This window comes from Rhodococcus sp. BP-332, from assembly GCF_019836065.1.
GTDB lineage: Bacteria > Actinomycetota > Actinomycetes > Mycobacteriales > Mycobacteriaceae > Rhodococcoides.
On the sequence record NZ_JABUEC010000003.1, the window covers coordinates 1 to 56,415 of the forward strand.

The 56,415-nt window shown below is 68.8% G+C and carries 56 protein-coding genes and 1 tRNA gene (1 of these 57 only partly in view); 32 read left to right on the forward strand and 25 right to left on the reverse strand.

Features of this window, described 5'->3' with window-relative positions; translation table 11 throughout:
- The 3 genes from HQ314_RS11150 to HQ314_RS11160 form a co-directional block, all read left to right on the forward strand.
- The coding region (locus HQ314_RS11150; protein ID WP_222633921.1) for a DUF485 domain-containing protein at window positions 1–325 on the forward strand (325 nt) is incomplete at its 5' end.
- Window positions 322–1,983, forward strand: a complete 1,662-nt coding sequence (locus tag HQ314_RS11155) for a cation acetate symporter (RefSeq protein WP_231476145.1) — start codon at window positions 322–324, stop codon at window positions 1,981–1,983. The genes HQ314_RS11150 and HQ314_RS11155, both read left to right, overlap by 4 nt.
- 68 nt (window positions 1,984–2,051) lie before the next feature.
- Window positions 2,052–2,483, forward strand: a complete 432-nt coding sequence (locus HQ314_RS11160; RefSeq protein WP_027504180.1) for an SRPBCC family protein — start codon at window positions 2,052–2,054, stop codon at window positions 2,481–2,483.
- Between the two features lie 3 nt (window positions 2,484–2,486).
- Here the strand turns inward: HQ314_RS11160 and HQ314_RS11165 are convergent, their stop codons facing one another.
- Window positions 2,487–3,218, reverse strand: a complete 732-nt coding sequence (locus HQ314_RS11165; protein WP_222641590.1) for an energy-coupling factor transporter transmembrane protein EcfT — start codon at window positions 3,216–3,218, stop codon at window positions 2,487–2,489.
- A complete protein-coding gene (locus HQ314_RS11170) occupies window positions 3,215–5,203 on the reverse strand; it encodes an ATP-binding cassette domain-containing protein (RefSeq protein ID WP_222650102.1) in 1,989 nt (662 codons plus the stop codon). The genes HQ314_RS11165 and HQ314_RS11170 overlap by 4 nt, the downstream gene beginning before the upstream one ends.
- 141 nt (window positions 5,204–5,344) lie before the next feature.
- On the opposite strand from HQ314_RS11170, the gene HQ314_RS11175 reads away from it, so the two are divergent.
- Window positions 5,345–6,628 (forward strand): MFS transporter, encoded by a 1,284-nt coding sequence (locus tag HQ314_RS11175; RefSeq protein WP_222650103.1) that lies wholly within the window; start codon window positions 5,345–5,347, stop codon window positions 6,626–6,628.
- Here HQ314_RS11175 and HQ314_RS11180 read toward each other — a convergent pair.
- The 4 genes from HQ314_RS11180 to HQ314_RS11195 form a co-directional block, all read right to left on the reverse strand.
- Window positions 6,608–7,945, reverse strand: coding sequence for a DEAD/DEAH box helicase (locus HQ314_RS11180; protein WP_222627727.1), 1,338 nt, complete (start codon window positions 7,943–7,945; stop codon window positions 6,608–6,610). The two genes, HQ314_RS11175 and HQ314_RS11180, sit on opposite strands and share 21 nt — an antisense overlap.
- Before the next feature lie 680 nt (window positions 7,946–8,625).
- On the reverse strand, window positions 8,626–9,522 hold the full coding sequence (locus tag HQ314_RS11185) for a DUF3089 domain-containing protein (RefSeq protein ID WP_222650104.1): 897 nt from the start codon (window positions 9,520–9,522) through the stop codon (window positions 8,626–8,628).
- A gap of 25 nt (window positions 9,523–9,547) precedes the next feature.
- Window positions 9,548–9,620 (reverse strand) — tRNA-Arg (locus tag HQ314_RS11190).
- A 54-nt stretch (window positions 9,621–9,674) separates the two neighbouring features.
- Window positions 9,675–10,916, reverse strand: coding sequence for a CdaR family transcriptional regulator (locus HQ314_RS11195; protein WP_307095423.1), 1,242 nt, complete (start codon window positions 10,914–10,916; stop codon window positions 9,675–9,677).
- A 321-nt stretch (window positions 10,917–11,237) separates the two neighbouring features.
- Here HQ314_RS11195 and HQ314_RS11200 point away from each other — a divergent pair, with 321 nt between their 5' ends.
- Window positions 11,238–12,191 carry an acyl-ACP desaturase gene (locus HQ314_RS11200; protein ID WP_027504174.1) on the forward strand — a complete coding sequence of 318 codons (954 nt, stop codon included), beginning with the start codon at window positions 11,238–11,240 and terminating at the stop codon, window positions 12,189–12,191.
- 95 nt (window positions 12,192–12,286) lie between these two features.
- Here HQ314_RS11200 and HQ314_RS11205 read toward each other — a convergent pair whose 3' ends face one another.
- Genes HQ314_RS11205 through HQ314_RS11215 form a run of 3 tightly spaced genes read right to left on the reverse strand, consistent with a single transcriptional unit; the run spans window position 12,287 to window position 13,927 of the window.
- Window positions 12,287–12,613, reverse strand: coding sequence for a cupin domain-containing protein (locus tag HQ314_RS11205; RefSeq protein WP_027504173.1), 327 nt, complete (start codon window positions 12,611–12,613; stop codon window positions 12,287–12,289).
- A gap of 40 nt (window positions 12,614–12,653) precedes the next feature.
- Window positions 12,654–13,133 carry a dihydrofolate reductase gene (locus tag HQ314_RS11210; protein ID WP_027504172.1) on the reverse strand — a complete coding sequence of 160 codons (480 nt, stop codon included), beginning with the start codon at window positions 13,131–13,133 and terminating at the stop codon, window positions 12,654–12,656.
- A complete protein-coding gene (locus HQ314_RS11215) occupies window positions 13,130–13,927 on the reverse strand; it encodes a thymidylate synthase (protein ID WP_222650105.1) in 798 nt (265 codons plus the stop codon). Before HQ314_RS11215 ends, HQ314_RS11210 begins: the two co-directional genes overlap by 4 nt.
- A 23-nt stretch (window positions 13,928–13,950) precedes the next feature.
- Between HQ314_RS11215 and cobF the strand changes: the two genes are divergently transcribed.
- Both cobF and HQ314_RS11225 read left to right on the forward strand, forming a co-directional pair.
- Window positions 13,951–14,697, forward strand: a complete 747-nt coding sequence (cobF, locus tag HQ314_RS11220; protein WP_027504170.1) for a precorrin-6A synthase (deacetylating) — start codon at window positions 13,951–13,953, stop codon at window positions 14,695–14,697.
- 20 nt (window positions 14,698–14,717) lie between these two features.
- Window positions 14,718–15,584 (forward strand): Fpg/Nei family DNA glycosylase, encoded by an 867-nt coding sequence (locus tag HQ314_RS11225; RefSeq protein WP_056446941.1) that lies wholly within the window; start codon window positions 14,718–14,720, stop codon window positions 15,582–15,584.
- Window positions 15,585–15,588: 4 nt separating this feature from the next.
- Here the strand turns inward: HQ314_RS11225 and HQ314_RS11230 are convergent, their stop codons facing one another.
- On the reverse strand, window positions 15,589–17,157 hold the full coding sequence (locus HQ314_RS11230; RefSeq protein WP_222627719.1) for a carboxylesterase/lipase family protein: 1,569 nt from the start codon (window positions 17,155–17,157) through the stop codon (window positions 15,589–15,591).
- A gap of 41 nt (window positions 17,158–17,198) precedes the next feature.
- On the opposite strand from HQ314_RS11230, the gene HQ314_RS11235 reads away from it, so the two are divergent.
- Window positions 17,199–17,792: a hypothetical protein gene (locus tag HQ314_RS11235; protein ID WP_027504168.1), complete on the forward strand. Its 594-nt coding sequence runs from the start codon at window positions 17,199–17,201 to the stop codon at window positions 17,790–17,792.
- Here the strand turns inward: HQ314_RS11235 and HQ314_RS11240 are convergent.
- Entirely contained in the window at window positions 17,789–19,228 is a 1,440-nt protein-coding gene (locus HQ314_RS11240; RefSeq protein ID WP_222650106.1) for an NAD(P)/FAD-dependent oxidoreductase, read from the reverse strand. The two genes, HQ314_RS11235 and HQ314_RS11240, sit on opposite strands and share 4 nt — an antisense overlap.
- 47 nt (window positions 19,229–19,275) lie before the next feature.
- Between HQ314_RS11240 and HQ314_RS11245 the strand changes: the two genes are divergently transcribed.
- A complete protein-coding gene (locus HQ314_RS11245; RefSeq protein WP_222647887.1) occupies window positions 19,276–20,028 on the forward strand; it encodes an SDR family oxidoreductase in 753 nt (250 codons plus the stop codon).
- Here HQ314_RS11245 and HQ314_RS11250 read toward each other — a convergent pair whose 3' ends face one another.
- From HQ314_RS11250 to pgi, 4 genes are all read right to left on the reverse strand, one after another.
- Complete coding sequence (locus tag HQ314_RS11250; RefSeq protein WP_027504165.1) at window positions 20,029–20,274, reverse strand: DUF2630 family protein; 246 nt, start codon at window positions 20,272–20,274, stop codon at window positions 20,029–20,031.
- Window positions 20,275–20,315: 41 nt separating this feature from the next.
- Window positions 20,316–21,596 (reverse strand): hypothetical protein, encoded by a 1,281-nt coding sequence (locus HQ314_RS11255; RefSeq protein WP_222650107.1) that lies wholly within the window; start codon window positions 21,594–21,596, stop codon window positions 20,316–20,318.
- Window positions 21,593–22,354 carry a crotonase/enoyl-CoA hydratase family protein gene (locus tag HQ314_RS11260; protein WP_027504164.1) on the reverse strand — a complete coding sequence of 254 codons (762 nt, stop codon included), beginning with the start codon at window positions 22,352–22,354 and terminating at the stop codon, window positions 21,593–21,595. The genes HQ314_RS11255 and HQ314_RS11260 overlap by 4 nt, the downstream gene beginning before the upstream one ends.
- 165 nt (window positions 22,355–22,519) lie before the next feature.
- Complete coding sequence (pgi, locus tag HQ314_RS11265; RefSeq protein ID WP_222650108.1) at window positions 22,520–24,163, reverse strand: glucose-6-phosphate isomerase; 1,644 nt, start codon at window positions 24,161–24,163, stop codon at window positions 22,520–22,522.
- Between the two features lie 174 nt (window positions 24,164–24,337).
- Between pgi and HQ314_RS11270 the strand changes: the two genes are divergently transcribed.
- A complete protein-coding gene (locus HQ314_RS11270) occupies window positions 24,338–25,819 on the forward strand; it encodes an NAD-dependent succinate-semialdehyde dehydrogenase (RefSeq protein WP_222650109.1) in 1,482 nt (493 codons plus the stop codon).
- Between the two features lie 66 nt (window positions 25,820–25,885).
- Here the strand turns inward: HQ314_RS11270 and HQ314_RS11275 are convergent, their stop codons facing one another.
- Window positions 25,886–26,212, reverse strand: a complete 327-nt coding sequence (locus HQ314_RS11275) for a chorismate mutase (protein ID WP_027504161.1) — start codon at window positions 26,210–26,212, stop codon at window positions 25,886–25,888.
- A gap of 298 nt (window positions 26,213–26,510) precedes the next feature.
- Between HQ314_RS11275 and HQ314_RS11280 the strand changes: the two genes are divergently transcribed.
- Entirely contained in the window at window positions 26,511–28,970 is a 2,460-nt protein-coding gene (locus tag HQ314_RS11280) for a UvrD-helicase domain-containing protein (RefSeq protein ID WP_222650110.1), read from the forward strand.
- A gap of 78 nt (window positions 28,971–29,048) precedes the next feature.
- Here HQ314_RS11280 and HQ314_RS11285 read toward each other — a convergent pair whose 3' ends face one another.
- Window positions 29,049–30,257 carry a M23 family metallopeptidase gene (locus HQ314_RS11285; protein WP_261781631.1) on the reverse strand — a complete coding sequence of 403 codons (1,209 nt, stop codon included), beginning with the start codon at window positions 30,255–30,257 and terminating at the stop codon, window positions 29,049–29,051.
- 245 nt (window positions 30,258–30,502) lie between these two features.
- Here HQ314_RS11285 and HQ314_RS11290 point away from each other — a divergent pair, with 245 nt between their 5' ends.
- From HQ314_RS11290 to HQ314_RS11305, 4 genes are all read left to right on the forward strand, one after another.
- On the forward strand, window positions 30,503–32,224 hold the full coding sequence (locus tag HQ314_RS11290; protein WP_222650112.1) for a hypothetical protein: 1,722 nt from the start codon (window positions 30,503–30,505) through the stop codon (window positions 32,222–32,224).
- Between the two features lie 137 nt (window positions 32,225–32,361).
- Window positions 32,362–33,525 carry an ADP-forming succinate--CoA ligase subunit beta gene (gene sucC / locus HQ314_RS11295; protein WP_222650113.1) on the forward strand — a complete coding sequence of 388 codons (1,164 nt, stop codon included), beginning with the start codon at window positions 32,362–32,364 and terminating at the stop codon, window positions 33,523–33,525.
- Window positions 33,526–33,539: 14 nt separating this feature from the next.
- Window positions 33,540–34,442 carry a succinate--CoA ligase subunit alpha gene (sucD, locus tag HQ314_RS11300; RefSeq protein WP_027504157.1) on the forward strand — a complete coding sequence of 301 codons (903 nt, stop codon included), beginning with the start codon at window positions 33,540–33,542 and terminating at the stop codon, window positions 34,440–34,442.
- Window positions 34,443–34,532: 90 nt separating this feature from the next.
- Window positions 34,533–35,525 (forward strand): zinc-binding alcohol dehydrogenase family protein, encoded by a 993-nt coding sequence (locus HQ314_RS11305; protein ID WP_222650114.1) that lies wholly within the window; start codon window positions 34,533–34,535, stop codon window positions 35,523–35,525.
- A 1-nt stretch (window position 35,526) separates the two neighbouring features.
- Here the strand turns inward: HQ314_RS11305 and HQ314_RS11310 are convergent, their stop codons facing one another.
- A complete protein-coding gene (locus HQ314_RS11310; protein ID WP_056446979.1) occupies window positions 35,527–35,892 on the reverse strand; it encodes a VOC family protein in 366 nt (121 codons plus the stop codon).
- 93 nt (window positions 35,893–35,985) lie between these two features.
- Here HQ314_RS11310 and HQ314_RS11315 point away from each other — a divergent pair, with 93 nt between their 5' ends.
- The 9 genes from HQ314_RS11315 (at window position 35,986) to purH (ending at window position 46,283) form a co-directional block, all read left to right on the forward strand.
- A complete protein-coding gene (locus HQ314_RS11315; protein ID WP_222650115.1) occupies window positions 35,986–36,951 on the forward strand; it encodes a YafY family protein in 966 nt (321 codons plus the stop codon).
- A 253-nt stretch (window positions 36,952–37,204) separates the two neighbouring features.
- Window positions 37,205–38,059, forward strand: coding sequence for a 13E12 repeat family protein (locus HQ314_RS11320; protein ID WP_222650116.1), 855 nt, complete (start codon window positions 37,205–37,207; stop codon window positions 38,057–38,059).
- Between the two features lie 236 nt (window positions 38,060–38,295).
- On the forward strand, window positions 38,296–38,655 hold the full coding sequence (locus HQ314_RS11325; protein WP_222650117.1) for an HNH endonuclease signature motif containing protein: 360 nt from the start codon (window positions 38,296–38,298) through the stop codon (window positions 38,653–38,655).
- Window positions 38,656–38,723: 68 nt separating this feature from the next.
- Window positions 38,724–39,959, forward strand: coding sequence for an acyl-CoA dehydrogenase family protein (locus tag HQ314_RS11330; protein ID WP_027504152.1), 1,236 nt, complete (start codon window positions 38,724–38,726; stop codon window positions 39,957–39,959).
- A gap of 38 nt (window positions 39,960–39,997) precedes the next feature.
- Entirely contained in the window at window positions 39,998–41,122 is a 1,125-nt protein-coding gene (sfnG, locus tag HQ314_RS11335) for a dimethylsulfone monooxygenase SfnG (RefSeq protein ID WP_222650118.1), read from the forward strand.
- A gap of 99 nt (window positions 41,123–41,221) precedes the next feature.
- A complete protein-coding gene (locus tag HQ314_RS11340; protein WP_222650119.1) occupies window positions 41,222–42,442 on the forward strand; it encodes a DUF5336 domain-containing protein in 1,221 nt (406 codons plus the stop codon).
- A 59-nt stretch (window positions 42,443–42,501) separates the two neighbouring features.
- Window positions 42,502–43,962, forward strand: coding sequence for a DUF6350 family protein (locus HQ314_RS11345; protein ID WP_222650120.1), 1,461 nt, complete (start codon window positions 42,502–42,504; stop codon window positions 43,960–43,962).
- Window positions 43,963–44,068: 106 nt separating this feature from the next.
- On the forward strand, window positions 44,069–44,713 hold the full coding sequence (gene purN / locus HQ314_RS11350) for a phosphoribosylglycinamide formyltransferase (protein ID WP_082544624.1): 645 nt from the start codon (window positions 44,069–44,071) through the stop codon (window positions 44,711–44,713).
- Window positions 44,682–46,283 (forward strand): bifunctional phosphoribosylaminoimidazolecarboxamide formyltransferase/IMP cyclohydrolase, encoded by a 1,602-nt coding sequence (gene purH, locus HQ314_RS11355; protein WP_222650121.1) that lies wholly within the window; start codon window positions 44,682–44,684, stop codon window positions 46,281–46,283. The genes purN and purH overlap by 32 nt, the downstream gene beginning before the upstream one ends.
- Window positions 46,284–46,339: 56 nt before the next feature.
- On the opposite strand, the gene HQ314_RS11360 is transcribed toward purH, so the two are convergent.
- The gene (locus HQ314_RS11360; protein WP_204866400.1) at window positions 46,340–46,831 is read right to left on the reverse strand and encodes a glutathione peroxidase; all 492 of its coding nucleotides are present in this window, start codon (window positions 46,829–46,831) and stop codon (window positions 46,340–46,342) included.
- Between the two features lie 67 nt (window positions 46,832–46,898).
- Between HQ314_RS11360 and HQ314_RS11365 the strand changes: the two genes are divergently transcribed.
- From HQ314_RS11365 to HQ314_RS11375, 3 genes are read left to right on the forward strand one after another with little or no spacing between them, the layout of a single operon-like run.
- Entirely contained in the window at window positions 46,899–47,234 is a 336-nt protein-coding gene (locus HQ314_RS11365; RefSeq protein ID WP_082544594.1) for a hypothetical protein, read from the forward strand.
- Between the two features lie 48 nt (window positions 47,235–47,282).
- The gene (locus HQ314_RS11370) at window positions 47,283–48,686 is read left to right on the forward strand and encodes a sigma 54-interacting transcriptional regulator (RefSeq protein ID WP_222650122.1); all 1,404 of its coding nucleotides are present in this window, start codon (window positions 47,283–47,285) and stop codon (window positions 48,684–48,686) included.
- Window positions 48,686–50,650 carry a VWA domain-containing protein gene (locus HQ314_RS11375; RefSeq protein ID WP_222650123.1) on the forward strand — a complete coding sequence of 655 codons (1,965 nt, stop codon included), beginning with the start codon at window positions 48,686–48,688 and terminating at the stop codon, window positions 50,648–50,650. Before HQ314_RS11370 ends, HQ314_RS11375 begins: the two co-directional genes overlap by 1 nt.
- A 6-nt stretch (window positions 50,651–50,656) precedes the next feature.
- On the opposite strand, the gene HQ314_RS11380 is transcribed toward HQ314_RS11375, so the two are convergent.
- Genes HQ314_RS11380 through rpmB form a run of 6 tightly spaced genes read right to left on the reverse strand, consistent with a single transcriptional unit; the run spans window position 50,657 to window position 53,111 of the window.
- Entirely contained in the window at window positions 50,657–51,118 is a 462-nt protein-coding gene (locus HQ314_RS11380; RefSeq protein WP_027504144.1) for a hypothetical protein, read from the reverse strand.
- Between the two features lie 53 nt (window positions 51,119–51,171).
- Complete coding sequence (locus tag HQ314_RS11385; protein ID WP_222650124.1) at window positions 51,172–52,098, reverse strand: AEC family transporter; 927 nt, start codon at window positions 52,096–52,098, stop codon at window positions 51,172–51,174.
- Between the two features lie 32 nt (window positions 52,099–52,130).
- Window positions 52,131–52,385 (reverse strand): 30S ribosomal protein S18, encoded by a 255-nt coding sequence (gene rpsR / locus HQ314_RS11390; protein ID WP_027504142.1) that lies wholly within the window; start codon window positions 52,383–52,385, stop codon window positions 52,131–52,133.
- 12 nt (window positions 52,386–52,397) lie between these two features.
- Window positions 52,398–52,703, reverse strand: coding sequence for a 30S ribosomal protein S14 (rpsN, locus tag HQ314_RS11395; RefSeq protein WP_027504141.1), 306 nt, complete (start codon window positions 52,701–52,703; stop codon window positions 52,398–52,400).
- On the reverse strand, window positions 52,703–52,873 hold the full coding sequence (gene rpmG, locus HQ314_RS11400; protein WP_204866409.1) for a 50S ribosomal protein L33: 171 nt from the start codon (window positions 52,871–52,873) through the stop codon (window positions 52,703–52,705). Before rpmG ends, rpsN begins: the two co-directional genes overlap by 1 nt.
- Before the next feature lies 1 nt (window position 52,874).
- Window positions 52,875–53,111, reverse strand: a complete 237-nt coding sequence (gene rpmB / locus HQ314_RS11405) for a 50S ribosomal protein L28 (protein ID WP_204866411.1) — start codon at window positions 53,109–53,111, stop codon at window positions 52,875–52,877.
- A 141-nt stretch (window positions 53,112–53,252) separates the two neighbouring features.
- Here rpmB and mrf point away from each other — a divergent pair, with 141 nt between their 5' ends.
- The 5 genes in view from mrf to HQ314_RS11430 are tightly spaced (at most 17 nt apart) and all read left to right on the forward strand, a layout consistent with a single transcriptional unit that may run on beyond the window.
- Window positions 53,253–54,551, forward strand: coding sequence for a ribosome hibernation factor-recruiting GTPase MRF (gene mrf / locus HQ314_RS11410; protein ID WP_027504138.1), 1,299 nt, complete (start codon window positions 53,253–53,255; stop codon window positions 54,549–54,551).
- A complete protein-coding gene (locus HQ314_RS11415; RefSeq protein ID WP_027504137.1) occupies window positions 54,548–54,805 on the forward strand; it encodes a type B 50S ribosomal protein L31 in 258 nt (85 codons plus the stop codon). The genes mrf and HQ314_RS11415 overlap by 4 nt, the downstream gene beginning before the upstream one ends.
- 3 nt (window positions 54,806–54,808) lie before the next feature.
- Window positions 54,809–54,985 carry a 50S ribosomal protein L32 gene (gene rpmF / locus HQ314_RS11420; protein ID WP_056447007.1) on the forward strand — a complete coding sequence of 59 codons (177 nt, stop codon included), beginning with the start codon at window positions 54,809–54,811 and terminating at the stop codon, window positions 54,983–54,985.
- Between the two features lie 17 nt (window positions 54,986–55,002).
- Window positions 55,003–55,482 (forward strand): cation:proton antiporter regulatory subunit, encoded by a 480-nt coding sequence (locus HQ314_RS11425; RefSeq protein WP_027504135.1) that lies wholly within the window; start codon window positions 55,003–55,005, stop codon window positions 55,480–55,482.
- Between the two features lie 3 nt (window positions 55,483–55,485).
- On the forward strand, window positions 55,486–56,415 hold the 5' portion of the coding sequence (locus HQ314_RS11430; RefSeq protein ID WP_027504134.1) for a cation:proton antiporter. Its footprint extends 246 nt past the window's final position; only the first 930 of its 1,176 coding nucleotides appear in the window; the start codon lies at window positions 55,486–55,488; its stop codon lies beyond the right edge, outside the window.

The window sequence follows — 56,415 nt, forward strand, 5'->3', positions numbered from 1 at the left end:
ACCCCGGACCCCGTCCCCCCAGGACTTCGTCGACATGCAGGCCACGCCCGAGTTCCAGGAACTCAAGAAGCGCCTGCGCGGCTTCGTCTTCCCGATGGCCGCCTTCTTCCTCATCTGGTACACGACGTACGTGCTCCTCGGGGCGTACGCACACGACTTCATGGCCACCCGCGTCTTCGGCAACATCAACGTCGGACTGTTGCTCGGACTCGGACAGTTCGTGACGACGTTCGCCATCACCGGCATCTACGTGAAGTTCGCGAACCGTGAGCTCGACCCCCGTGCCGCGAAGATCCGCGACGAACTCGAAGGACCCCTCCAGTGACCACCTACTCTGCCGCGCAGCAGTTCCTGGCCCAGCAGACGATCGAGGCCGAGACCGTCGGCAGCCCGCTCGTCAACATCTCGATCTTCGCGGTCTTCGTCATCGTGACCATGGCCGTGGTGATCAAGGCCAGCAAGAAGAACGCCACCTCCGCGGAGTTCTTCACCGCGGGCGGCGGCTTCTCCGGACCGCAGAACGGTGTCGCCATCGCCGGTGACTACCTCTCCGCGGCGAGCTTCCTCGGCATCGCGGGCGCCATCGCCGTCTACGGTTACGACGGCTTCCTGTACTCCATCGGCTTCCTCGTCGCGTGGCTCGTCGCCCTGCTTCTCGTCGCCGAGATGTTGCGCAACACCGGCAAGTTCACGATGGCCGACGTGCTGAGCTTCCGCCTCAAGCAGGGCCCGGTGCGTACCGCCGCCGCGTTGTCGACACTCACGGTGTCGTTCTTCTACCTGCTCGCGCAGATGGCCGGAGCCGGCGGCCTCGTCGCACTGCTCCTCGACATCTCGGATCGCACGGGACAGTCCATCGTCATCGCGGTCGTCGGCGTCCTCATGATCGTCTACGTCCTCGTCGGCGGTATGAAGGGCACCACCTGGGTGCAGATCATCAAGGCCGCGCTGCTCATCGCCGGTGCCGGTCTCATGACGGTGATGGTGCTGGCCAAGTTCGGCTTCAACCTGTCCGAGATCCTCGGCAGCGCGCAGACCATGGTCGGCGACTCGGTCTCCGAGACCGTCGCCGCGCGTGACGTTCTCGCCCCCGGCGCCCAGTACGGCGGCTCGGCCACGTCGCAGCTGAACTTCGTCTCGCTCGGTATCGCCCTGGTGCTCGGCACGGCCGGCCTGCCGCACGTGCTCATGCGCTTCTACACGGTGCCCACCGCCAAGGAAGCCCGTCGCAGCGTCGTCTGGGCGATCGCGCTGATCGGTGCGTTCTACCTCTTCACGCTGGTGCTCGGCTACGGCGCCGCCGCCATCGTCGGACCGGACCGCATCCTCGCCGCGGCCGGCGGACAGAACGCTGCCGCACCGCTTCTCGCCTTCGAACTCGGCGGCGTGATCCTGCTGGGCGTCATCTCGGCGGTCGCCTTCGCGACGATCCTCGCGGTCGTCGCCGGCCTCACCATCACCGCGTCCGCGTCCTTCGCTCACGACATCTACGCCGGTGTCATCAAGAAGGGCAAGGTCGACGACAAGAAGCAGGTCCAGGTCTCTCGCATCACCGCCGTCGTCATCGGCATCCTCGCCATCGGTGGCGGCATCCTGGCCAACGGACAGAACATCGCCTTCCTCGTGGCGCTGGCCTTCGCGGTCGCCGCGGCGGCCAACCTGCCGACCATCCTGTACTCGCTCTTCTGGCGACGTTTCACCACGCGCGGCGCGCTGTGGAGCATGTACGGCGGTCTGATCTCCACCATCGTGCTCATCATCTTCTCCCCGGCCGTGTCCGGCTCGGCGACGGCGATGATCAAGGGCTCGGACTTCGCCTGGTTCCCCCTGTCGAACCCGGGCATCGTCTCGATCCCGCTCGCCTTCATCCTCGGCATCGTGGGAACGCTGACGAGCAAGGACAACGAGAGCACCGACAAGGCAGCGGAGATGGAGGTGCGATCCCTCACCGGCGTCGGCGCCGAGAAGCCGGTCGCTCACTAGGATTCGTCCTGGAAGTTCGGACACGATGCGGGCCACCGCGGGTGTCGTCACGCGCTAGTGTTCACGGCGTGGCGAAACTCGAGGTGGTCCGCATCGTTCCTCTGTCCGCGGAGGATGCCTGGAACGGCGCATCCGATCTGACGCGGTACGAGGAATGGCTCAGCATTCACGACGGGTGGCGCGGCGACCTGCCCGCCGAACTGTCCGAGGGCACGCAGATGGCGTCCGTGGTGTCGGTCAAGGGCATGCGGAACCGGGTGCAGTGGACCGTGAAGAAGTACTCCCCGCCGCGCGAGCTCGAACTGAAGGGCGCGGGCAAGGGCGGGGTCAAGGTCTCGCTGAAGCTCACCGTCGCGGAGAAGAAGGACGGCTCCGAGCTGAAGATGACGATCGATCTCGGCGGCGCGCCCCTGTTCGGTCCCGTGGGATCCGGTGTGGCGCGGGCGCTCAAGGGCGACATCGAGAAGTCCGTCGACACGTTCGTCACCGTCTTCTCCTGAGCGTCAGGACAGTACGACCCCCGTCGCGCACGCGGCGATCACCAGCACCAGGGCGACCGCGTCGGATCCGTGCGGGCGACGTCGGCCCGACGTGATGCTGCCGCTGCCGCCGCGCACCGCGATCGCCTCGCCCATGTCGGCCGACCGCCGGATGGCCACCGACATGATGGCGGCCATGATGTCGATGAGGAATGTGTCCTGCGTCTTGCCGCTGCGCGTGCTCTTGCGGGGTCGGAGCTTGCGTGCGGCCACCAGCGTGTAGACGTCGTCGACCAACATCGGCAGCGACCGCAGCAGCAGAGCCATCGAGACGGCCCACTCGTCCACGGGCGCACCGACTCTGCGCAGGGGCGACAACAGAGTCGCGATGGCCGGTGCGATGTCCGCCATCGACGTCGTCCAGGCCACGGTGAGCGTCGCCCACAGCAGCACGACGCCGAACAGGATGCCGCGGAAGTAGATCCACACGGCGTCGACGCCGACCACCACGTTCACCGCGGCACCGAACGCGACCAGTCCCCAGAGCCACCACGGCGGAACGGGGATCGCGAACACCGGGACCCGCGCGGCGATCGCCGCGAGCAGCAGGACGACGGACACCGCGGCGAGCATCGGCCAGGTCGGGTAGACCACCAGCGACCCGCCCAGCAGCGTGACCGCCACGAGTTTCGTTCCCGCCCAGAGTCGGTGGACCGACGTCTCCCGCGGAAGTTCGCGGAGCAGTGTGCCTCTCACCGGGTCGCTCCTCGTTCGATGGTGTCGTTCGTGGACTCGGGCGCCACGGTGCCGTGGTCGAGCACGACGGTGCGCGAGCGGACGGACGCCAGGGTGTCGACGTCGTGCGAGATGATGACGAGGGTGAGCCCCGTGCGGCGCAGATGGGTGAGCAGGGCGGTGATCTCCCGTCGACCCGGCGGATCGAGTCCGGCGAGCGGTTCGTCGAGCACCAGGACGTCCGGCTTGCCCACCAGAAGTCCGGCCAGCGCGACGCGCCGCATCTGCCCGCCACTCAGTTCGTCGACACGCGCGCCCGCGATGCGGCGATCGAGTCCCACCTGATCGAGAACACGGCTGACGTCGATGGTGCCCACGTCGGTTCCTCCCGCGGCCTCGATGTCCTCGGACACGGTGCGGCGCTGCAGTTGCAATCGAGCGTGCTGGAACGAGAGCGCGACGGTGCCGACGGACGACGACGTGGCCTTGCCCGAGAGCTCGCACGTGCCCTCCGAGGGCTTCGTCAGGCCGGCCATGATCCAGGCCAGCGTGGATTTGCCGGAGCCGTTGCCGCCGATGACGAGCAACCCCTCGCCGCGATGCACCGTGAGGTCGATTCCCTCGAGCGCGCGGGTGGCCCACGGACCGCGTCGGTCGTACACGTGACCGACGCCGCGCAGCACCAGTAACGGTGGTCCGGGCGGCGGGAGCGGATCCGTCCGTAGCGGAGTCGACGACATCCAGTTCGGGTCGTGCATCACCCGGCGGCCGCGGTGCAGCCGTACGACGTCGTCGGCCAGCGCTGCCTCGGTCGCGCGATGGGTGATGAGGACGACAGCCATGCCGTGGCGACGGGGGAGCCGGGCGAGCAGTTCGACGAGATCGCGCTGACCCTCCGGGTCGATCATCGCGGTGGCCTCGTCGGCGACCAGCAGCCGTGGTTCGCGAGCCAGCGCCGCGGCGACGGCGAGGCGCTGCAGTTCGCCACCGGACAGGCTGCCGGTGTCGCGCAGCCCGTACCCGGCCAGGCCCACTTCGGCGAGCAGGGCCTCGACACGGTCCGGTGTCGGCCGCGCCGCCGCCGGCAGGCCCCACACGACGTCGTCGGCCACGCGGGTACCGAGGATCTGGGACTCGGGATGCTGCAGAATCATCGCGGTTCCGCCGATCAGGCCGAGCCCGGTGGAACCCGTCCGGTCGATCCGGCCGCCCGTCGGCTCGGTGCCCACCAGGATGCGAGCGAGGGTCGACTTGCCGGATCCGTTGGCGCCGACGACGGCCACGAAACGGCCGGGCACAATCTCGAGATCGAGTGGGCCCAGCGCGTCGTCGTGACCGCCCCGGTAGCGGTAGGTCACGCCCGTCAACCGCACGGGCACGGGGTGCGGTGCGGCCGCGTCGTCGGGGGTGACCACGACGTCGGGCAACTCGCCCCGCGACTCCAGCTCGCCGAGGCGGGACAGGGTGGCGCGCAGCACCCACCACGCGACGACGCCGCTGACGGCCGTCGACATCAGCGCCGAGACGAAGACGAGCACCCACCAGTACCCCAGGGCGAAGGAGGCGTAGTCGGCCACGGCGGTGGCGACGTCCTCGGCGGGTGCGATCCTGCCGACGATGTCCGCACTGCCGCGGATCGAGTTGTCGAGGACGGTGAGGAACAGCTCGCGTAGTCCGCTGAGGATCAGCAGCATCAGCACGGAGAGGGCGCCCACCACGGCGCCGGTGAACAGCGAGAGGGTGAGCACCGACGTGAACCCACGTCCGCGTCGGACGCTCACTCCGACGATCCCGGCCAGCACTCCGGAGATCGTCATGGTCAGCGCGGTGCCGAACCCGCCCGCGACGAACGACACGAGCATGCCGGCGGTACCGGCGACGGCCAGTGCCCGCAGGCGGTGGCGGTGGGCGATGACGGCCAACGGGACGATGGCGACGATCTGCAGCGCACCCGCCACGGGAATGAGGGCGCCGATCACCGAGAACGCGACGGCGAGGGCGGTCATCACCGATCCGGTCGCGAGTTCGTCCGGGTGTAGCGTCTTCGTACCGCGACCTGTGGCCGTCCTGGATCTCACCCCTCGAGTGTGCCACCGGCGTGTCCGGTTCCCGTTCCGACGGAGACCCGCGGAACGAGAAAGTGAGCCATGACGTCCGACTCCGACGCCGCCGTGCAGATCACGCGCCCGAGAAGCGTGCACCGGGCCTGGATCGTCGCCGCCGTGGCGTTCCTCGCACTCCTCGGGGCCGCGGGGTTCCGCGCCGCTCCGCCGGTGCTGATGGTGCCGATCACCGACGAGTTCGGCTGGTCGCGCGGCGTGCTGTCCGCGGCGGTGGGTGTCAACCTGCTGCTCTTCGGGCTGACCGCACCGTTCGCGGCGGCACTGATGGACCGCTTCGGCATCCGGACGGTGACGTCCGTCGCCCTCACCGTCGTGGCCCTGGGCAGCGCCCTCACCGTGTTCGTCACCGCGCCGTGGCAGATCCTGCTGACGTGGGGACTGCTCATCGGCCTGGGTACCGGATCGATGGCACTCGTCTTCGCCGCCATGGTCACCGACCGCTGGTTCGTGCGGCGGCGCGGGCTCGTGTCCGGCATCCTCACGGCCGGGTCCGCGACCGGTCAGCTCATCTTCCTGCCGGTGGTCGCCGCGCTCGCCGACAGCTCGGGATGGCGGACGGCGTCACTGGTCGTGGCGGGCGGTGCGCTGGCCGTGGTGCCGTTCGTCCTGCTGTTCCTGCGGAACTCCCCGGAGGAGGTGGGGGAGCTGCCGTACGGGGCGACCGAGCAGCCCGCCCCGGTGCTCGTCACGGGGAATCCCGCGATGCGGGCGATCCGAGCACTGCGGGACGCGTCGTCCGTGCGGACGTTCTGGGCGTTGATGGTGGGCTTCGCGATCTGCGGCGCCACCACGAACGGGCTGGTCGGTGTGCACTTCATCCCGTCCGCGCACGACCACGGCATGCCGCAGACCACGGCCGCGGGACTACTGGCCGTGGTGGGGATCTTCGACATCGTGGGCACCATCGCGTCGGGCTGGCTCACCGACCGGGTGGATCCGAGACTGCTGCTGGGCGCGTACTACGCCTTCCGAGGCGTCGCCCTGCTGTTCCTGCCGGCGCTGCTGTCCGACGCCCTGCACCCGTCGATCGTGGTGTTCATCGTCGTGTACGGCCTCGACTGGGTCGCCACGGTGCCGCCCACCATCGCTCTGTGCCGCGAGGTGTTCGGCACGCAGGGGCCGCTGGTCTTCGGCTGGGTGTTCGCCTCGCACCAGGTGGGCGCGGGCATCGCGTCCGTGGTGGCGGGGGTCGTGCGCGATGCCACCGGTGAGTACACCGCCGCCTGGTTCGGCGCAGCTGGTCTCTGCGTCGTGGCGGCGGTGCTCAGCGTCGGGATCGCTCGGCGATCAGCCCCGGTAACCGGCTGATTCGCTGCGCGCGGTGGTGGGGCGACGACGTCGACCCGAACCCCCGTTGGAGTTGCCGGCATGACCGCCGCGGGTGGAGCGTCCGCGTCCGGGCTGCTGCTGCTTCGGAGCCGGTGCGGCCTCCTTGGGAGCGGGCTTGACGTAGGCCGCGACGTCGCCGACCAGCTCCTGGACGGCCGGTGAGTCGACGGTCACGCGCTGCGGCGCCGCGTCGATCTTGGCCTTGCGCATCAGGACCGACAGGTCTCGACGCTGCTCCGGCAGGACGACGGTGACGACGTCGCCGGCGCTGCCCGCACGGGCCGTACGGCCACTGCGGTGCAGGTAGGCCTTGTGCTCGGCGGGCGGATCGACGTGGACGACCAGCTCGACGTTGTCGACGTGCACACCGCGCGCCGCGACGTCCGTGGCCACGAGCACGCGCGCGTCGCCGTTGGAGAACGCAGCGAGGTTGCGGTCACGCGCAGCCTGCGACAGGTTGCCGTGTAGGTCGACGGACGGGATGCCGGCCTCGGTGAGTTGACGCGCCAGCTTGCGAGCCTGGTGCTTGGTGCGCATGAAGAGGATGCGGCGACCCTCACCGGAGGCGAGGCGCTGGACCAGCGCCTTCTTGCCGTCGACGCCGCCCACCTCGAAGATGTGGTGGGTCATCGCGGCGACGGGGGAGTTCTCCTCGTCGACGGAGTGCTGCACCGGGTCGGTGAGGAACTGCTTGACCAGCTTGTCGACGCCGTTGTCCAGCGTCGCCGAGAACAGCATGCGCTGTCCGTGCGAGGGTGTGGCCTTCATGATGCGCGTGACGCCGGGCAGGAAGCCCAGGTCCGCCATGTGGTCGGCTTCGTCGAGCACGGTGATCTCGATGTCGTCGAGCGTCACCAGACGCTGCTTCATCAGATCCTCGAGGCGACCGGGGCAGGCGACGACGATGTCGACGCCGCGGCTGAGCGCGGTGACCTGGCGTGCCTGCGAGACGCCACCGAAGATCGTGGTGACGCGCAGGTTCGACGCCATGGTGAGCGGCTCGAGGGCGGCAGCGATCTGGGTGGCCAGCTCACGGGTGGGGGCGAGGATGAGACCACGCGGGCGGTTGGGCTTGCGGACGCCCGAGAACGTCTCGCCGAGGCGGGACACCATGGGGATGGAGAACGCGAGAGTCTTTCCGCTGCCGGTCTTTCCGCGTCCGAGGACGTCGCGACCCTTCAGCGTGTCGGGCAGGGTGTCCGCCTGGATGGGGAACGGTGACGCGATGCCGGCAGCTGTGAGAGCGCGGACGAGACGGTCACTGACGCCGAGGTCGGCGAAGGAGGGAGAAGTCATGAAGAGTTCGAGTGCCTTTCGGGCATCTGAGCACTCCTGTGGCGGAGCGCAGAATGGCGAGACTGCCGGTGGGCAGTTCCGATCGCCGTAAGAAAAATTCGTGCTGATTCCACGACGTACGCCGCGCACAGTGGCGCAGCAGCGTGACCCAGTGTAGCCGGTCGGTCGCTGTGACCGCCGTCTCGCAGCGGGTGGGGCCGGTGCCGTGGGCGCTCTGCCGGGTGGAGTTGTTGTGGCGGAACGGGATCGGCAGTGTGTGCACACCCTTTCCGGTGGGCGCACATCCCTCCCAGCAGGCCGCAGCGGGTGTGCGCCTCACGGAACTGGTGTGCGGTTCGGAGTGCGGGTCTGGTTCGCGTGTGCGCACCCGGGTGATGAGCGCGCGCGGCTGCGGTGGGTGTGCGCTTCGGTGCAAGGCCCGGTAGGGGTGTGCACACCCCCTCTGGTGAGCGCACACCCCTCCCAGCAGGCCGCAGCGGGTGTGCGCTTCACGGAATCGGTGTGCGCTTCGGCGTGCGGGTCTGGTTCGCGTGTGCGCACCCCGTGTGACCAGCGCGCCCGGGGCTGCGGTGGGTGCGCGGGAGATGCTGCCCCGGTAGGGGTGTGCACCCCCCTCTGGTGGGCGCACACCCCTATCAACAGGCCGCAGCGGGTGTGCGCCTCACGGAATCGGTGTGCGATCAGGCAGTGAACGCCGCGCTCTGCGACCGCACCAGATCGACCAGTGTCTGTTGCGGAATCGTCAGGTCCAGCAGGTGCAGCCCCCAGGTCGCGTTCGGCAGCGTGGGCAGGGCCGAGGCTCCGGGGCCGTCGATCATGAGCACGTTGTCACCGTCGCACTGCGCCGTGAGGTTCGGCAACGGCCCCAGTACCGGCGTCCTGGCATTCGCTTCGAGCGACGCCGGGTTGGTGCAGAGGATGCCGTCGCCGCCGTAGCGGGAGTCGGGTGGGGGAGTGCGCGAGAACGTGGAATACGCGACCACGCAACCGGTCTCGCTCGCATCCGTGCACGGGGCGACGGTGGTGAAGTCCGACGTCCGCACCGAGATGCCGGGAATGATGGCAGACACCAACAGCGCTCGCGTCGCGGGATCCGGCTCGATGCGGTTCTGCAGGAGTGTGCGCAGCATGCGTGACCCCTGCGAGTGGCCGAGCAGCACGACACCACGGTTCGAGTCCCGTTGCGCGAGGAAATCGGTCCAGGCTCGATCGATGTCCACGTAGGCCTCGGCGAGTGCGGCGTCGCGAGCGGGGCCGTCCGCCGTGGCGAGGCTCAGCAGCGTGGCCTGCCGGTACACCGGAGCCCAGACGTTGCACACGGAGTCGAACGGGCGGGCCTGCGCCGCCGCGGCGAAGGCGAGTTCGGGGGATGCGTCGAGGTTCGCCGACTGCGCCGGTTGCAGAGAGGCGGTGGGGTAGACGTAGAAGCAGTCGACAGGGGCGTCGGTGCCACCACCACACGGATCCGCGGTGCCGGGCCGGCAGAGCCAGGTTGTCGACGGTGCTGCCGACGCGGCCGGCACCGACAGGAAGAGTGAGCCGAACAGGGCTGCCACCAGGAGGAGCGCACGCGTCATGGCTGGACTGTAGCGGGGCTTTCGGTGCCCTCGGCAGGATTCGAACCTGCGACCTACCCTTTAGGAGAGGGTTGCTCTATCCCCTGAGCTACGAGGGCCGACCCGGCGAGAGCCGGGCTGACGCTCAGCACTCTACCGGGTCGACATGTCTGTCAGGCGCTGGGCGAGATGGCCTCCAGCTTGCGTGCCACCAGTGCGGCCTGCAGGTGCCGCATTCCGGACGGGCGCGTGGGATCGAACCCCGTGAGGTGCGCGATCCGCTTGAGGCGATAGTCGACCGTGTTGGTGTGCAGGTGCAGCTGACGCGCCGAGCGCTGACGGTTGAGGTCGTGGTTGATGTGGATCTCGAGGGTCTCGAGCAGCTCGGGCGAGTTGTCCAACGGGACGAGAACGCGTGACAGGTACGCCCGGCCGGGGCCGGGGCGGGTGAGCTGGTACTCGAGAACCAGGTCGGTCATGCGGTAGACACCGGCGGGTCGACGAAGCTGCTGGGCGAGGTCGAGAAGCTCGTGCACCTGATCCGAGGCGGCCGGCACGTCGTTGACGGAACTGGTGGCGACGGTGGCGGTGACCGCGGTCTCGGCGGCGACGGACATGCGCTCCACGAGAGTGGCGACCCATTCGTCGTCGCGCTCGCCGGGAACGAGAATGGTGCCGCCCTCGGCGGACAGCATCGACAAGGGGGAGCGGTCGCACACGAGGGCCAGCTCGGCCTGCACGCGGCGCAGCTTGCGACGGGCGGTGACCGCGCGCGGCAGGGCGGGGTTGGACTCGTCGGGATGCGCGGCGATGGAGACGGCCAGCACGGTGAACGAGTCGGCGAGCTCGATGCCCGACTGGCGGGCCACCGAACGAGCGTTGTGGCCACTGAGCAGTGCGGTGACGACGGTGTGCGCGGCGGTGTGGTGCTCGCTCGCGACGGCCTGCAGTTCGTCGACGTAGCTGGCCGACGCGGCCGTCGAGATGCGCTCCGACAGGGCGACGAACGCCTTGGCGACAGCCTTGAGATTGCCCGTCGCGCGCTCGGACACCAGGTCCCAGCCCATCTGGATGCCCTCGTGGTAGACGCCGAGGACGGCGCGGAGCGGAACACCCTCGCGGGCCCACTGCGCCGCGCGGCCACCGAGCTCGGCGATGTCCTCGTCCGAGGTGGTGGGTGCGTCGCCGACGCCGACGGCCATGGACAGGCAGGACACCGTCAGTTCCGTGACGTCAGCCCGGAGGGTCGCGCCGAGTGTCGACGTGCGGGTGGCCGCAGCCGGCTGACCCACCGTCCGACGAGCGACGTTCTCGAGGTCGCGTGGCGGCACGCCGGTGCGGCCTGCCACCATGAGTCCGGTGGTGCTCTTCTCCACCGCAGCCGCCTGGGACGACTGCGTGTTCTCGACACTCACGTAACTAGTTCCTTCCGGTCGGCGAGCCGTACGTCCACTCCGTGTCACGTGGCGGTTTCCCTCCACGTCGACGGTCGACTGGCTCGTCACTCGCACAAAAACGGGGCGCAAGTTCAGATTGTAGGGCAATAAAAGTTCATATGTGTAGTTTCGTCCCGCGTTTCCTCGCGGCGCTGTGACCCGAGCCAGGCGGAATCGGACCGTCCTGCGACTCGTCCCAACATCGACGCAAGGCGGCGGTGGCCCGATCGGACCCGTCCTAGCGTCACCTCTCGTCGGCCGGCCAGGTCGACGGAACACGACGCGTCACGGGGGAACCTCATGCCACAGGTGCTGTCACAGATCGAGCTGCTGCGCGAACTGCAGCCGGTAGCGGAAACCAATCTCGAACGCCATCTGACGCTGGCCAAGCCGTGGAACCCCCACGACTACATCCCGTGGAGCGACGGCAAGAACTTCGCGATGCTGGGCGGCCAGGACTGGTCGCCGGAGCAGTCGTCGCTGTCGAAGGTCGCCAAGGCGGCCATGGTCACCAACCTGCTGACCGAGGACAATCTGCCCTCCTACCACCGCGGGCTCGCCGAGAACTTCTCGATGGACGGGGCCTGGGGAACCTGGGTCGGTCGCTGGACCGCGGAGGAGAACCGCCACGGCATCGCGATGCGCGACTATCTCGTCGTCACCCGGAGCGTCGATCCCGTCGCGCTCGAGCAGGCGCGGATGGAGCACATGACGGTCGGTATCGACTCGCCGATGGAGGGCGCCAACCTGCTGCACGGCGTCGCCTACGTGACGTTCCAGGAGCTGGCCACCCGGGTGTCGCACCGCAACACCGGCAAGGCCTGCAACGATCCGATCGCCGACGCACTGCTCGCCCGCATCGCGGCCGATGAGAACCTGCACATGATCTTCTACCGCAACATGTGCTCGGCGGCCATCGAGCTCGCGCCGGACCAGACGATGAAGGCGATCGCCGACGTCGTCATGAACTTCCAGATGCCGGGGCTCAACCAGCCGGACTTCCGTCGCAACGCCGTCCTCATCGCGAAGTACGGCATCTACGACCTGCGCCAGCACCTCGACGAGGTCATCATGCCGGTGCTGCGCAAGTGGGACATCTTCGAGCGCACCGACTTCGGACCCGAGGGCGAGAAGCTGCGCGAGATGGTGGCCGACTACCTGGCCGACCTCGAGAAGCAGGCGGTGCGCTTCGAGGAGTCACGCGACCGAGCACTCGCCCGCGACCGCGAACGCGGCGAAGCCATCGCCGTCTGACAGATCTGACGACCGTCTTCGATCGACCGGCCTCCGGCCTGCCCGTCCTCCGGCCTGCCCGTCCTCCGGCCTGCCCGTCCTCCGGCCTGCCCGTCCTACATCGCGACGGTCAGCAGGAACGCGACGTCCTCGACGGCCTCCACACTGTGGCGGGCGTCGGGGACGACGAGGAGATCGCCCGCGGAACCTTTCCAGGATCGCTCACCGCTCACCAGTTGCAACTGGCCGCTGAGGACCAGGACCGTGGACTCCCCGTTCAGATCGTGCTCGGCCAGCGAGTTGCCCGCGGCCAGGCCGACGACGGTCTGCCGCAGGCTGCGCTGATGTCCGCCGTAGACGGTGTGCGAACTCCGTCCGCTGGACGCGGTCTTCGCCAGCTTCAGCTGTTGCCGAGCGAGCGCGGTCAGCGATTTCTTGTCCATGCGTCGTATTGTCCCGCTCAGCGGGCCCCGGCGCGGCGAATCAGCGCGTGTAGCGCACGAATCGATAGCGAACATCGGATGCGCTGCTCGTCTGCCAGGCGCCCTCGGTGCGGGTGAACGATGCCGGTACCTCGGGAGCGACCGTGTCGCCGCCGGGGACGTCCAGATCGATCTCGGTCATCTCGACGACATCGGCGTGCGGCAGGGCGAGCCGGTAGATGTCCGCGCCGCCGATGATCCACGTGTCGTGGCCGCCGAGCAGCGCCTCGTCCATCGTGGCGGCACGTGCGGCACCCTCCGCGGACCAGGACGCGTCACGGCTGAGCACGATGTTCGTCCGGCCCGGCAGAGGGCGGAACCGTGCGGGCAACGAGTCCCAGGTACGCCGTCCCATGACGACGCGGCTGGATCCCGTGACCTCACGGAAGTGCGCCATGTCCTCGGGCACCCGCCACGGAATCGTGCCGTCCTTGCCGATGACGCCGCCGTGCGCCTGCGCCCACACCAACCCGATCGTCATACCGCTACGGGTGCCTTGATCGCGGGATGGTGCTGGTAGTCGACGATCTCGATGTCGTCGAAGGTGTAGTCGAAGATCGAGTCACGTGGAGCGAGTCGGAGCGTGGGGGCGGGGAACGCGTCTCGCGTCAACTGCTCGCGCACCTGGTCGACGTGATTGTCGTAGATGTGGCAGTCGCCGCCGGTCCACACGAAGTCGCCCACCTCGAGGCCGGTCTGCGCGGCGACCAGGTGCGTGAGCAGTGCGTAGCTCGCGATGTTGAACGGCACGCCGAGAAACATGTCGGCGCTGCGCTGGTACAGCTGGCACGACAGCTTTCCGTCGGCGACGTAGAACTGGAAGAAGGCGTGGCACGGAGCCAGCGCCATGTCGGGGATCTCCGCGACGTTCCAGGCCGAGACGATCATGCGTCGGGAATCGGGGTCGCGGCGGATGGTGTCGATCACCTGCGAGATCTGATCGATGTGGTCGCCCGACGGCGTCGGCCACGAGCGCCACTGCACTCCGTAGACCGGCCCCAGGTCGCCCTTCTCGTCGGCCCACTCGTCCCAGATGGTGACGCCGTTCTCGCGCAGATAGGCGACGTTGGACTCGCCTCGCAGGAACCACAGCAGCTCGTGCACGATCGACTTGAGATGCACGCGCTTGGTGGTCACCAGCGGGAATCCCTCGGACAGATCGAACCGCATCTGGTGGCCGAACAGGCTGGTGGTGCCGGTCCCGGTGCGGTCGGACTTGGGCGTGCCCTCCGCGAGCACGCGGCGGAGCAGATCCTCGTAGGGCGTCGCGACCATGGCTACACCTTAGGCTCAGGCAGATGAGGACCATGCACGTGATCGGTATCGGCGCGGGGGATCCCGACCAGGTGACCGTCGCGGCGATCAAGGCGATGAACACCGTCGACGTCTTCTTCGTCATCGACAAGGGCGCGCAGAAGCAGGAGTTGGTCGACGTCCGCACCCGCATCCTGCGCGAGCACGTGCCGACCGACCATCGCGTGGTCGAGTTCACCGATCCGCCGCGCGATCGCGCGCCGTCGGACTACGACGACGCCGTCGACACCTGGCACGACCTCCGCGCCCGGATGCTCGCCGACCTCGTGGACGCGGAGCCGTCCGAGTCGGTCGGCGCGATGCTGGTGTGGGGCGATCCGTCGCTCTACGACAGCACGTTGCGCGTGGTGGAGCGGGTGCGCGCGGTGCTCGACAGCCCGTTCGAGGTCTCGGTGATACCGGGTGTCACCAGTCCGTCGGCGCTCGCGGCCGCGCACCGCATCGTGATGAACCGGGTGGGGGAGCCGGTCCTCACCACCACCGGTCGCCGGCTTCGTGACGAGGGCCTGCCCGACGGCGTCACGGCGGCCGTGGTGATGCTCGACTCGGACTGCAGCTTCCGGTCGCTGCCCGGGTGGAACGTGTGGTGGGGTGCGAACCTGGGCACGCCCGGCGAGGTGACCCTGGCGGGCCCCGTCGACGACATCGGGGACGAGATCGTCGCGCGCCGGGCGGCTCTGCGGGCCGAGGCCGGCTGGGTGATGGACACCTATCTCGTCCATCGACCGTGACTTCCGATTAGGGTCGAGGTGTGCCGGAATTACCCGAGGTCGAGGCTCTCGCGGGCTTCCTCCGTGAGCATGCGCTGGGAGCGGTGATCGGGCGCATCGACGTGGCCGCGTTGAGCGTTCTCAAGACCTTCGATCCGCCGGTCACCGATCTGCAGGGCAAGGACATCACGGGCGCGGCCCGGTGGGGCAAGCACCTCGGCATCGAGGCCGGCGGGCTCTGGCTCGTCACGCATCTGTCGCGCGGTGGCTGGCTGCGGTGGACGGACAATCCGTCGTCGGCGCCGCCCAAGCCGGGCAAGGGGCCGCTCGCACTCCGCGTCCATCTCTTCACGCCCGAGGGGCTCACCCCCGCGTTCGACCTCACCGAGGCGGGGACGCGCAAGCGGCTCGCCGTGTGGGTCGTGCGCGATCCGCAGGAGGTGCCCGGCATCGCCCGCCTGGGCCCGGACGCCCTCGCGGTGACGGAGCCGGAGTTCGCGGAACTACTCGCCCGCAAGAGTTCTCGGCTCAAGACCGCATTGGTGGATCAGCAACTGCTCGCCGGGATCGGCAATGCCTACAGCGACGAGATCCTGCACACCGCGAAGCTCTCGCCGTTCGCCACCACCGCCTCGCTCACCCCCGAGTCGGTGACCCTGCTGTGGACCACGATGCGCTCGGTCCTGCTCGACGCCGTCGCGCGGTCCGAGGGTCAGGACGCGGCACGGCTCAAGGGCGAGAAGCGGTCCGGTATGCGGGTGCACGCGCGGACGGGCATGCCCTGCCCGGTCTGCGGTGACACCGTGCGCGAGGTCTCCTACGTCGACCGGTCGTTCCAGTACTGCCCCACGTGCCAGACCGGCGGCCGGATTCTCGCCGACCGCCGTCTGTCCCGTCTCGTGAAGTAGCCGATCAGCGGAAGTCCTGCGACGACTCGTTCTCCGTACCGGCCGAGGATCCGGTCGGTGTGTCGTAGCCGCTGAAGCCCTCCCACGCAGCGCGACGGGACCCGAGCGGATCGTTCTCCATCCGCGTCGCGCTGTCGAAGATCCGAGTGGCGCGCCCGGGCACCTCGTACTGAGTCCAGTCCGCCTCGGGCGCACCGGTTCTCGCGAAGGCGAGCCACTGCTTCTGCACCTCGTCGGTGACGGCCACCGAGCTGCCCCAGTCGCCCAGGATCGCGAAGAACTTGCCGACGCGGGCGCGGTAGACGCCGAACACGGCGAACAGTTCGGAACCGTGCGTCGAGTACAGCTTCAGCAGGTCGAACAACCGCGGTGAGTAGTCGTAGCGGTACACGTAGGTGGGCGCGTGCTCGGTGTGCGCGTCCGCGATCTCCAGCGACGGTCGCCAGAAGGTGATGTCGCCGCCGAAGTCGATGGCGGACAGGCCCTTCGGGTATCCGGGGTACTCGGCGAGAATGCGATCCCTGGCCGACGGGTCGGTGTTCGCGAACAGGCGGTCGATGCGCTCGGCATTCGTGGGAAGGGCGTCGAGCCACTTGGGGAACAGAGTGCCCTCGTGCTCGTTGCTGCCGATGATCATCGGGACGGGATGCGCGCGGCCCGATCGGTACGCCTCGAGCGGCGCCTCCGGCACGTAGTCCCCGTCGACGCTGGGGCCGAACGGAATGAGCCCCGGAGTCTCCTTCAGGCTCTTCGAACCCAGCCGGTGAGCCGCCTTCAGCAGGTCGGCCACGTCGGCTCCCGCGAGCGTGTCGGCGGCGGTGTCCGGAGTGGCGCCGAGCAACTCGACGAAGTCGCGTCCCCACTTCTCGCTACGGTCGGACGTGGCGACCATGCCCGGCGCCGAGCTCTGCGAGATGGCCTTGTGAAAGAGGCCCTTCGTGGCGGGCACGGTCGTCAACGTGGTGACGGCGTTGCCGCCGGCCGATTCGCCGAAGATGGTGACGTTGTCCGGATCGCCGCCGAATGCGGCGATGTTGCGCTGGACCCACTGCAGCGCGGCGACCTGGTCCCGCAGCCCGAGATTGCTGTCGAAGGTCCGGTCGGGCGTCGAGAACTGTCGGAAGTCGAGGTACCCGAGGGCGCCGAGCCGGTAGTTGAGCGAGACGTAGACGATGTCGCCGCGGCGGACCAGCGACGTGCCCGAGTACATGGAGGTGGCCGACGTTCCCAGCGTGTAGGCGCCGCCGTGGATGAACACCATGACGGGGCGGGGGCCGGCGGGCGTGGTGGCCGGCGCGCTGACGTTCAGCGTCAGGCAGTCCTCGCTGGTGCCCTGTCCCTTGATGGGACCGATGGGGGAGCGGCCCGAGTCCTGGACCGCCGCGTCACCCCAGCGGGTGGCGTCCCGGACGCCCTCCCATGCCGTCGGCGGCTGCGGTGCGCGCAACCGCAGCGGTCCGACCGGCGGCTGCGCGTACGGGATGCCCCGCCACTGCGCGATACCGCGCGCGACGAATCCGCGGACCCGCCCCTCGCTCGTGGTGATCTCTGTCGAAAAGTCTCCCTGCCCCATCCGGCCGACTATACGGAGAGCCGAGTGAGCACACTCGGGGTATGACGTTCACCTGTCCCATCGAGATCGTGCAGCTTCTCGTGTCTCCGTCACATGCCTACTTCGGTCGCAGCAAGGACGGGCCCGCCGCCGACGTACGCACGCAGCTGCCGTCGTCCGTCGAGGTGGTGACCGGGAAGGGCATCCGGGGCGACCGGTTCTTCGGCGTCCAGGCGCACACCGAGGCGGCGATCACGTTCCTGGCCGTCGAGGCGTGGGAGACGGCGGTCGCCGAGGCGAACGCCCTGCACCCGGACGACGAGCCGTGGGACGGGGACGTGAGCGTGGCCCGCCGCAACATCGTCGTGCGTGGTCTCGAACTCGACCCGCTCCGGGGCGAGGACTTCGTCATCGACACCGGTGACGGCCCGGTGCTCCTGCGTGGGGGGCGTCCCGCGCACCCGTGCGCGTGGATGGACAGCATGGTGGTGGACGGCACCCGCAAGGCGTTGATCGGACGCGGTGGTCTGCGCACCGCGCCGATCAGCTCGGGCACGCTGCGAGTCGGACACGGCGTCGTGATCTCCCCGGTCCCACTCGACCCCGAGCGAGCAGCACTGTCCGTACGGCGCGCCCAGCCGCTGCCGCGCGGCTAGCTTCCGCTGCGAGCGGCCTCGAGCAGGCGCAACCACACCTCGCTCATCGTCGGGTAGGACGGGACCGCGTGCCACAGGGTCTCCAGCGGGACGCAGCCGACCACCGCGATGGTGGCCGCGTGCAGGAGTTCCGCGACGCCCTGGCCGACCAGCGTGAATCCGACGATCACGTCGCTCGACGTCTCGATCACCATCGACGCGTGTCCGGCGAAGTCGTCCTGGCGCAGGGAGCTTCCCGCGACGGCGATGTCCATCTCGACCACCCGCACCGGCAGACCGGCGGCCCGCGCCTTCTTCTCGGTGAGGCCCACCGACGCCACCTCGGGGGTGGTGAAGACGACCTGGGGCACCTGGCCGTGATCGGCACTCGCCCGGAACCTGCTGCCGTCGATCGATCGACCCTCGGCGCGCGCGGCGATGACGTCGCCGCACACGCGTCCCTGGTACTTGCCCATGTGGGTGAGCAGGGCGCGACCGTTGACGTCGCCCACCGCGTAGAGCCACTCGTCCTTCGCCGTCAGATGGTCGTCGACGGCGATCGGGTCCCCGGTGGGGAGGCCCACCGCGTCGAGCCCCAGGTCCTTGGTGGCCGGCCGTCGGCCGGCGGCGACCAGGATCTCGTCGACCTCGAGTGTGTCGTCGCCGATCGTCACCGAGGCGGGCCCACCGTGGAGGTGGCCGTACCCGGTGTCCTGCGCGTCGGGCCGCGACACCGTGGCGACCTGCGACTCGAACAGGATGCGCGCACCCGCGGCGGTCAGAGCGTCGGCCACCGCCGCCCCGGCGAACGGCTCCGATCCGGCCAGCAGCGAGGTTCCGCGCACGATCATCGTGACCTCGGCGCCGAGGGCCAGCAACCATGTCGCCGACTCGCAGGCGACCACGCCCCCGCCGATCACGATGATCCGCTCCGGCACCTCGTGCAGGTTGGTCGAATCGCGGGACGTCCACGGAAGTGCTTCGCGCAGTCCGGGAATCGGCGGCACCGTGGCCGTGGTGCCGGTCGCGAGGACCACCGCGTTCCGAGCGCGCAGGACCCGATCGCCCACTGTCACCTCGCGCTCGCCGGACACCCGGCCGTGACCGCGCACGACGTGGATGTTCGCGCCCTCGGCCCACGACACCTGGGAGGAGTCGTCGAGCCCGTGGGTGAAGCTCTCGCGGCGGGCGAACACCGCGTCGACGTCGAGTCGCGCGTCGCCGACGATCTCGCGGACCCCGGGCATCGCTCGGGCCTGGTTCAGCACGGAGGCGGGCAGGAGCAACGCCTTGCTGGGCATGCAGGCCCAGTACGAGCACTCACCGCCCACCAGTTCGTGCTCGACGATGGCGGCGGTGCGATCACTGCCCGCGATCGCGTACTGCGCCGCGTTCTCGCCGACGGGCCCTCCGCCGATCACGATGACGTCGTACTCGTCGGTGCTGCTGTCGCTCACTGATCCTCCAGAGTTCTGAGTGGGTCGTGGTGGCTAGTGTGTGCCCGATGGGGAGACAGAAGATCGTGATCACCGGGGCCAGTTCGGGTCTGGGCGAGGAGATGGCGCGGCGGTTCGCGGCGATGGGCCGCGACGTGGGGCTGTGTGCCCGGCGGGTGGACCGGCTCGAGGCTCTGCGCGCCGAGCTCACCGCCCGGCATCCGGACATCACCGTGGCGGTCGCCGCGATGGACGTGACGGATCACGAGTCGGTGGTGTCGGGGATCGACGCGTTGCGGGAGACACTCGGCGGGCTCGACCGCGTGATCGTGAACGCCGGTCTCGGAAAGGGCGCGAGGCTCGGCACCGGGCGCGCGGACGCCAACCTCGAGACCGCACGCACCAACTTCGTCGGAGTGGTGTCCCAGGTCGAGGCAGCGCTGGCGGTGTTCCGTGAGCAGAATGCCGGTCACCTCGTCCTCGTGTCGTCGGTGAGTGCCGATCGCGGACTACCCGGATCCAAGGCTGTGTACTCCGCATCGAAGGCGGGAGTCTCGGCACTCGGCGAGGCGCTGGTCGCCGAACTCCGCCGCACACCCATCGCGGTCACCACGGTTCTGCCCGGATATGTCGCCACCGACATGTCCTCCCGCGCCGGAGACGCCGGTCGACTGATGTCCTCACTCGACGACGGCGTCTCCGCGATGGTCGCGGCGATCGAGAAGGAGGTCACGCGCTCCGCGCTGCCGGGCCTCACCTGGAAGGCGATCGACGTCGTGTTGCGCGTGCTCCCTCGTCGACTCACGGACGGGCTCGTCTAGCTACTGCAGGTAGTTCTCGACCTGTGAGACGGACTGCGCCTCGGCGTCGTCGGGGGAGAGTCCGGCGTCCTTCTTGGCGCGCCGCTGACGCAGCAGGTCCCAGCACTGGTCGAGTGCTTTCTCGAGCTGGTCGAGCTGCGCCCGCTCCTCGCTCGGATCGAGCTCGCCTGCTTCGGTGCGCGAACGCAACTCGTGCTCGGTGTCGACCAGGTCCTTGATCTTCGCGTAGATGTCGGTCTCACTCATGAACGCACTCACCTCTCTGAAGTCGGTGATGTTCACCGTACTCACCAGAAGTCGGGTGTGAGGTCGTGATGCCCGAGTGCCGTCGCGATCGCGTCGCGAACCTGCTCCACCGAGTGCGCCGCCGCAGGATCGGTGACCACCACCGACAGCGTGTAGGCGTGATCGTGGCGGCAGAGATAGGCCGACAGGATGGTCGGCGACGCGGCGGACTGCTCGTGTCGGAGTCCCGGGTGGATCGCCCGCGCGGCGACGCGCACCGCGGGGCGGCCGCCGATGGTGCGCACCGCCTCGGGAAGCGGGCCGATGTTGGAGCACAGAGCATCTCGCCGGCCCGTCGACGGCGCGAGGAGCGCGGCGGCGCGTTCGGGGACCACGTGCAGCAACTCGTCGGGGAAGCCCGCGGGACCGGTCAGCGGGCTTCGGTACGCCGTCTTCGCGCGTCGACGGATGTCGGCCAGTGAGTCGGATTCCGTGATGCGGACCGCCGTCACCGAGATCGCGTTGGCGCCGCCGGCCTCGACCTTCATCGGGACGCCGAGCAGGACGGACCCGTCGGTGTCGCCGGACGTGCCCGAACATCTCAACGTCGCGACGACGGCCGCGACGACGGACAGGAACACCACGTTCGGAGTGCCCGCTCCGTCGGCGGCGACCCGATCCCACTGCGTCGCTTCGACATCGGTGCTCACGGACAGCGCTTCCCACGCGTCGGGACGGGCCGGCGCAGGAGTTCCGGTCCTCGACGCCTGCAAGTACTGCATCAGTTCGGCGCGCCGGGCGCGACTGACGGCGAGCGCGGAGACGGCCACGGCGGTGCGGCCGACGACGGTCGACAGTGTGGCCAGTGCATCGGCGGTGTCGGTGGTGCCGTCGTCCGGGGCGATCGGGTCCGGGACGCCGGACAGCGCCGCCGCTGCTGCGTCGATGAGTCCGCGTGCGTCGGCGATGACGTGGGAGCACACCAACGAGACGGCGGTTCCGTTCCCGCAGGGCGCCGCGGTCAGACGCCAGCCCGGTCCGTACTCGGGGTCGAGCGAGACGTCGGCGCCCGACTCGGCCCAGCGGACCGGGTCGTCGGTCGGCTCCGTCCACCGGACGCCGGGGCGCCCCGAGGCCCGGACCCAGCGCCGACGCGCGCCGGGCAGACGCGAGCTGACGATCCGCACACCCAGACGTCCCTCGGCGAGCCGGGCGTCGATCAGGTCGAGAGCGCCGGGGGTGATGGGCTCCTCGGTGACCCAGAGGCCCTGCATCGCAACGGGTATGCCGAAGCCTCGATGTGTGCGAAGGAAGATCTCGTCGACGACGGAGAGGCGAGTCACTCGAGCGGTGCTCCGTGTCGCCCGGCGCCGGACGCGAACTTCTGTGCACCGTCGAACGCGTCGACGAGCGAGGTGGCACCGTGCCGGAACTCGTTCGCCATCGCCGCGCGGTGGTCCAGGCCCTCCTGCTCGAGCGCCGACAGTCGGTCGCCGCGCAGGCACGCCTGCGGGAACTCGGCCAGGGACGCGGCGAGTTCCTCCGCGGCAGCGCGGCAGGTGCCCGTGGGGACGACCCGGTTGGCGAGTCCGAACGTCAGCGCTTCGTGCGCGTCGACGGCACGCCCGGTGAGGATCATGTCCATCGCCCGCGACGTACCGATCGCCCGCGGCAATCGCACCGTTCCGCCGTCGATCAGCGGCACACCCCAGCGCCGACAGAACACACCGAACACGGCGTCCTCGTCGGCGACGCGCAGGTCGCACCACAGCGCGAGTTCGAGACCGCCGGCGACCGCGTGGCCGGACACCGCGGCGATGACGGGCTTGGACAGTTCCATGCGCGTGGGCCCCATCGGCCCGTCACCGTGCTCGGTCGCCACGTTCGAGCGCTCGGTGCCCAGTGCCTTGAGGTCGGCACCGGCGCAGAAGGTTCCGCCGTCTCCCCACAGCACCGCGACCGATGCCGTCGGATCCGCGTCGAACTCCTCGAAGGCCTCCACCAGAGCGGCCGCCGTCGGACCGTCCACGGCATTGCGTGCCTCAGGTCGGTGGAGGATCACCGTGACCACCGGACCTCGGCGTTCGATCCGCACGTTCATGGTTCGACCGTACCGCTGCCACGCCCGGTTGTGGTTGTTCACGAGGCCGCCGAAGAAAGTTCGCCCGATGTGTAACGCCCGGACGGGTGGCGGCGACATGGTGTGTGAGACCGTGCCGGTCCGTCAGACCCCCGACCCGACGGACCGGCGCGGTCTCGCTGTACGTCAGCGTCCGCGTTCGCCGCGGTACCAGTCGATCAGCGCACTCGTCGACGAATCGAGGTCCGCGCCCGGGCCGTCCGCATCGGTCAGCACCGGCGTCAGCTCCTGCGCCTGGGTCTTGCCCAGCTCGACTCCCCACTGGTCGAACGAGTCGATGCCGAAGATGACGCCCTCGACGAAGACCTGATGTTCGTAGAGGGCGATGAGCTGACCCACTACCGAAGGCGTGAGTTTCGGCGCGAGGATCGACGTCGACGGGCGGTTGCCCGGCATCACCTTGTGCGGCACGATGTCCGCGTCCGTGCCCTCGGCGGCGATCTCCTCCGCCGTCTTGCCGAAGGCCAACACCTTGGTCTGGGCGAAGTAGTTGCTCATGAGCAGGTCGTGCATGCTGCCCGTGCCGTCCGCGGTGGGAAGATCGTCCGTCGGCTCGGCGAAGCCGATGAAGTCCGCCGGCACGAGTCGTGTTCCCTGGTGCAGCAATTGGTAGAAGGCGTGCTGGCCGTTGGTTCCGGGCTCGCCCCAGAAGATCTCGCCGGTGTCCGTCGTGACGGGCGTTCCGTCGGCCCTCACCGACTTGCCGTTCGACTCCATGGTGAGCTGCTGCAGGTAGGCGGCGAACCGGTTCAGATCGTTCGAGTACGGCAGCACCGCCCGGGACTGCGCGCCGAAGAAGCTGGAGTACCAGACGCCCAGCGTGCCCAGCAGGATCGGCGCGTTGGACTCGAGCGGCGCCTCGCGGAAGTGCTGGTCGATCAGGTGGAAGCCCTCGAGGAAGTCCGCGAACGCCTCGCGGCCGACGGCGAGCATCACCGACAGACCGATGGCGGAATCGACCGAGTAGCGGCCGCCGACCCAGTCCCAGAAGCCGAACATGTTCGCGGTGTCGATGCCGAAGTTCGACACCTTCTCCGCATTGGTGGACACCGCGACGAAGTGCTGGGCGACGGCGTCGTCACCGAGTGCGGCCGTGAGCCATCGCCGGGCGGCCGTGGCGTTGGTCAGCGTCTCGAGTGTGCCGAAGGTCTTGGAGGCGACGATGAACAGCGTCGACGCCGGGTCCAGGTCGGCGAGGGTGCCGACGAGGTCGGCCGGGTCGACGTTCGAGACGAAGCGCGCCGAGATGCCCGCGTCGGCGTAGTGCCGCAGAGCCTGGTAGACCATCACCGGACCCAGGTCGGAGCCGCCGATCCCGATGTTGACGACGGTGCGGATCCGCTCACCGGTGGCGCCGGTCCACGCGCCGGATCGCACTCGATCGCTGAAATCGCCCATCCGCGTGAGGACCTCGTGCACGTCGGCCACCACGTCCTGGCCGTCGACCTCGAGTGACGCGTCCGACGGCAGACGCAGCGCGGTGTGCAGCACGGCCCGGTTCTCGGAGGTGTTGATGTGCTCGCCCGCGAACATGGCGTCCCGACGCCCGGTGACGTCCGCTGCGCGTGCGAGGTCGAGCAGCAGTTCGAGCGTCTGCCGCTCGACCCGGTGCTTGCTGTAGTCGATGTACAGGTCGCCCGCGGTGACGGTCAGCTCGCTCCCACGCGACGGATCGTCGGCGAAGAAGTCACGGAGGTGGCGATCGGCCACGGCCTCGTGATGCGAGACGAGCTCGGTCCAGGCTTCGGTGCTCGTGATGTCGGCGCTCATGAGCCCTGACCCTAATCGCTGGGCACCCGAGCCGCTGGGACATGCCGACCGGCCTCCGGCCTGCCCGCTGACATGCGATCGCCGTGCGGGAGTGCGTGACGAGTTCCGCCCCACGGGGTAGACAGTCGGTACCACCGGGCGACCCGGCGAGCAGCGACGAGGAGTGCGAGAGACGTGAGCGAAGGAACGAGCAGCGCAGCGACGACCCGGGAGAAGGACCTGATCGCGTCCGTCCCCACGAAGTTGTGGATCGGAGGCAAGCAGGTCGACGCGGAGAACGGCGCCACGTTCCCGGTTCGGGATCCCTCGACCGGGGAGGTGCTCACCGAGGTCTCGGACGCGAGTCCCGCCGACGCCGCACGCGCGCTCGACGAGGCCGTCGCGGTGCAGAAGTCCTGGGCCGCCACCCCGGCGCGACAGCGCGGCGAGATCCTGCGGGCGGTCTTCGAGTCGATCACCGAGCACGCCGACGACATCGCACTGCTCATGACGCTGGAGATGGGCAAGGCCTTTGCCGAGAGTCAGGCCGAGGTGAAGTACGGCGGAGAGTTCTTCCGCTGGTTCTCCGAGGAGGCGGTCCGCATCGCGGGGCGGTACACGCCGGCGCCCGCGGGCAACGGCCGGATTCTGGTGACCAAGCAGCCCGTCGGCCCGGTGCTGGCGATCACGCCGTGGAACTTCCCGCTGGCGATGGGCACCCGCAAGATCGGGCCCGCACTCGCGGCGGGATGCACGATCCTGGTGAAGCCCGCCTCGGAGACTCCGCTGACGATGCTCTACCTGGCGAAGCTCATCTCCGAGGCCGGGCTGCCCGAGGGCGTGCTGTCGGTACTGCCGACGTCGAAGTCCAGCGCTGTCACCGGGCCGCTGATCGACGATCCTCGACTGCGCAAGTTGACCTTCACTGGCTCCACCGAGGTGGGGCGAATGCTCGTGGAGAAGTCGTCGAAGAATCTGCTGCGGACGTCGATGGAGCTGGGCGGCAATGCGCCCTTCGTCGTGTTCGACGACGCGGACATCGACGCCGCCGTCGAGGGGGCGATGCTCGCCAAGATGCGTAACGGCGGCGAGGCCTGCACGGCCGCGAATCGGTTCCACGTGCAGAACTCGGTCAAGGACGAGTTCGTCGCCAAGGTGACCGAGAAGATGCGCGCCATGACCGTCGGGCGGGGCAGTGATCCGGACACGAAGCTCGGACCGCTGATCAACGAGGAGCAGCGTGACACGGTGGCCGAACTCGTCGACGACGCGGCGTCCAAGGGCGCGACCGTCGCACTCGGCGGCACTGCGGAGGACGGGCCGGGCTGGTTCTACCCCGCCACCGTGCTGACCGACGTGCCCGGTGACGCCCGAATTCTGAGCGAGGAGGTCTTCGGACCGGTGCTCGCGGTGCGCGGCTTCGAGACCGAGGAGGACGGCGTCGCTGCGGCGAACGACACCGAGTTCGGCCTGGCCGCGTACATCTTCACGCGGGATCTGGACCGGGCGCTGCGCGTGGCGGAGGCCGTGGAGACCGGCATGGTGGGTGTCAATCGCGGGGTGATCTCCGACGCGGCCGCACCGTTCGGTGGGATCAAGGCGTCGGGATTCGGTCGCGAGGGCGGAAGCGAGGGGATCGAGGAGTACCTCGAGACCAAGTACATCGCCCTGCAGTGATGCGGTGAGGCACGGGAACCGCCCGTCGTCTGGGCGGTTCCCGGTCGAGCTCTACGAGCGGTGGACTCAGTGTCCGAGGCGGCCGCGGCCCAGGCGGAGCAGGAGCATGGCCAGCGTGTGACCCTCCTGGCCGAGGTCGCTGAAGCGCTGAAGGACCTTCATCTCGCGGCTGTGAACGAGGCGGGGTCCGCCCTGTGCCATCCGCGTCTGACCGATGGTGCGGGAGACCTCGGAGCGGCGCTTCACGGCGGCGAGGATCTCGGCATCGAGGCGGTCGATCTCCTTGCGGAGCTCGTCGATCTCGGCTTCGGACGTCGGCAGGTTCGCGTCGTCGGCGTGATCGTTCGACTCGGACGATGCCGATGCTGCGGTGGTGTGAATCGCTGTGCTCATATCAACTCCTCGTGTCAGAACGTGTGTCGCTCTGCTCTCACGTTCTGTTACGTAGATTCCAAGAATTCTCGAGGACGCCACGAAATACCTGGTCAGGGGGCCGGATGCGGTCGGCACTGTGCCGTCCGCGAGTCCGGGCCCGAGCAAGAGTATGCCCGGCCCGCACTCGGCGTAAAGAAGGAGCCGAACGGTCTCGTTCGGATCCGACGTCCGCGTGCGTGTGTCACGACAGGGATTCGGCGCCCACGGCCCGAGTGATGGTGTCGGTGTCGGTGACCGCCGGTAATCTGGACGGACGATGAACACACAGTCACCCGCACGTGCCACCAGGTCCTCGGACCAGCTCCTCGAGGGCCTCAATCCCCAGCAGCGCGAGGCAGTGATGCACTCGGGGGGACCGTTGCTCATCGTGGCGGGCGCCGGTTCGGGCAAGACCGCGGTGTTGACCCGTCGCATCGCGTATCTCCTGGCGGAGAGAGATGTCACACCCGGCCAGGTCCTCGCGATCACGTTCACCAACAAGGCCGCGGCCGAGATGCGGGAGCGCGTCGTCCAGTTGGTCGGGCCGCGGGCCAACTTCATGTGGGTGAGCACGTTCCACTCGAGCTGCGTGCGGATCCTCCGGAGCCAGGCGGCGCTGCTCCCCGGCCTCAACTCGAACTTCTCCATCTACGACGCGGACGACTCGCGTCGGCTCCTCACGATGATCGGCAAGGATCTGCAGCTCGATCCGAAGAAGTTCTCGTCGCGTCTGCTGGCGACGCAGATCTCCAATCTGAAGAACGAGCTGATCGATCCGGACCAGGCCGTCGCCGACGCGGAGAAGGAGCCGGCCGAGCTGCCGGCCGTCATCGCGAAGGTCTACGGCCACTACCAGCAGCGTCTGCGGGCGGCCAACGCGTTCGACTTCGACGATCTCATCGGCGAGACGGTGGCACTGCTGCAGAGCCATCCGGACGTCGCCGAGTACTACCGGCGCCGCTTCCGCCACGTCCTCGTCGACGAGTACCAGGACACCAACCACGCGCAGTACATGCTGGTGCGCGAGTTGGTGGGCACCGGATCGACGGCGGAGGGCGACGTCGCGGCAGTTCCCCCGAGCGAACTGTGCGTGGTGGGCGACGCCGACCAGTCGATCTACGCGTTCCGCGGCGCGACCATCCGCAACATCGAGGAGTTCGAGCGCGACTATCCGGATGCGCGGACCATCCTGCTCGAGCAGAACTACCGGTCCACCCAGACCATCCTGGCGGCAGCCAACGCCGTCATCGCGCGCAACACCAACCGTCGTGACAAGCGGCTGTGGACGGACACCGGCGACGGCGATCCGATCATCGGCTACGTGGCGGACAACGAGCACGACGAGGCCAAGTTCGTGGCGTCGGAGATCGATCGGCTGGTCGACGGCACCGACTACAAGTACTCCGACGTCGCGGTGTTCTACCGGACCAACAACTCCTCGCGCGCGCTCGAGGAGATCTTCATCCGTCTCGGTCTGCCCTACAAGGTGGTGGGCGGTGTGCGCTTCTACGAGCGCAAGGAGGTACGCGACGTGGTCGCGTACCTCCGCGTACTGGCCAATCCGGACGACACGGTGAGCATGCGGCGCATCCTCAACACCCCGCGCCGCGGCATCGGCGATCGTGCCGAGGCCTGTGTCGCCGTGCACGCCGAGCGGAAGAACATCAGCTTCAACGCCGCGCTCCTCGATGCCGCGGCCGGTTCCGTGGCGCTGCTCAACACGCGCGCGCAGAACGCCATCGCGTCGTTCATGGAGATGATCGGCGAGCTGCGGGCCACCATGAACGCCACCGATGCCGACGGCAACGACGTCGCGGACATCGGCGACATCGTCGAGGCAGTGCTCGACCGCACGCGGTATCGCGCCGAACTCGAGGCCAGCTCGGATCCACAGGACGGCGCTCGCCTCGACAACCTCAACGAACTGGTCAGCGTGGCCCGCGAGTTCAGTGCCGACGCACGCAACCTTCAGGGCATCGAGGATCTCGAGGTGGGGGTCGACATCAACGCGGACCTCGACGTCGCGTCCGCAGAACCCGAGGACACCGACGGTGTGGCCGAGCCGGGTTCGCTCGCCGCCTTCCTCGAGCGGGTCTCGCTGGTGGCCGACACCGACCAGATCCCGGACAACGGCGACGGCGTCGTCACGCTCATGACGCTGCACACGGCCAAGGGGCTCGAGTTTCCGGTCGTGTTCGTCACCGGGTGGGAGGACGGCCAGTTCCCGCACATGCGTGCGCTCGGTGATCCTGCGGAGTTGTCCGAGGAGCGTCGACTCGCCTATGTGGGCATCACGCGTGCGCGGCACCGGCTCTACCTCACTCGCGCGATCATGCGCTCGGCGTGGGGACAACCCATCAACAACCCCGAATCGCGCTTCCTGCAAGAGGTTCCGCAGCATCTCATCGACTGGAAACGGGAGGATCCCGGCGTCGGCAGCGGGTTCGGTTCCAGTGGTGGCTCGGGGCGCCAGCGCGACTGGACGTCGAATCCCCGTGGTGGATGGTCCGGTGGGTCGTCGCCGTCGGCCACCCCGACACCCAGCTTCGGCAAGGCCCGGTCCAACAAAACCCTGACGCTCGCCGTGGGTGATCGCGTGAGCCACGACAAGTACGGTCTCGGGACCGTCGTCGAGTCCGAGGGATCAGGTCAGCGTGCGATGGTGCTGATCGACTTCGGCACGTCCGGTCGCGTGAAGATGATGCTCATCGGCGGAGTGCCGATGACCAAGCTGTGAGAGGGCACGGAAGAAAGGTCCGGCGCCACCGTGCATGACGGTGACGCCGGACCTTCGACGTTGTGGAGGTGTGGGAACTCAGTCGCGCTCGGGGCCGAGAGCGATACCGCGGGACGCCAACCAGGGGAGCGGGTCGATCTTGTTGTCGCCCGTGAGGTGGACCTCGAAGTGGAGGTGCGGGCCGGTGGACTGGCCGCGGTTGCCCATCTTGGCGATCTCGTCGCCGGCCATGACCGTCTGGCCCACCTGGACCTCGGACGAATCGATGTGGCCGTACACGGTGATGGTGCCGTCGGCGTGCTGCAACCGGACCCACAGTCCGAAGCCGGCCGCGGGGCCCGAGTCGATGACGGTGCCGTCGGCCACGGCGTACACCGGCGTGCCGATGGCGTTGGCGATGTCCACACCGGCGTGCAGCGTGCCCCACCGCGAGCCGAAGCCGGAGGTGTAGGTGCCGAGCGCGGGCAGTGCGAAGAGGGGACGCCGTGCAGCGGCCTCGCGAGCCTCGCGCTCCTCGCTGAAGCGCTGGCCCTTCGCCAGGAGCTCCGAGAACTGGCCCAGGTCGACCGGTGCGGCGATGTTGAGGATCTGCGGTGCCGCGGACGTGGAGGGGGCCGTGACGGGCGCTCCGGTCGACGTGGCGGTGGGCACCGAGTCGACGTGCGCGGCCGGCTGGTCCGCGACGATGCCGGCGGCGGTGGAGCTGTCGACGATTCCTGCGGACGTGGCAGCTGCCGGGGCCTGGCCGGCGGCCAGCGCGTACTCGGAGGTCTCGGTGCGCTCGGCGGGCTGCGCGTTGTCGATCGCGGCCTGGCCGGCAGCGACGACCGCACCTGCGGCCACGGCGACGACAGCGACGCGTCCCTTGAGGGCGGACGGCGGAGCGGGGATGCGGTGGGCGCCGCTGCGCTTGACGGCGATCTCGTCCGCGATGGCAGCCGAGGTCACCGACGGTGCTGCTCCGGCCGGAGCGGTGACGAGGAAGGACGTCGCCGGTACCGAGCGGCGGCGGCGCGTGGGCGCATCGCCGACGGCGGCCGGGGTGTACGCGGGCGCGGACGCCACGTAGTCGCTGGACTCGTGCGCACGGTCCCAGGGGGACGATGCTGCGTCGGTCGAGAGGGCTTCGAGGGGGCCGGTATCGGTCAGATGACCGTCCGCCGGCGTGAACACGGTGGTGTCGTGCTCGAACTGCTGGGCCTCGTACTGTTGGGAATCGAACCGACTGTCGTCGGTGGCGTCCGAGACGAAGCGTGAGCGTGTGAACGGAGTTCGGTGGTGCTGCAAGACCTGCCGTCCTCCTGATTCGTGACCTACCCGTGATGTGGAACCTCGTGGACGGTAACGAAATGGTCGCGGCGGGCGCAAGCCAAACGGCTTCTCGGGTCACATATGTGAGGTGGCTCACAAGGTGTCCTGGGTTTACTCGAGGACGAGTCCCGACGCCGATCAGGCACATCGGTGATCTTCCTGTGATGGAGGCGAGCGGCATCACGATCGACGGACACGAGGACCGGATACCGTTCGTCATCGTGACACAGCCGACATCCGCGGGCCGTCGTACCTCAGGTTCCGCGTCCGACCCCGTCCGGCTCGGTGCCCGCGCTCTCGGAGTCGTCGGAGCGCTGGCGGTGGCGGCCGCTCCGTACGTTCCCGTCGTCGGCGGCGCCGACGTGGGTCCCCCGGTGCGGGGCGCGGCCGCCGTCTCGTCGGCGCTCTGGGCGGCGATCGCCCTGCTGCTCCTGGTGCGCGCGACCCGGCCGATCGTCTTCCCCGTGCTCGCGACGTTGGGCGCCGTCGCACTGGGATCGATCGTGGCCGATCTCCAGTTGTTCGTCGGAGCGATCGACGCCGACCGGCTGGAGCTGTTCCGTCCGATCTCGGCCGGCGCGCTGGAGGCGGGCCCCGGAGCCGTGGTGGTGACGCTCGGGCACGCGCTCGTCGTCGTCGCCGGGGCGCTGGCGGCACTCGCGCTGGCGCGGACGGTCGAGTGGGACGACGTCGACGAGGATCCCGTCGCTCGTCGATCGGCATCGGTCGTGGTCGCCGCGGGGGTCGCGGGCGCTCTCGCACTCGCCGCCTCGTTCCTCCTGCCCGCGTACGTGAGCACCGATGCCGTCGTCCTCGCTCCCGCTCCGGTCGCCGGACCCGTCGCGTCGGCTCTCGGCGGTGGACTGTCCGCGGTCGCGGTGCTGGTGGGTGTGGCCTACGCGTTCTCGTCGACCAGCAGGTCCGCGGCGGTCGGCGCACTGACCGGTGTGGTCGCGGCGTCGGCGACCGTCGTCGGCGTCCGCCTGGCTGCCGCGCTGGGGGCGGGCGACCGCATCGACCTCGGCGCGGGCACGGTCGTCGGAGTCGGCGGGCTCTTCGTCCTCGGCGTGGCCACGGTGGCGACGGCGCGCGCGACCTCCGGACCCACGACCTCCGTGCCCCGGCTCGCACGGTCCGCCGCTCCCTCGAACTCGACGCGGCGGCACGTCGTCGCGGGCGCGGTGACCGTCCTGACGGGCATCGCTCTCGGCGTCGGCGCCGTCCTGCCGCTTCTCGACGTCTCGACCGGCTCCGTCCCGACGGTGGTGGGGGATCGGGCGGTGGCCGCGTACGCCGTCGTGACCGTCGTCGGCGGCGTGCTGTTGCTCTTCTCGGAGTTCGCCGCCGCGGTGCGGCCTGCCGTGCCGCTGATCGTCACGGGCCATATGGCGCTCGCGGCCGCGGTGCTGCAGGCGCTCGTGCTGGGCGTCGGTATCGACGGCGTGTCCGTCGGTGCGGGCGGCTGGCTGCTGGTCGTCGGCACGCTGCTCGGTCTGCTCACGCTCGCGCTCGTCGCCGCGGCGGGCGCCTCGGAGCGGGACGGCGTCGACACCAGCGATCTGGACGGGGCCTCGCGCCCCCTCGCAGCCGCGCTGGCCGTCGCGGCCGGGGTCGCCGCACTGGGGCTGCTCCTGCCGCAGTACGACGTGGATGGGGAGACCGGCGGCTGGATCGGGGCGCTGCCGTGGGGGTGGGACGTGTGGGGGCGGCTGGTACTCGTGGCCGCCGTCCTGATCGGCGCCGCCGTCGCGGCCCGCGCTCGGGCGTCGCGCGCCGCGGCGCTCCAGATCGGTTCCGCGGTGGCTCTGGCGGGTGTCGCGCTGAGCCCGATCCTCGGCGGCGCGGGCCCCGGCGTGACGGCGTCGTCGGGGGCCTTCGTGACCGCTGTCGGCGCTGCGGCATCGGCGCTGGTGGCGGCAGGATTTTTTCGTACTGGTGAGTAGATGTCGGCGCAGGTCGGTGATCTGAACCACAAGTTCGACGGGCTGTCGATCAGGCCTCTCGGTGGAAAGTTACAGTCGCAAGTCGGACCCGCTCCTACCCCTCGAGCGGGCGTCAACGCAGACGAGATGGTGAGCTGATGGATCTCTTCGAATACCAGGCGAAGGAACTCTTCGCCAAGCACGAGGTTCCGACGTCGGCAGGTCGTGTCACCGACACGGTCGCCGGTGCACGACAGATCGCCGAAGAAATCGGCAAGCCTGTCATGGTCAAGGCCCAGGTGAAGGTCGGCGGCCGCGGCAAGGCCGGCGGCGTGAAGTACTCCAAGGACGTCGCCGAGGCCGAGGCGAACGCGGAAGCGATCCTCGGACTCGACATCAAGGGCCACGTCGTCAAGAAGCTCCTCGTCGCCGAGGCCAGCGACATCGCGGAGGAGTACTACATCTCCTTCCTGCTCGACCGCACGAACCGCACGTACCTCGCGATGTGTTCCGTCGAGGGTGGTGTCGAGATCGAGGTCACCGCCGAGGAGAACCCGGACGCGCTCGCCCGCATCCCCGTCGACGCCGTCAAGGGTGTCGACCTCGCCTTCGCGCGTGAGATCGCCGAGGCCGGCAAGCTTCCCGTCGAGGTGCTCGACGCCGCGGCCAACACGATCCAGAAGCTGTGGGACGTCTTCATCAAGGAAGACGCGCTGCTCGTCGAGGTCAACCCCCTCGTGCGCACGCCGGACGACCAGATCCTCGCCCTCGACGGCAAGGTCACCCTGGACGCCAACGCGGACTTCCGTCAGAAGGGGCACGCCGAGTTCGAGGACGCCGACGCGGCGGACCCACTCGAGGCGAAGGCCAAGGAGAACGACCTCAACTACGTCAAGCTCGACGGACAGGTCGGCATCATCGGAAACGGTGCCGGACTGGTCATGTCGACCCTCGACGTCGTCGCGTACGCCGGCGAGGCGCACGGTGGCGTCAAGCCCGCCAACTTCCTCGACATCGGCGGCGGCGCCTCGGCCGAGGTCATGGCCGCAGGCCTCGACGTCATCCTCGGCGACTCGCAGGTCAAGAGCGTGTTCGTCAACGTCTTCGGCGGAATCACCGCGTGCGACGCGGTTGCCAACGGCATCGTCGGCGCTCTGAAGACGCTGGGCGACACCGCCTCCAAGCCGCTGGTCGTCCGCCTGGACGGCAACAAGGTCGAAGAAGGCCGGAAGATTCTCGCCGATGCTGCGCACCCGTTGGTGACACTGGCCGAGACCATGGACGAAGGCGCCGACAAGGCCGCCGAGCTGGCTGCGAAGTAGAGGGCACCGAAACTATGTCTATTTTCCTGAACAAGAACAACAAGGTCATCGTCCAGGGCATCACCGGCGGCGAGGGCACCAAGCACACCGCCCTGATGCTCAAGGCCGGCACGCAGGTCGTCGGCGGCGTCAACGCGCGCAAGGCCGGAACCACGGTCAAGCACACCGCAGCCGACGGTTCCGACGTCGAGCTGCCCGTGTTCGCCAGCGTTGCCGAGGCCATGGAGAAGACCGGAGCCGACGTGTCCATCGCGTTCGTGCCGCCGGCATTCTCCAAGGACGCCATCGTCGAGGCCATCGACGCGGAGATCCCGCTGCTCGTCGTCATCACCGAGGGAATCCCGGTGCAGGACAGCGCGTACGCGTGGGCCTACAACGTCGAGAAGGGCAAGAAGACCCGCATCATCGGGCCGAACTGCCCCGGCATCATCACCCCCGGCGAGGCACTGGTCGGCATCACGCCCGCCAACATCGCCGGCAAGGGCCCCATCGGCCTCGTCTCGAAGTCGGGCACCCTGACCTACCAGATGATGTTCGAGCTCCGTGACTTCGGCTTCTCCACCGCCATCGGCATCGGCGGCGACCCGGTCATCGGCACCACGCACATCGACGCCATCGAGGCGTTCGAGAACGATCCCGACACCGAGATCATCGTCATGATCGGCGAGATCGGTGGCGACGCCGAGGAGCGTGCAGCCGACTACATCAAGGCGCACGTCACCAAGCCCGTCGTCGGTTACGTCGCCGGCTTCACCGCTCCCGAGGGCAAGACCATGGGCCACGCCGGCGCCATCGTCTCCGGCTCGCTGGGAACGGCTCAGGCCAAGAAGGACGCTCTCGAGGCGGCCGGCGTGAAGGTCGGCAAGACGCCGTCCGAGACCGCTGCCCTCGCGCGCGAGATCCTCGAGAAGAAGTAGCCATTCTTTCTTCTCTCACACGAGGGAGGCCGGTTTCCCGCTCGGGAAGCTTGCCTCCCTCGTGTCGTTCCGGGGGACTACCGTCGAGGTATGAGCATTCCCGCGACTCACTCCGCCATCGTCTCCGTCGAACCCGACTCGCCGTTCGTGCAGATCGAGCGAGAGACTCCGTCGCCCACCGGATTCGACGTTCTCGTACGTGTCGACGCGGTGTCCGTCAATCCGGTGGACACGAAGGTTCGCTCGTCCTTCGATCCGTCCGACGGCCCGAAGGTCCTCGGTTTCGACGCCGTCGGTGAGGTCGTCGCGGTGGGTTCCGACGCCCGAATCTTCGAGCCCGGCGATCGAGTCTTCTATGCGGGATCCATAGCTCGGGACGGCAGCAACGCCCAGTACCAACTCGTCGACGAGCGGATCGTCGGCCATGCGCCGTCGTCACTGTCCGCCGAGGACGCCGCGGCCGTGCCGCTGACCGCCATCACCGCCTGGGAATCGCTGTTCGTCCGGCTCGGACTCGGGAAAGACAGCACCGGCACACTTCTCGTGATGGGGGCCGCCGGCGGTACCGGGTCGATGATCATCCAGCTCGCCCGGGCACTGACCTCGCTCACCGTCGTTGCCGCTGCATCGCGCGGCGAATCCCGCGACTGGGCAACGGAGATGGGCGCCCATCACGTGGTGGATCGGCACTCCCTCGTGGACGAGGTCGGTGCCCTGGCGCCGGACGGCGTCGAGTACGTGTTCTCCCCGTTCTCCGAGGGCAATGTCGACGCCTACGCCGCGGTGATGGCAGTGCACGGTCAGGTCGTGGCGATCGACGATCCGGTCGGCCTGGACCTGATGCCGCTGAAGGCCAAGAGCCAGACCTGGCACTGGGAACTGATGTTCACGGTGCCGTTGTCGTTGCCGAAGAGCACTTCTCAGCACACCATCCTCGACGAGGTCTCGCGACTCATCGACGACGGAACTCTGCGGAGCACCCGCACCACGACTCTGTCACCGTTCGACGTGGACACCCTGCAGGACGCGCACCGGCGGGTGGAAAGTGGCGGCACCATCGGGAAGGTGGTCGTCGTTCGGTAGATCAGTCGATCGGCGAGACCCTGATGAGGTTGCCGTCGGGGTCGCTGACCACAAATGTGCGGCCGAAGACCGCGTCGTACGGCTCGTCGACGACACGGACTCCCTTCGAGACCCAGTTCGCGAAGACCTCGTCGACGGCAGACGCCGACCCGGGGACCATCAGTCCGACCTCGGTCGTGCGTGGAGTGTCCGGGGCCAGGTGCTCGCTGTAGCCGGTCCACAGCGCGAACAAGACGCCGGGGGCTACCTGGAAAGCGACATAGTGGGGACTGATGAAGGTCGGTTCGATCTCGAACAGGTCGCTGTAGAAGCTGGTAGCGGTCTCGGCGTCGCGGACGCCGATCAGGAACAGGTTCGGTGCGGGCACAGGAGCTCCTCGACTCGGTGAATTCTCGGTACCGCCACAGTGGACCGGCCTATCACGACAGAACCTGTCACCTTTTCTGCGAAGATCGGACGCATGAAGGCTGCCCGATTGCTGCACCTCTTGCTGTTGCTGCAGACCCGCCAACGCATCACCACCACGGAGCTGGCCGCGCGTCTGGAAGTATCGCGGCGGACCGTGCTGCGGGACGTCGAGGCGCTCTCGGCAGCAGGAGTGCCTGTGTACGCCGAACGTGGCCGCAGCGGTGGAATCGTCCTGCTCCCCGGTGCGCGGCTCAACGCGTCCCACCTGGAACCACCGGAGTTGGAAGCCCTTTCTCTGGCGGGTCTGGACAGCACGCAACGTGAGCGCATGGGCTTGTCGGCGATGTGGGAGTCGGCAGCACGCAAGATCGCCGCCCGCCAGGCCGCGACATCCACGGGCACGAGCCCATTGCGACTGGCGGAACTCGTGCTGGTGGACAGCACCCCGTGGTTTGCCGATTCAGAAGCAGCGGTCGACGTCGCCGATCTGGCATCGGCCCTGCAGGATCGACGCCGATTGCGAATCCGATACCGGCGGAGCGCCGAGAGTGAGGCCTCGACACGTGTGGTCGACCCGTACGGGATCGTGGCGAAGTCCGGCCGCTGGTACCTCGTCGCCGACCACCGAGGAGATGGACGACTGTTCTCTCTGGACCGACTCGCGGCTTTCGAACAACTCGACGCGCCAGTCTCTCTCCGACCCGGAGAAACCCTCCGCACCACATGGGCCGCGTTGAAGGACCGCACCGAGGGTCGAGGTCATGTGAGCGTGACCTTTCGCCTGCCGGAACACGGCCTCGACTTGGCGCGGCGCATCCTCGGGACACGCATCCACGATGTATCCGATCCGGAGAACGGAACATGCATCGTCGTCGTCGGCTACCCCGACATCGAGTCGGTGCGTCAACTGCTGCAATTCGGCGACCACATCGAGGTCCTCGCCCCAGACGCAGCCCGCACACGCATCAGCCAACTCGCGAAAGTCCTGGCCGAAACACACTCACCCCCATCCAGTTGACCGCCGACCGGGACGCCTCGAGCTCGATCGACGTGTCCGGTCAGTACGACCGGCCGTGTTCTCGGGCACGGAATGTGTTGGTGGAAAGGCGATCTGCGCTCATTGTCCGCGCATGTATCGACGGCCGAAACGGATCGAGGAGCTGGAGCGCGCATCCGACGGCGTGACCCGAAAGTGTGTCGGTGGGGTGGGTTACTGTCTGTTCAGGTCGTCGGGGGGCGGTCTGATCGGGGCATCATCGGGGGGTGAATTCGTGTACGACGCAGAGGTTTCGGTGGATGTGGTGGTGTCGGCGAAGGTCGACGCTCAGGCGTCGTTCGCCCGGACCGTGTCGGCGTCGTGTGCGTACGTGCAGGAGTCGTCGCGTCGGCCGGCGGTGCTCGGTCCGGGTGGGGTGTTCGACGCGGAGGCTGCTGAGACCTGTGCGGTGGCGGAGGTCGCGGCGGCGTTGTCGGTGTCGACGCGCACGGTGAGCGAGTGGCTGTTCCTGACCCGCACCGCGCATCGTGCGGTGGCGGAGGCGTTCGATGCGGGCCTGTTGGCGTATGCGGCGTTCCGGACGGTGTGCCGATCGGTGGCCGGGGTTCCGAACGCCACCGAAGAGCTGCTGCAGCGGGTGATCGCTGCCGCGTCGAGGTGTACTCCGGGTGCGGTGGCAGCGGCGGTCGATCGGATTCTCGCGGAGTTCGACGCGGAGTGGCACCGCATCGCTCGGGGGCGCGCGACGACGGAACGGTACGTCTCGGTCAGGAAGCTGCCGCGAGGTCAAGCCGAGCTGAAGGTTCGTGGCCCCGCAGAGCAGATCGCCGGGATGAAGCGGGCCATCGTCGAGGCGGCCCGAGGGGTGTGCGATCCGAGTTCGCTGCCGGCGCGGTTGTTCGACGCTGCGCATGCGATCATCACCGGCACACCTCTGCCGTGCGACTGCGTTGACGAGAGTTGCGCCCACGCGCCGTCGCCGGCCGCACCGGCCCATCATGCCGTCATCGTCCTCGACGCCGCCACGGCGGCGGGTTGGCAGGGGAACCCGGTCACCTCGTCGGTTGGGGTCCGGTTCCTGCGGACGTGGCCCGGAGAATCGCCGGGGATGCGACGTGGCAGGCGATGATCACCGCCGCGGAGGTCGCGGAACCGCGGGCGGGGTGCAGCTGCCGATGCCCACAACACGACCCACCGACCGACTCCGAACCACCGGGCCCGCCGGTGCCCGCCGCCGGGCGGGAAGTCCGCCGCACCCCCCGCATGCCCGCAGGCTGGACACCGACCACCGGGAAACTGGGCAGCACGAAAAACCGAAAACTCCGGGAGCAGGTCGACTATCTTCGCACGCTCCCACCATCGGCGGTGGACCGTGCCGTCGCCAACCCCGACGGCCACGGGGGCTTCGCCGTGCCTCCGGACGGGGCGTTGACCTACCGGCCGTCCGAGGCGGTCGCGGCGCTGGTGACAGCGCTGTATCCGACGTGCGTCCACCCGGCATGCGCGGTACCCAGTGAAGACTGCGATCTCGACCATGTCGTCCCGTTCGACCACACCGACCCGGAGAGAGGCGGCTGGACCGTCACCGGCAACCTCGCGCCGCTGTGCCGTCGGCACCACGGCCTGAAGACCCGGCGGCAGTGGCACCACCGCATGCTCCGGGACGGGATCGTCCATGTCCGCGACTCGCACGGCACCGACTACTTCACCGCACCCGGCGAGTGAGCGAACCGTTCGAATCACCCAGAGCGCAACGGTGGTTCCGCATCGACCCGGGCGATGTACTTCCGGGCATGACGATCACCGACACCCGCCCCGCCGGCGCCGCCACCGAACCGCGCTGGACCACCGCTCCCACGACGTCCGCGGAATGGATCGACCGTGCCCACGAGGTGGCCGCGATCCTCGCCGTCGACGCCGTCGCCCGTGATCGCGCCACCGAGGCGCCGCACGAGGAGGTGACGTTGTTGAAGGAGTCCGGTCTGGTCACGATTCTCGGGCCGATCGAGTTCGGTGGTGGCGGGCAGACCTGGGAGACCGCCTACCAGGTGATCCGCGCCGTGGCCGCCGCCGACGGGTCGATCGGACAGCTGCTCGGCTACCACCTGCTGTGGTTCTGGGCGGCACGTCTGGTCGGGACGAAGGAGCAGATCGCTGCCGTCGAACAAGCCGCCACCGAGAACACCTGGTTCTTCGGCGGCGCGGTCAACCCGCGCGACAACGACGTCGAGATCACCGACGAGGGCGACACGATCGTCTACAACGGTGCCAAGACGTTCTCCACGGGCAGTCGTGTCTCCGACGTGACCGTGCTCGAGGGGGTGCTCGCCGGTACCGACACCCACGTCTTCGCCATCGTTCCGTCGAACTCCGAGGGCCTGACGTTCCACGACGACTGGGACAACATCGGTCAGCGTCGCACCGAGAGTGGCAGTGTCACCATCGATCACGTCCGCACCGACTGGAGCTCGGCCGCCGGATTCGCGAACAAGGCGTTCGAGCCGCGGGTCTACAACACCCTCAACGTCCCGATCATCCAGCTGGTGTTCGTCAACTTCTACCTCGGCATCGCACGCGGAGCCCTCGAGACCGCTGCCGACTACACGCGCACCACCACGCGAGCGTGGCTGCACAGCACCGTGGACAACGCGCTCGACGAGCCCTACATCATCGACCTGTACGGAGACCTGACCGCGAAGCTCTGGGCCGCAGAGGCTCTCGCGGACGCCGTGGCCGCGGAGCAGCAGCGGATCCACGAGAACGCCTGGACCGTCACCGAGCACGAGCGCGGCGAGCACGAGGTGCGCGTCGCCGCGGCGAAGGCACGCGCCACGGAGGTCGCCCTGGAGATCACGTCGGGCATCTTCGAGGGGCTCGGCGCCCGCGCCACCGCGTCGAGTCACGGATTCGACCGTTTCTGGCGCAACGTGCGCACGCACACGTTGCACGATCCGGTGGCCTACAAGCGCCGCGAGGTCGGCCGCCACGTGCTCACCGGCGAGTTGCCCCAGCCCACCTGGTACTCCTGAAATCATATGTCGCGCACTATTATCGAACCGAGGACTGCATGAGTACAGAGAAGATCGCCGACGAAGTGAAGTTCGCCTACTGGGTGCCCAACGTCAGTGGTGGCCTCGTCACCAGCGACATCGAGCAACGCACCAGCTGGGAGTTCGAGTACAACAAGAAGCTCGCGCAGACGGCGGAGAACAACGGGTTCGAGTACGCGCTGAGCCAGGTCCGGTACGAGGCCAGCTACGGAGCCGAGTTTCAACACGAGTCCACGAGTTTCAGTCTGGGACTGCTCCTCGCGACCGAGCGCCTCAAGGTCATCGCCGCCGTGCATCCCGGGCTCTGGCAACCGGCCGTGCTCGCGAAACTCGGTGCGACAGCAGACCATCTGTCCAACGGACGCTTCGCCGTCAATGTGGTGAGTGGATGGTTCAAAGACGAGTTCACGCATCTCGGTGAGCCCTGGCTCGAACACGACGAGCGTTACCGACGCAGCGCCGAATTCCTGCAGGTGCTGCGCAAGATCTGGACCGAGGACGACGTCGATTTCCGCGGCGACTTCTACCGCATCCACGACTTCACGCTCAAGCCGAAACCGCTCAACACGCCCGCGCGTCCCAATCCCGAACTGTTCCAGGGTGGTAATTCGTCGGCGGCACGGGAGAACGCAGGTCGGTACTCCGACTGGTACTTCTCCAACGGCAAGGACTTCGACGGCATCACCGAGCAGATCGACGACGTGCGGCGCGTCGCACGGGCCCATCAGCGTGAGGTGAAGTTCGGTCTCAACGGCTTCATCATCGCCCGCGACACCGAGAAGGAGGCGAGGGACACCCTCCGCGAGATCATCGAGAAGGCGAATAAGCCGGCAGTCGAGGGGTTCCGCGGTGCCGTGCAGCAGGCCGGCAGTTCGACGTCGGACAAGAAGGGCATGTGGGCCGACTCGAGCTTCGAGGACCTCGTGCAGTACAACGACGGCTTCAAGACCCAGCTGATCGGTACGCCCGAACAGGTGGCGAAGCGCATCGTCGACTACCGCGACCGCGGCGTGGACCTCATCCTCGGCGGTTTCCTGCACTTCCAGGAGGAGATCGAGTACTTCGGAGCGAAGATTCTGCCGCTGGTGCGGGAGATCGAGGCCGCGCGGGCGAGTGACCGCGAACCCGTCGGCGTCGCCTGAGCGAGGAGTCACTCACCGCGGGTCCGTAGTGTTGGTGAGCGGCGCGGCCGCCGCAGTCGGCGGCCGACCGACGACCAGCACCGAGGAAGAGGAATCGAGATGACCTTCTCACCAGGGGGACCCGACCACGACCACGGCCGGACGGACCCGCGGACGACCACCTTCGGAGACCCGTCCACGGAGACCGGGCAGGTCGACGACCGTTCAGCGTCGATCGACCGCACTGACGGCGCTGCGACCCCGTCCGTCGACGCGGACGCGGCCGGCGCCGACGACAACACGACCGAGCAGATCGCGGCGCGCACGACGCAGGTCGCCCGTATCGCGTCGTACGTCGTCGTCGGCACCGGTGTCCTCGCGTTCCTGCTCGGTCTGTCCGCGCAGTTCGCGCTCGGCGGTGAGTCCTCCAACTTCTTCGAACGCGAGCTGGGCGACCCGACGTCCGTGGCGCTGCTCCTCCTCGCTGCGCTCGTCACGGCCGCGGGCCTCCTGCCGCGGCAGACGACGTCGCGGGGACTGGTCGCGGCGCTGTCCGTCACCGCGTTGCTCACGCTGATCTTCCAGCTGGTGAACCGCGGGGCGGCGTTCACCGCCTTCGGTGAGACCGTCCGCGTCGGTATCGGCATCGGGTCGATCCTGGTGCTGATCCTGGCGATCGCGCAGGTGGCCGCGGCCGTCGGTGCGCTTCTCGTCGACTCGGGAGTCGTGACGGTTCCGGCGCCGCGTCCGAAGCAGCAGCAGTTCGGCCAGCCGGGTGGCCCGGGACAGCAGGGTCCGGGCCAGCAGAACTACGGGCAGCAGGCATATGGCCAACAGGCATACGGCCAGCAGGGCGCCTATGGCCAGCAGGGTTACGGGCAGCCGCAGAGCTATGGCCAGCCGCAGGGTTACGGGCAGCCCCAGGGTTACGGGCAGCCGGGTGCCTACGGCCAGCCCCAGGGCTACGGCCAGCCCCAGGGTTACGGGCAGCCGGGTGCCTACGGGCAGCCGCAGGGTTACGGCCAGCAGGGGTACGGCCAGCAGGGTCAGGCGCAGCCCGGCGCCTACGGTCAGCAGGGATACGGCCAGCCGCAGGGCTACGGATCGCCCTACAGCGCCCCGACCGAGCGCTACGGGCAGCCAGTCGGCCAGACCGCCGCGGACACCGCCCCCGCGCACGCCGCATCGGCGGAGTCCGCGACACCTCCCACCGGTGAGCAGTCGTCCGCGCAGCAGCCGAGCACGGAGGATCACACGCCCGAGCAGCAGGCGCCCGAGCAGCAGGCACCGGAAGCCACCCGCGCACTCGACTTCGGCGATCGGTCGGACGACCGCCGCTGAACCACGTCGTCGGCGCGCCTAGGTTCTCCACCGCGCCGACGGTGAGAACCTGATCGGTGATGACCTCACTACTCGATCGCGAACCGCACACGCGGGGCCGTTTCGGTCCGAGTCCCGACGAGGCTCGAATGCTGCTCACCGTGGCGTTCCGGCCCGTCGGGCTACTCCTGGCCGTCGTCACGGCCGTGGTGCTGGTGACGCTCGTCTCCGCGAACAGCGACCTGACGGGGACGTTCGGAGCGTTGGCCGCCACGTGGCTGGCCGTGCATCAGGTGCCGCTGGGCATCGCCGGTGCGACGTTGTCGATCCTTCCGCTGCTGCCCACTCTCGTGCTGGTGCACGCGGTGTCGTCGGCGGTCGCGCGGCCACTGACCGACGCCTCCACCCGTCGCGACATCGGATGGGTCGTCGGCGCGGCGATCGCGGGTCCGCTCGCGATGGCGGCGGTGATGCTCGCGATGATTCACGACGCGTCCACCGTCATCGCCCTGAGCACGCCCAACGCACTCGCCACCTTCGGGTGGGTCATCCTCGTGCACGGCATCGGTGCGGCGATCGGCTGCATCCGCGGTACCTGGCCCTCACTCATGCGCACGGTGGTCCTGCCGCCGTGGCTCGCAGCGTCCTTCGCTCCGGCGGCGCGTGCCGGAGCGGTGCTGCTCGCCGGTGGCGCCGTCGTCGTCGCCACCTCTCTCGTGCTGTCCTTCTCCACGCTCGGCACGCTGCTCGAGTCCGGCGGCGGGATCGGCGGAGCGCTGGGTCTGACCGCGATCTCGGTGCTGTATCTGCCCAACATCGTGGTGGCGGCGTCGTCGGTCGTCACCGGGTCGTCCGCCCACGTGGGCGCGGCGATGGTCTCCGTCACCGAGACGACCGGCGGTCAGCTTCCTGCCGTCCCGGTGCTGGCAGTCATGCCCGAATCGTCGGCCCAGGTGTGGTGGCCGGTCATGCTCGTCGTCCCCGCACTCGCCGCCGTGGTGCTCGGGCGTGCGTGTGCTCGTGCGACGACGTCCCTGGCGGACGCGGTGCGCAGTGCCGCCGCCGCCGCGGTCTGCGTGAGCGTGGCGGCCGTCCTGATCGGCGTCGTCGCCGGTGGCTCGGTGGGAACGTTCGGCCATCTCGGTGTCGACGCGCCGCTCCTCGGCGTCACCACCTTCGCGTGGTGCCTCGTGGTGGGCGCGCTCACCGCGGCCGTCACCGCCTGGTCGATGCGGCGCCACGACATCCACGGATGGCACGAGGACAACGAAGCCGAGGAGAGTGAATCCGACGACTCCGCGGGCACATCGATGCTCGGTGAGCCGGCCGCCCTCCCCGCAGCCCCGGCCGCCGCGCCGACGGACACGGACATCGTGGAAGCCGAGACCGAAGCCGAGACCACCGACACCGACACCGACACCGACACCGTCGAGACCGAAGACGATGCCGTGGAGGCGGACGTCGTCGACGCCGAGATCGTCGACCTGCCGGACGAGTCGGCCGAGCCCGAGAAGCCCGGCGGCACCGACACCGCTCCCTGACGCGCGTCGTCCCCGAGCGAGGCCGATCGAGGAGGCGAACGGCGGCCGTCTAGGCTTCCTGTCGGCGTGATCCCACGCCGACAGAGCACCTGACCCGCCCGAGCAGCTGAGGAGAAGCACGCTGTCTGCCCCGCGTTCGACACCCGGGCGGGACCTCCCGGCCCGCGTCGTCGTCCTCGCCTCGGGGGTCGGATCACTGCTCGGATCGTTGGTCGAGGCCGCGTCCGCTCCCGAGTTCCCGGCCGAGGTCGTCGCCGTGGTGGTGGATCGCCCGTGCGGCGCCGAGGGCGCAGGGCTGCCGTCCCGGCGAGTGGCCGTGTCGGACCACGGTTCGCGTGCGGAGTGGGATGCCGCCCTCACCGAGGTCGTGGACTCCTGGTCACCGGATCTCGTCGTGAGTGCGGGATTCATGCGGATCCTCGGGCCGGTGTTCCTCGCACGCTTCGGTGGCCGCATCGTCAACACCCACCCCGCACTGCTGCCGTCGTTCCCGGGCGCGCACGCGGTGGCCGACGCCCTCGCCCACGGTGTGAAGGTCAGCGGGTCCACCGTCCACCTTGTGGACGACGGTGTGGACACCGGGCCCATCGTGGCGCAGGAAGCTGTTCCGGTGCTCGACGGCGACACCGAGGAGTCGTTGCACGAGCGCATCAAGATCGTCGAACGACGGCTGCTGATCGACGTGGTCGCCGCCGTCGCCACACGCGGAGTCATCACCGATGGACGAAAGGCCCAGATCCCCAGTGACTAACCCAGAGAACACGCGCGCCGTCTCGCGCGCACTCGTCAGCGTCTACGACAAGACCGGTCTGGACGAGCTGGCCGTGGGCCTTCACGCCGCCGGGGTGGAGATCGTGTCCACCGGATCGACCGCCGGGCGCATCGCCGCCGCGGGCGTACCGGTGACTCGGGTCGAAGACCTCACCGGCTTCCCCGAGACCCTGGACGGCCGCGTGAAGACGCTGCATCCGCGCGTGCACGCCGGCGTCCTGGCGGACACGCGCAAGCCGGAACACCTCGCGCAGCTCGACGAGTTGGGCGTCGCTCCGTTCGAGCTCGTCATCGTCAACCTCTACCCGTTCACCGAGACGGTGGCGTCCGGTGCGAGTCCGGACGAGTGCGTGGAGCAGATCGACATCGGTGGCCCGTCCATGGTCCGCGCCGCGGCGAAGAACCATCCGTCGGTGGCGGTCGTGGTGGATCCCGCTCGCTACGCCGACGTGCTGACCGCGGTGCAGGGTGGCGGCTTCACGCTCGAGCAGCGAATCGCGCTGGCCGCCAAGGCGTTCCAGCACACCGCAGCATACGACGTCGCGGTGGCGTCCTGGATGACCGACGTCCTCGTCGCCGGCGGTTCCGACGAGTCCGAGCACTTCCCGGCATGGATGGGCGCGACCTACGAGCGCGCCTCGGTTCTGCGCTACGGCGAGAATCCGCACCAGGCCGGCGCTCTGTACGTCGACCCGTCCGCTCCCGCCGGCATCGCGCAGGCGGAGCAGGTGCACGGCAAGGAGATGTCGTACAACAACTACACCGACGGTGACGCCGCCTGGCGTGCCGCGTTCGACCACGATCTCCCGTGCGTGGCGATCATCAAGCACGCCAACCCGTGTGGCATCGCGGTGTCGGCGTCCGGCTCCATCGCCGAGGCGCATCGCAAGGCGCACGCCTGCGATCCGGTGAGCGCGTACGGCGGCGTCATCGCGTCCAACCGCGAGATCACCGTCGAGATGGCCGAGCAGGTCGCCGAGATCTTCACCGAGGTCATCATCGCCCCGTCCTACGCCGACGGCGCGCTGGGAGTGCTGCAGCGCAAGAAGAACATCCGCGTCCTCGTGTGCGAGCCGCCGACGGCGGTGCCGGAGATCAAGCAGATCTCGGGCGGCCTGCTGCTGCAGGACCGTGACCGTCTCGACGCCGCGGGCGACGATCCGTCGGGGTGGACCCTGGCCGTGGGCGAGCCCGCCGACGAGGCAGTGCTGGCCGACCTCGAGTTCGCCTGGAAGGCGTGCCGCGCCGTCAAGTCCAACGCCATCCTCATCGCCGCGGACGGTGCGTCCGTGGGAGTGGGCATGGGACAGGTCAATCGGGTCGATTCCGCCGAACTGGCCGTGCGCCGCGCCGGCGACCGCACCACGGGCGCCGTGGCCGCGTCGGACGCCTTCTTCCCGTTCCCCGACGGCTTCCAGATCCTCGCCGCATCGGGGGTGGCGGCGGTGGTGCAGCCCGGCGGATCGATCCGCGACACCGAGGTCGTGGAGGCAGCGCGCGAGGCGGGCGTGACCATGTACCTGACCGGGTCACGCCACTTCGCACACTGACCTCTCCCAACCTCGACCCCCCGAACTTCGACCCCCCGAACTTCGACCCCCCGGGCTCAGCCCTTAGCGAGAACCTTCTCGATGGGTTTCGCGAGCTTCTCCGGCTTGGTGGTCGGCCCGAAACGGTCGACCACCTTGCCGTCGGCGTCGATGAGGAACTTGGTGAAGTTCCACTTGATCCGGCTGCCCAGCACGCCCGACTTCTGGTCGCGCAGCCACTTGTAGAGCGGGTGCGCGCCGTCGCCGTTCACCTCGATCTTCTCGTGCATCGGGAACGTGACGTCGTACCGCAGCGAGCAGAAGTTCTTGATCTCGTCGGCGTCGCCGGGCTCCTGGTGCCCGAACTGATCGCACGGGAAGCCGAGAACCACCAGCCCCTGCGGCCCGTACGTCTTGTTCAGCACCTCGAGGCCCTCGTACTGCGGCGTGAATCCGCACTGCGAAGCGGTGTTGACGATGAGGAGCGGCTTGCCCTTGTAGGCGGCGAGGTCGACGGGCTCGCCGTCGATGGTCGTGGCGGTGAAGTCGTATGCACTGGTCTCGGTCACCGCTCGACGCTACCGGCAGGAGGCCACATCGTGTTTGGTCTGTTCTCGGCGAGGGTAGACGCGGGCCATGACTCAGGACCACCGTGACGGCGACCCGGACGGCGGAATGAAGGAGGGCAGCTCGGAGCGCGAGCCTCGCGACGACGAGCGGACCTTCCGCGCACACGCCGGCGAGGCCATCGCCGATGCCCGGAACTGGCCCGGCTACTTCCTCATCGCACTGGGCCTCGGGGCCATGGGTCTCGGGCTCACTGCCGCAGGAGGCGGTTTCGAGGGGTGGGTGATGATCCTGTTCCCGGCCACCGTGATCCTCTGGGCCGCCGGTCTGACGTTGATCCTGCTCGAACGCAAGCGCGTCAAGAACGCCGAGGGCAAGGACCTGACGGACCCGTCGGGGCACTGATCGAGCTGTGCACGTGCCGAAACGGCTCGACGCTCGTACGTTGGAAGGGTGACCCAGTCTCCCAGTAGTCGAGATCCACACCCGCGCGCGACCACCCTCGGTGAACTCCGCGCGTCGGGACACGTCCAGAAGACAGTCAAGAACGAACTCCGCGACAACCTGCTCGACGCCCTGCGCGAGGGCCGCGACGCATGGCCCGGCATTCTCGGATTCGAGAACACCGTCCTTCCGCAGATCGAACGCGCAGTCCTCGCCCAGCACGACGTCGTTCTCCTCGGCGAGCGCGGGCAGGGCAAGACCCGCCTGCTCCGTACCCTCGCCACGCTGCTCGACGAGTGGACGCCCGTCATCGACGGCTCCGAGCTCGGTGAGCATCCCTACGACCCCATCACCCCCGCCTCGATCCGCCGGGCAGCCGAACTCGGCGACGATCTGCCGGTGTCCTGGCGCCATCGCTCCGAGCGGTACTCGGAGAAGCTGGCGACCCCGGACACGTCGGTGGCCGACCTCGTCGGCGACGTCGACCCCGTGAAGGTCGCCGAGGGCCGCAGCCTGGGCGATCCGGAGACGATCCACTTCGGCCTCGTGCCGCGTACCCACCGCGGGATCGTGGCGATCAACGAGCTGCCCGACCTCGCCGAGCGCATCCAGGTGTCGTTGCTCAACGTGATGGAGGAGCGCGACATCCAGATCCGTGGCTACACGGTGCGGTTGCCCCTCGACGTGCTCCTCGTCGCGAGTGCGAACCCGGAGGACTACACCAACCGCGGTCGGATCATCACTCCGCTGAAGGACCGGTTCGGCGCCGAGATCCGCACCCACTATCCGATCCTGCTGACCGACGAGATCGCGGTCATCGAGCAGGAGGCCGACCTCACCGCAGTCGTGCCGCCGCACGTGCTCGAGGTGCTGGCGCGGTTCACCCGGCTGCTGCGTGAATCGCCGTCGGTCGACCAGCGTTCCGGCGTCTCGGCTCGGTTCGCCGTCGCCGCCGCCGAGACCGTCGGCGCGGCCGCCGTGCACCGTGCCGCCGTGCTGGGCGAGTCCGATCCGGTGGCTCGACCCGTCGACACCCAGACGATCGTCGACGTCCTGCGGGGCAAGGTGGAGTTCGAGTCGGGCGAGGAGGGACGGGAGATCGAGGTTCTGAACCACCTGCTGCGGCGGGCCACAGCCGACACCGCACGGGACTCGCTCGGCGGTATCGACCTGGGCCCTCTCGTCACGGCCGTCGAGCAGGGTGAGCCCGTGATCACCGGTGATCGAGTCACCGCGAAGGTGCTGCTGAACGAGTTGCCGGATCTTCCTGTCATCGACGAGATCGCCGAGCGTCTGGGCGCGACCTCCGACGGTGAGCGCGCCGCGGCTGTCGAGCTCGCGCTCGAGGGTCTCTACCTCGCACGTCGCATCGGCAAGGACACCGGCGACGACGGGCAGACGGTGTACAGCTGATGGCGGGCCACAACTCCCGGTACGGGCCGTACGTCGACGGTCCGGATCCGCTGGCGCCACCCGTCGATCTGCGGGAGGCGCTCGACGCGATCGGTCAGGACGTTCTCGAAGGTGCGTCGCCGCGCCGCGCGATGCAGGAGATGTTGCGTCGCGGGACGAAGAACATGCGCGGCCTGGACGATCTCGCCGCGCGGGCGAACCGTCGTCGGCGGGAACTGCTGAAGAACAAGAATCTCGACGGCACCCTGCAGGAGGTGCGCGAGCTGTTGGACGAGGCGGTCCTCGAGGAGCGCAAGACCCTGGCCCGTGCGCTGGACGACGACGCCCGCTTCCAGGAGATGCAGATCGCCGAACTGCCTCCGTCGACGGCGCAGGCCGTGCGGGAGCTCGCCGACTACGACTGGCGCAGCAGCGAGGCGCGGGAGAACTACGAGAAGATCAAGGATCTGCTCGGCCGCGAGGTGCTCGATCAACGATTCAAGGGCATGAAGCAGGCACTCGAGGGGGCCACCGAGGAGGACCGTGCTCGGGTCGCCGAGATGCTGTCCGATCTCAACGACATGCTCGACGCCCATGCGCGCGGGGAGAACACCGACGAGCAGTTCGAGAAGTTCATGCGCGATCACGGTGAGTTCTTCCCCGAGAATCCCGAGACCATCGACGACCTGATCGATGCTCTCGCGGAGCGGTCCGCGGCAGCGCAGAGGCTGCGGAACTCGCTCTCCGCGGAGCAGCGTGCCGAGCTGGACGCGTTGGCGCAGCAGGCCTTCGGCAGCCAGGACCTGATGGACCAGCTGTCGCGACTCGACGCGAATCTGCAGTCGGCCCGGCCGGGGGAGGACTGGGACTCCGCCCAGAAGTTCCGCGGTCAGGAGGGCATGGGACTCGGCGACGGGACCGGTGTGCTGCAGGACATCGCCGAACTCGAGGAGCTGGGGGACCAGCTCTCGCAGCAGTACAACGGTGCGGCGCTCGACGATATCGACGCCGATGCGTTGCTGCGCCAACTGGGTCCGGAGGCGGCCGCGGACGCGCGGACGTTGGCGGACCTGGAGAAGGCGTTGCAGCAGGAGGGTTTCCTCGACAAGGGGGCCGACGGACAGTGGCGCCTGTCCCCGAAGGCCATGCGGCAGTTGGGGCAATCGGCTCTGAAGGACGTCGCGGGCGGCATGGCATCGCGCCGTGGTGAGCGTGACACCCGCCGAGCGGGCGCGATGGGCGAGCCCACCGGTGCGTCGCGCGCCTGGGAATTCGGCGACACCGAGCCGTGGGACGTCGTCCGGACGGTGACCAACGCCGTCCTGCGCACCGCGACGGAACCTCGCGGAGACGGCGAGACCGGAGTGCGTCTGGCCGTCACCGACGTCGAGATCAGCGAGACCGAGCAACGGTCACAGGCCGTGGTGGCCCTGCTGGTGGACACGTCGTTCTCCATGGTGATGGAGGGTCGCTGGGTTCCGATGAAGCGGACGGCGCTGGCGTTGAATCACCTCGTCAGCACGCGGTTCCGCGGCGACGATCTGACGATGATCGGTTTCGGACGACACGCGCAGACGCTCACACCGTCGGAACTGGCGGGGCTCGACGGCGCGTGGGACCAGGGCACCAACCTGCACCACGCGCTGATGCTGGCCACGGCGCACCTGCGGCGCAATCCCAACGCCCAACCCGTGGTGCTCATCGTCACGGACGGCGAGCCGACCGCCCATCTCGAACCAGACGGCCACGCCTTCTTCGATTATCCGCCGCATCCGCGGACCCTCGGGTTGACGGTCAGGGAGCTCGATAACCTGGCGAAGATCGGTGCGCAGGTGACGATCTTCCGGCTGGGAGACGATCCCGGTCTGGCCCGCGTCGTGGACCGGATGGCCCAGCGCGTGGGCGGGCGGGTCGTCGCACCCGATCTGGACGGACTCGGTGCCGCGGTGGTGAGCGACTATCTGAGCGCCCGCAGGAAGCGCTGAGCCGGCTCAGGTCCCGTTGAGCACCGTGCGGGTGCCCACCGGGGCCGCGAGCTGCAGCTCCATGGTCCCGTACACGGCGATCATGATGCAGGACTTGTCCTTCGCGGATTCGAGGGTGCCGGTCCGGACGGTGACCACCACCGTCTCCTCGGTCTCCTCCACGGTCGCGTCGGCGCCGTAGCACTCGGGAGTGCCGGTGACGAAGTGCACCGCGATCCGGTTGCCCGGCAGCGCGGTCCACGCCTCGAACGGTGTGGACTGCGCCATCACCAGCGACGCGCCGGGTGTGAACTCGGTGCCCACCTGGTCCGCGGCCACCTCGTGGGGAACCGGCGGTGAGCCGGGGACGGGCACGAGGTCGGTGGGGGACGCCGCGCCGGTCTCGAGGTCGCCGGCGTCGCCGGGGTCGGAGGAGCCGCATCCGCCGAGTGCGACACACAACAGCAGCCCCAGGGCGAACGACCTCATGACCTCCACGGTAGCGCGGCCGCGCGCGGGCCCGGCCGAGCTCGCTCCCACGGTCACGCGAGCAGCGCGGCGACGAGGGCGATGACGGGAACGGACACCAGCGTCGTGACGAACGCGGTGTCGCGTGCCAGCACGGTTCCGCGGCCGTAGCGGGTGGCGTAGATGAACACGTTCTGGGCGGTGGGAAGCGCTGCTATCACCACCACGGCGAAGAGGTCGTGGCCGTCGATGCGCCACACCCACCGCGCCAGGACGTAGGTGAGGACGGGCAGCACGGCGATCTTGAGAAAAGTCGCCAGCGCGACGTCGCGGCGCGGTCCGGCTCCCCGCTCGAGCACACGCACGCCCTGCAACGACATCCCGAAGGCGAGAAGTGCGCCCGGCACGCTGGCGCCGCCGAGCAGAGCGAACGGCTGCATCACGGGATCGGGCAGGCTCAGACCCGTCACGGCGAGCGCCAGTCCGGCGAGGCCGGCGAGGACGATCGGGTTGGTGAACGGGGCTGCCACGACACCGACCAGCGAGGTGCGTCGCGACGACGTCGACACGTCCAGGATCGTCAGGGCCAGCGGCGAATAGATCATGATCTGGAAGAGCAGCAGCGGCGCGACGAACGAGGCGTCGCCCAGGACGTACACGGCGATGGGGATGCCGAGGTTGGCCGCGTTGACGTAGGACGCGGCGAGCGCTCCGATGGTGGCCTCGGGGACCCTGCGCTTCGTGATCGTCAGGGCGATCACCAGATACAGGGCACCGACGAGCAGAGCCCCCACGGCCGTGATGGCAAGTGTGGGGGAGAAGATCACCGACAGGTCGGCGCGGGCGAGGGTGTCGAACAGCAGTGCCGGGGTGGCGACGAAGAACACCATCCGCCCCAGAACGAGTCCGCCGGACTCACCGAGTACGCCCGTACGGGCGACGACGTAGCCGATGAAGACGACCACGAAGATGACGGTGAATCCGGCGAGAACTCCTGACACGGCGGGGCCTGTCAGCCCCTACCGGTCGACACTCAGCGGGTGGTGAACGGGAGGAGCGCCATCTCGCGTGCGTTGCGCACGGCGGTGGCGACCTGACGCTGCTGCTGGGGGGTCAGTCCGGTGACACGGCGACTACGGATCTTGCCGCGATCGGAGATGAACTGACGCAGCAGGTTCACGTCCTTGTAGTCGACCTCGGTGATGCCCGCCGCGATGAGCGGGTTCTTCTTGGGCTTGCGATCCTTCTCGACCCGATCCTTCTTGGACGGGCCCCTCTTCACTGCCATGAGTTCTCCATCTCACCAACTGCTCTTGTGGACGCCGGGAAGTTCCCCGCGATGTGCTCTCTCTCGAACGCCGATGCGGGAGAGTCCGAATTTCCGGAGGTACCCGCGCGGGCGACCGTCCGCAGCGTCTCGATTGCGCAATCTTACCGGACTCGCATCGCGCGGTAGACGCTGGAGAGCCCGCTGCGCCGCGAACCGGTCCTCGTCGCTCGTCGAGGGCCTCCGGATCAGCTCTTTGAGCTCGTGGCGACGTGCCGCGTGGCGGGCGACGATCTCGGCCCGCTGGGTGTTGCGGGCGATCTTCGACTTCTTGGCCATCAGCGTTCCTCCCGGAAATCGACGTGTCGACGCACGACGGGGTCGTACTTGCGCAGCACCAACCGGTCGGGGTCGTTGCGCCGGTTCTTGCGAGTGACGTAGGTGTAGCCGGTGCCGGCGGTCGACTTCAGTTTCACGATCGGCCGGACGTCGGTGCTCTTGCTCGCCATGTCAGAACCTCTTTCCGGCTGCGATCAGACGAGTCACGACGGAATCGATGCCGTCGCGGTCGATGGTCTTGATCCCCTTCGCCGAGACCGTCAGCCGCACTCGTCGGCCGAGACTCGGTACGAAGTAGGTCTTGTGCTGCACGTTGGGGTTCCATCTTCGGCTCGTGCGGTGGTGGGAGTGCGAGACGGATTTCCCGAAGCTCGGTACCCGTCCTGTGACGTCGCAGTGCGCGGACATCGCGGACCCTTCCTCTCTGTCGACTGGTGACTTTATCGACAACAGTTGTCGACAAGCGCTGTGTCGGAACTGTACGCTCGGACGCCGGTAACTGACAATCGTTGTCGACAACTCGAAGAACCGAAAGGACGTGCAGTGCCGATGGAGAACCTCGAGGCGCCCGACAGGAGAACGCCCCTGGTCGTGGTGTGCGGGCCGGAGGATCTCGGCGCCGCGGTGAGCGCGACGTTCCAGGAGCCGGGCACGATCGTCCTGCACCACGACCTCTCCGACGCCACCGTCGGTGTCGTGCGGCGGCGGACGGTCCGGATGGACGACGACGGCACGCCGACCACCCGGGTCGTCGACCTGGCGGGTCTCGGGTGCTGCGTCTCCTGCCTGCTGCGGGAGGATCTGCTGCCCCTGCTGCGATCGGTCTCCGCGGACTCGTCCGTGCGACGCATCGTCGTCCGGGTCGATCCCTCGCTGGAGGTCGAGGCGATCTGCTGGGCGATCGAGAACACCGTCGTCACCGGCATGGTCGGCCGGGTGGACGCCACGGCGTCGCGAGACGTGCGCATCGAGGCGGTCGTCGGCTGCGTCGACGGCGCGACCTGGCTGTCCGACGCCACCGGCGACGAGCTCGTCGGCGAACGGGCGTTCCCGCCCGGGCCCGACGGCGGTCAGGTCGTGGATCTTCTCGACGACCGCACCGTCGCGCAGGTCGCCGTCGGCACCGTTCGAGGATCCGACCTGCTGGTCGTCGCGGACACCGGAGTCGATCGGTGGGACGCCGCGCGCCTCGATGCGGTACTGGCGCGGCTCGCACCACGCGCGCCGCGGGTCTGGATCCTGCCGGGCGAACGTCCGCGAGACCTGCTGGCCCGCGTTCCGGCGACGGCGCGGCGAGGACTCGTCGACGACGCCCACGCGCCACTGCTCGACGGGCAGCCGCCGCTGTCGGCGGAGTGCGGCGTCACCCTGGTCGAGTTCACGGACCGACGGCCGTTCCACCCGGGCCGGCTGCACGACGCGATCGATGTTCTCCTCGACGGTGTCGTCGCCACCCGCGGTCGGCTGTGGGTGGCCACGCAACCCGACGCCGTGCTGTGGCTCGAGTCCGCCGGCGGTGGGCTCCGGGTTGCCTCCGCGGGCTCGTGGCTCGCGGCCATGGCACCGGACGACTACGAGGAGGCGCCCACCGCCCGCCGCGCTCTCGCCGCACTCGCATGGGACGAGGAGTACGGGGACCGCGCGCAGTCGCTGGTGGTGCTGGTGCACGAGGCAGATCCCGAGCACGTGTACGCGGCGCTGTCCGACGCGCTGCTCACGCCGGACGAGCTCGAGACTCCCGAGCTCTGGGCCGAGTGGGCCGACCCTTTCGGGCAGTACCACGAAGATCCCTGCGAGACAGACAGTTCCGCCGTCGGGGCGGACGACGACAGAAGGGCTGCACAGTGAAGAAGAACGTACATCCGGACTACCATCCGGTCGTGTTCCAGGACTCCGGGACGGGATCGATGTTCCTGACGAGGTCGACCGTCACCAGCGATCGCACCGTCGAGTACTCGGACGGTCGCACATATCCGCTGGTGGTCGTCGACGTCACCAACGAGTCGCACCCGTTCTGGACCGGCGCGGCGCGGGTGATGGACACGCAGGGACGCGTCGAGAAGTTCGAGCGTCGCTACGGCACCCGCACGAGAAAGGCCTGACCCGTGGCTGTTCCCAAGAGGAAGATGTCTCGCTCGAACACGCGCAGTCGACGCTCGCAGTGGAAGGCGACGCCGCCGGATCTGGTGTCCGTCACCGTCGGCGGCGTGACGCACCGGGTGCCGCGTCGGCTGGTGAAGGCGGTGCAGACGGGACTGTTGGACCCGTCACGACTGACCTGAGGGGCTAGCATCGCCGCATGAACGTCGACGTCACCCTGCTTCCCGGCATCGGGGTACGCAAGGATTTCGCGTTGTCCACGGGGCGACGCATCGGGGTCATCACGCGCAAGGACGGCACGAACGAGCTGATCGTGTCGAAGAAGGAGGACCCGGACTCGACGCAGGCGTCGATCACGCTGACGAACGAGGAGGCGGCGGCGCTCGGCAACCTGCTGGGCACACCGCAACTCGTCGCGCAGCTGGGGGAGGAGCACCGCGACCTCCCCGGTATCCGGACCCGGCAGTTGCCGATCCACGAGGGATCCCGCTTCGACGGCCGACTTCTCGGCGACACCGCCATGCGGACCAAGACCGGGGTGTCCATCGTGGCGGTCATGCGGGCGGGGCAGGTCCAGCCGTCGCCGCCGCCGAACTTCACCCTCGTCTCGGGCGACCTGCTCGTCGTCGTCGGAACGAGCGACGGTCTCGATCACGCAGCGAAGATCCTCGGTAGCTGACGGGTGGGAGAGACTGCGCTCGGACTGACCGAGCTGGGCGCTGTCTTCTTCGCGCTGGGGTTGCTCGCCAGGCTCGCGTCGCGGATCGGCATGTCCCCCATCCCGTTCTATCTGCTCGCCGGGTTGTTCTTCGGCAACGGCGGCATCGTCGAGCTCGACGGCATCGACGACTTCACCCATCTCGCGAGCGAGATCGGCGTGGTGCTGCTGCTCCTGCTCCTCGGACTCGAGTACACCGCGAACGAACTGGTCACCGGGCTGCAACGGTCGTGGACCGCGGGCCTGGTCGACCTGGTGCTGAACTTCGTGCCCGGTGCGGTGACAGCGCTGATTCTCGGCTGGGGACCGATCGGCGCCCTGGTGCTCGGCGGTGTCACCTACATCTCGTCGTCCGGCATCGTCGCCAAGGTGCTCGGTGACCTGGGCCGACTGGGCAACCGCGAGACGCCCGTCGTGCTGTCCATCCTGGTGTTCGAGGACCTTATGATGGCGCTCTATCTGCCGATCCTCACCGCGGTGCTCGGCGGCGTCAGCATTCTCGGCGGCGCCGAGGCCGTGGGGATCTCCCTGTTGGTCGTCGCCGTCGTGCTGGTCGTCGCACTGCGGTACGGGTGGGTGGTGTCGAAGGTGGTCGCCAGCCGGGACCGAGAGGTGGTGCTGCTGAAAGTCTTCGGGCTCGCCCTCCTGGTGGCCGGAATCGCGTCGGCGATGCAGGTGTCCGCGGCCGTGGGTGCGTTCCTGCTCGGGATCGCCATCTCGGGATCCACCGCCCAGGCCGCCACCCGGGTGCTCGAGCCCTTGCGTGACCTGTTCGCGGCCATCTTCTTCGTCGTGTTCGGGTTCAACACCGACCCGCGCTCGATCCCGCCCGTCCTCGGGTACGCGGTGCTGCTCGCGGTCATCACCGCGGTGACCAAGGTGGCCACCGGCGCG

Bases quoted from the DNA above. Each gene is read 5' to 3' on its own strand.
- HQ314_RS11170 (WP_222650102.1), bottom strand. From the start codon at position 5,203: ATGACCGCCCTCGCCGTCGCGTTCTCGGTGATCGGCGCCCTCATTCCC.
- HQ314_RS11175 (WP_222650103.1), top strand. From the start codon at position 5,345: ATGACGTCCGACTCCGACGCCGCCGTGCAGATCACGCGCCCGAGAAGC.
- HQ314_RS11180 (WP_222627727.1), bottom strand. From the start codon at position 7,945: ATGACTTCTCCCTCCTTCGCCGACCTCGGCGTCAGTGACCGTCTCGTC.
- HQ314_RS11185 (WP_222650104.1), bottom strand. From the start codon at position 9,522: ATGACGCGTGCGCTCCTCCTGGTGGCAGCCCTGTTCGGCTCACTCTTC.
- HQ314_RS11200 (WP_027504174.1), top strand. From the start codon at position 11,238: ATGCCACAGGTGCTGTCACAGATCGAGCTGCTGCGCGAACTGCAGCCG.
- HQ314_RS11205 (WP_027504173.1), bottom strand. From the start codon at position 12,613: ATGGACAAGAAATCGCTGACCGCGCTCGCTCGGCAACAGCTGAAGCTG.
- HQ314_RS11210 (WP_027504172.1), bottom strand. From the start codon at position 13,133: ATGACGATCGGGTTGGTGTGGGCGCAGGCGCACGGCGGCGTCATCGGC.
- HQ314_RS11215 (WP_222650105.1), bottom strand. From the start codon at position 13,927: ATGGTCGCGACGCCCTACGAGGATCTGCTCCGCCGCGTGCTCGCGGAG.
- cobF (WP_027504170.1), top strand. From the start codon at position 13,951: ATGAGGACCATGCACGTGATCGGTATCGGCGCGGGGGATCCCGACCAG.
- HQ314_RS11230 (WP_222627719.1), bottom strand. From the start codon at position 17,157: ATGGGGCAGGGAGACTTTTCGACAGAGATCACCACGAGCGAGGGGCGG.
- HQ314_RS11235 (WP_027504168.1), top strand. From the start codon at position 17,199: ATGACGTTCACCTGTCCCATCGAGATCGTGCAGCTTCTCGTGTCTCCG.
- HQ314_RS11245 (WP_222647887.1), top strand. From the start codon at position 19,276: ATGGGGAGACAGAAGATCGTGATCACCGGGGCCAGTTCGGGTCTGGGC.
- HQ314_RS11250 (WP_027504165.1), bottom strand. From the start codon at position 20,274: ATGAGTGAGACCGACATCTACGCGAAGATCAAGGACCTGGTCGACACC.
- HQ314_RS11260 (WP_027504164.1), bottom strand. From the start codon at position 22,354: ATGAACGTGCGGATCGAACGCCGAGGTCCGGTGGTCACGGTGATCCTC.
- pgi (WP_222650108.1), bottom strand. From the start codon at position 24,163: ATGAGCGCCGACATCACGAGCACCGAAGCCTGGACCGAGCTCGTCTCG.
- HQ314_RS11275 (WP_027504161.1), bottom strand. From the start codon at position 26,212: ATGAGCACAGCGATTCACACCACCGCAGCATCGGCATCGTCCGAGTCG.
- HQ314_RS11280 (WP_222650110.1), top strand. From the start codon at position 26,511: ATGAACACACAGTCACCCGCACGTGCCACCAGGTCCTCGGACCAGCTC.
- sucC (WP_222650113.1), top strand. From the start codon at position 32,362: ATGGATCTCTTCGAATACCAGGCGAAGGAACTCTTCGCCAAGCACGAG.
- sucD (WP_027504157.1), top strand. From the start codon at position 33,540: ATGTCTATTTTCCTGAACAAGAACAACAAGGTCATCGTCCAGGGCATC.
- HQ314_RS11305 (WP_222650114.1), top strand. From the start codon at position 34,533: ATGAGCATTCCCGCGACTCACTCCGCCATCGTCTCCGTCGAACCCGAC.
- HQ314_RS11315 (WP_222650115.1), top strand. From the start codon at position 35,986: ATGAAGGCTGCCCGATTGCTGCACCTCTTGCTGTTGCTGCAGACCCGC.
- HQ314_RS11330 (WP_027504152.1), top strand. From the start codon at position 38,724: ATGACGATCACCGACACCCGCCCCGCCGGCGCCGCCACCGAACCGCGC.
- sfnG (WP_222650118.1), top strand. From the start codon at position 39,998: ATGAGTACAGAGAAGATCGCCGACGAAGTGAAGTTCGCCTACTGGGTG.
- HQ314_RS11340 (WP_222650119.1), top strand. From the start codon at position 41,222: ATGACCTTCTCACCAGGGGGACCCGACCACGACCACGGCCGGACGGAC.
- HQ314_RS11345 (WP_222650120.1), top strand. From the start codon at position 42,502: ATGACCTCACTACTCGATCGCGAACCGCACACGCGGGGCCGTTTCGGT.
- purH (WP_222650121.1), top strand. From the start codon at position 44,682: ATGGACGAAAGGCCCAGATCCCCAGTGACTAACCCAGAGAACACGCGC.
- HQ314_RS11365 (WP_082544594.1), top strand. From the start codon at position 46,899: ATGACTCAGGACCACCGTGACGGCGACCCGGACGGCGGAATGAAGGAG.
- HQ314_RS11375 (WP_222650123.1), top strand. From the start codon at position 48,686: ATGGCGGGCCACAACTCCCGGTACGGGCCGTACGTCGACGGTCCGGAT.
- HQ314_RS11380 (WP_027504144.1), bottom strand. From the start codon at position 51,118: ATGAGGTCGTTCGCCCTGGGGCTGCTGTTGTGTGTCGCACTCGGCGGA.
- rpsR (WP_027504142.1), bottom strand. From the start codon at position 52,385: ATGGCAGTGAAGAGGGGCCCGTCCAAGAAGGATCGGGTCGAGAAGGAT.
- rpsN (WP_027504141.1), bottom strand. From the start codon at position 52,703: ATGGCCAAGAAGTCGAAGATCGCCCGCAACACCCAGCGGGCCGAGATC.
- rpmG (WP_204866409.1), bottom strand. From the start codon at position 52,873: ATGGCGAGCAAGAGCACCGACGTCCGGCCGATCGTGAAACTGAAGTCG.
- rpmB (WP_204866411.1), bottom strand. From the start codon at position 53,111: ATGTCCGCGCACTGCGACGTCACAGGACGGGTACCGAGCTTCGGGAAA.
- mrf (WP_027504138.1), top strand. From the start codon at position 53,253: ATGGAGAACCTCGAGGCGCCCGACAGGAGAACGCCCCTGGTCGTGGTG.
- HQ314_RS11425 (WP_027504135.1), top strand. From the start codon at position 55,003: ATGAACGTCGACGTCACCCTGCTTCCCGGCATCGGGGTACGCAAGGAT.